The sequence below is a fragment of the Streptomyces sp. NPDC046939 genome (assembly GCF_040644575.1).
In the GTDB taxonomy this organism is placed as follows: Bacteria; Actinomycetota; Actinomycetes; order Streptomycetales; family Streptomycetaceae; genus Streptomyces.
Map to the genome: position 1 here is coordinate 113,846 of NZ_JBEYWV010000021.1, position 52,361 is coordinate 166,206.

Sequence of the window (52,361 nt, forward strand, 5' to 3'; positions counted from 1 at the left end):
CTCGGCCTCGGCCTGGAGGAGCGGATCGCCAGGCTGCTGCGCGCCCACCGCCTGGACCGCAAGGACTCGCCCGCCTTCCTGCAGTCCTTCGAGCCGACGAGCATCCAGCGCCTGAACAAGCTGGTCGGCAACCCGCTGGTGGTCCTGCTCTCCACGGCGAACTCGCGCCCCGCCGACTTCGTCGACATCGGCGACCCGCGCACCGTCGCCGACCTCATCACCCCCAAGGGGCTGGCGGAGATCGCGACGTACGCGCAGGGCATCGGCCCGACCCTGGACCTGATCATCCCCAAGGACGCGGCGGGCAGGCTCCAGAAGCCGACCACCCTCGTCAAGGACGCGCACCGCGCCGGGCTGATCCTCCACCCGTACACGATGCGCAACGAGAACACCTTCCTGCCCGCCGACTTCAGGAAGGGCACGGACCCGAACGCCTACGGCGACGCGTTCGGCGCCTTCCAGGCATACTTCGCCACCGGCATCGACGGGATCTTCACCGACAACTGCGACACCGGCCTCCTCGCCCGCGAGGACTTCCTCACCGGCTGAACCCCCCGCGAGACCGCGTCAACGGCCGACCCGTTGGACCCGGATGGAGTGAGACGCGGCCGCCCCGGCAACCCGTCGCCGGGGCGGCCGCGTCCCGCCGGGCATGACGTACGACAAGGTGATCGAGGCGCTGCGGCCCCTCCTCGCGGCCGAGGCCCGCGCCGAGCTGCCCGGCGCCGCCGAACCCGGCGACCTCGAACAGGCCGTATGGCTCCGCCTCCTGGAACACCTCGCCGCCCAGGGCCCGCCGCCCGACCCGGCGGCCTGGCTCACCTCGGCCGTCCGCGCCGAGGCGAGTCGCCAGCTCCGCGCCGGCCTGCGGGAACGCCCGTACACTACCGAGCCCGCGGCCGAGCCGGCCGCCTCGGACCCCGAGCGCCGCGCCCTGGACCGGGAGCGGGTCCGCGCCCTGCACGCGGCGATCCGCCGGCTGCCCGGACGGTGTCCACGCCTCATGGGTGCGTTTCTGTCCCCCGAGGACCTCACCTACCGTGAAATCGCAGGCGAGTTGGGTATCTCACAGGGCAGTCTTGGGCCGGAACGTGCCAGATGTCTGGGATGCCTCCGCAGAATCCTCGCGTCCGAGGTTGCGCCCGGACCCCGCAGGGGAAAAGGGTGAGGGAACAACCGGCGGAACAGGTGAGCGGGAGGCATGCACACATGGGCATGAGCGTGACCATCTCTGCGGCGACCGAAGCGGACTCCGAGCAGATCCTCAAGCTGCAGTACCTCTGCTACCAGAGCGAGGCGCAGCTCTACGGCGACTACTCCATCGAGCCGCTCACCCAGTCCCTGGACTCGGTCAGGGCGGAACTGAGCGGCGGCACCGTCCTGGTGGCCCGCCTCGGCGACGAAGTGGTCGCGTCGGTGCGCGGCACGGTCGACGCCGACGGCACCGCCCGCGTCGACAAGCTCATCGTGCACCCGCGCATGCAGCGCCACGGCCTGGGCGGGCGCCTGCTGGCCGCCGTCGAGTCCGCGCTCACCTCGGCGGGCACCGTCAAGCGGATCGAGCTGGCCACGGGCCACCGCAGCGAGCACAACCTGCGCCTGTACCGCAAGCACGGCTACACGGCCGTCTCGACCAGGCGGGTCGACGACCGGCTGACGCTGATCACCCTGGCCAAGGACGTCGAGGCCGTGGCGGCGGCGCCCGCGGCCGAGGCGTTCGTGGCTAGCGCGTAGGCGCGGTCCGCGCCCGGCGCAGCCAGAACAGCGCCGAGACGGGCAGGAGCACCGGGATGAACAGGTACTCCATGCCGTAGTCGGACCAGACGGTGGAGTCCGCGAACGCCGAGGGCTCCACCAGCGTCCACGTCCCGACCGCGAGCACGCCGAGCAGCTCGGCGGCGCAGCACACGCGCGCCGCCCTGCGGGCCGTCTCACCGCCGCGCACCAGCGAGTACGTGATGAAGCCGTACACGACGCCCGCGACCGCCGAGAGCGAGTAGGCGAGCGGCGCCTTGTCGAAGTCCGTCGCGATCTGGAAGACGGAGCGCGAGACGGCGCCGACCACCATCACGCCGTACAGCCAGACGAGCAGCGTGCCGGGGCCGCTGGTCAGCCGCCGGGAGCCGCCGTTCCTCCGCCCCGTCTCATCCGTCCCGTCGGGGCTCTGCGAAGCCACAGCCACCTCATCCTCCCCAGATGTCATAGAGCCGCACCTCGAGGACGGCGAGGACCACGCCGCCCGCGGCGACCGTGACCGAACCCCAGCGCGTACGCTCCGCCAGCGACATGAACCCGGCCGCCGGGACGCAGGCGAAGGCCCCGATCAGATAGGCGACGAAGATCGTCGTGCCCTGCTCGGGCTTCTCGCCCCGCGCGAGCTGCACGATCCCGATGACCAGCTGCGCCAGCGCGAGCACCGAGACCACGGCCATGCCGATGAAGTGCCAGTCCTTGGTCGGCTGGTCGCGGGAGGCGGCGTAACCGCACCACGCGGCGAGCGCGAGCGCGGCGAGACCCGTCACCAGGGTCAGGACAGCAAGCATGGGCGCACCCTATTACGGGCCAAAAGGCCCGATGCGCTCGCCCCTGGGCTGTCCGTCGGCGCCGTGGCGTTGACCACAGCGTACGAGGCGCGGGAAGGCTCGGCGGACGCCCGGGGAAGGGTCTGCCCGCCGTGTCAGCACTGGCCACCGGGGTGACGTGACGATCACCGGCGGGGGCCGGGTCCCCTCCGCGCCCGTCCATGGCTGTCCGCTATTCGGACAGCGCAGGTCACGTCCGTCCTCACGTCTGCTTTACTTGCCCGCATGACCACGACGAGCAGCCGCACCCTTGCGACCGAGGCGACGATGACGCCCGGTGCTCGTTGTATGTGTCGAATGTGCGCCTTCTGAGGGCCCCCGCCTTGCCTGTTTCGCGCCCCGAAGCGAGACCCCGGGTCTGCCCGCGCACAGCTTCCGTACTGATCCCAGTACCGCTCCGCACCCGTGGAGCACGAGCCTGCCGCGCCCGGAACTCCAGCCAGTTCCCGAATTGAATGCCCCGTGCCCGGCGCCACCCGTGCCGCGCACTCGACAGTGACGGAAACCCACGTGATCACCACCCAGGGCCTCACCAAGGTCTACCGCTCGCGCGGCCGCGAGATCACCGCACTCGACGGCGTCGACCTGCACGTGCGCGAAGGCGAGGTGTACGGCGTCATCGGTCAGTCCGGCGCCGGCAAGTCCTCGCTCATCCGCTGCGTGAACCTCCTCGAACGCCCCACCTCCGGCACCGTGACGGTCGCGGGCCAGGAGCTGACCGCCCTCGCCGGGCGCGGACCCCGCGCCGGACGGGAGCTGCGCGAGGCGCGCAGCCGGATCGGCATGGTCTTCCAGCACTTCAACCTGCTGTCCTCGCGCACCGTCCAGGACAACATCGAGCTGCCGCTGGAGATCCTGGGCAAGTCGGGGAAGGAACGTTCCACCAAGGCGCTCGAACTGCTCGACCTCGTCGGCCTCGCCGACAAGGCGAAGTCCTACCCGGCGCAGCTCTCCGGCGGCCAGAAGCAGCGCGTCGGCATCGCCCGCGCCCTCGCCGGCGACCCGAAGGTGCTCCTCTCCGACGAGGCGACCAGCGCCCTCGACCCGGAGACCACCCGCTCCATCCTCCAGTTGCTGCGCGACCTCAACCGCAGGCTCGGCCTGACCGTCCTGCTCATCACGCACGAGATGGACGTCGTCAAGACCGTCTGCGACTCCGCCGCCCTGATGGAGCGCGGACGGATCGTCGAGTCCGGCACCGTCAGCGAACTCCTCGCGACACCCGGCTCCGAGCTGGCCGCCGCGCTCTTCCCGGTCAGCGGCGACGCCTCCGGCGCGGACCGCACCGTCATCGACGTCACCTTCCACGGCGAGTCCGCGACCCGGCCGGTCATCTCGCAGCTCTCGCGCACGTACAACATCGACATCTCGATCCTCGGCGCCGCGATGGACACCGTCGCGGGCAAGCAGGTCGGCCGCATGCGCATCGAGCTGCCCGGACCGTACGAGGAGAACGTCGTCCCCATCGGCTTCCTGCGCGAGCAGGGGCTCCAGGTCGAGGTACAGGGCCGCGAGGACCGCGCGTCCGCACTGCTGAAGGAAGGTGTCACCAAGTGACCTGGTCGGAGATGCAGCCCCTGCTGTCGCAGGCGTGTTGGGACACCCTCTACATGGTCGGCTGGTCCACGCTGATAGCCGTCGTCGCCGGGCTCCCGCTCGGCGTCCTGCTCGTCCTCACCGACCGCGGCGGACTGCTCCAGAACGTCGTGGCGAACAAGGTCATCGGGCAGGTCGTGAACATCGTCCGCTCGATGCCGTTCATCATCCTGATGGTCGCCCTGATGACGTTCACGCGCTGGATCGTCGGCACCACCATCGGCCGCGAGGCCGCCATCGTGCCGCTCGCCGTCGGCGCCATCCCGTTCTTCGCCCGGCTCGTCGAGACGTCGGTGCGCGAGGTCGACGGCGGGCTCGTCGAGGCCGTCCAGTCGATGGGCGGCAACACCTGGACCGTCGTGCGCAAGGTCCTCGTCCCCGAGTCGCTGCCGTCGCTGATCTCCGCGACCACCACGACGATCGTCGCCATCATCGGCTACTCCGCCATGGCGGGCACGGTCGGCGCGGGCGGCCTCGGCGACCTCGCCATCCGCTACGGCTACCAGCGCTTCGAGACCGAGATGATGTGGATCATCGTGGCCCTCCTCGCGGTCGCCATCGCCGTCATCCAGTTCGCGGGCGACAGCGGCGCCCGCGTCCTGCACCGCCGCGCGGGCAAGGGCGGCGAACCGCTCCGCTTCCGCGCCCTCGGCGGCTTCCTGCCCGGCGGCCCGGCGGCGGCCAACAAGACAGCCACCCCCGCGAAGACGGCCTCCGAGGCCGCTCCCGAGACCGCTCCCGTCAAGACCCGCTGACGGCACATCCCTGACTCCCCGCTCCACCCGGCGGGTTGCACCACCCATGGAGAAAGGCACTTTTCGTGCGTAACACCACCAAGATCACCGCAGCCGTCCTCGCCACCGGCGCCCTCACCCTGTCCCTGACCGCCTGCGGCTCCGACAAGGGCGACACCAAGGCCAAGGCGTCCGACAAGCTCGTCGTCGCGGCGACCCCCGTCCCGCACGCCGAGATCCTCGAGTACATCAAGAAGAACCTGGCGAAGAAGGAAGGCCTCAACCTCGAGGTCAAGGAGTTCACCGACTACGTCACGCCGAACACGGCGACCGAGGACGGGTCCGTCGACGCCAACTACTTCCAGACCACGCCCTACCTCAAGGACTTCAACAAGAAGCAGGGCACGCACCTCGCCTCGGTCGCCGTCGTCCACCTGGAGCCGCTCGGCCTCTACTCCGAGAAGGCCGACAAGCTCGACGGCATCAAGAAGGGCGGCACCATCGCCCTGCCCAACGACGCCGACAACGAGAGCCGCGCCCTGCGCTTCCTCGCCTCCAGCGGCCTCATCACGCTCAAGAGCGGCTCCGAGGCCACCGCGACGCCGCAGGACATCGACAAGAACCCCAAGGACCTGGAGTTCAAGGAGGTCGAGGCGGCCCAGACGCCGCGCTCCCTCAAGGACGTCGACGGCGCCGTCATCAACGGCAACTACGCCATCGGCGCGGGCCTGAACCCCGCCAAGGACGCCCTCGCCCTGGAGTCCACCAAGAACAACGCGTACAACAACGTGCTCGCGGTCAAGGAGGGCAACGAGGACGACCCGCGCGTCAAGAAGCTCGCCAAGCTCCTCACGTCGCCCGAGGTCAAGAAGTTCATCGAGGACAAGTACAAGGGCTCGGTCCTGCCCTCCTTCTGATCCTCCGTGACCCGACGGATCTGACACCGCCTCACACGAGGGGCCGCGCCCGCTGACCGGCGCGGCCCCCATGTGCGGTTACGTGCCTTCATGCTGCATGCTGGGCACTTCACCCGGCGGCCGGCGCGAAGTCCGGCGGGCCGCCACGAAGGTTACGGAGCGGCGTATGACGAACACCTTCCCCGACATCTCCATCAGTACGGAGCGTTTGGTGCTGCGTCCGCTCGAGGACGACGACGCCCCCGCCCTCGCCGAGATGATGAACGACGAACTCGTCGCCGCCTGGACCTCCGTGCCCCAGCCCTTCACCGAGGACGACGCACGCCGCTGGATCACCGAGTACGCGCCGAAGGAACGCGCCGCCGGCACCGGACTCGACCTCGCCGTCACCGAGTTCCTCACCCAGCGCCTTGTCGGCATCGTCCAGTTGACCAAGACCAACTGGCACGTCCGCGCCACCGAGCTCTCCTACATCGTCGCCCCCTGGGCCCGCGGCGAGGGCTACGCCTCCGAGGCCGCGCTCGCCATGGCCCAGTGGCTCTTCCGCGACCAGCGCATGGAGCGCATCGAGATGCGCACCGCCGCCGACAACACCGCGTCCCAGCAGGTCGCCCAGAAGATCGGCAGCATCAGCGAGGGCGTCCTGCGCAATGCCTGCATAGCGCGCACCCGCACCGAGGACGGCGGCTGGACCGACGTCCGCACCGACTTCATCGTGTGGAGCCTCCTCCCCGAGGACATCGAGGGCGTCACCGAGCAGCTCGCGGAGGCCGGCGGCTTCACCGCCTTCTCGGACTGGAACTGACCCGGACCGCGCCCGACCCCACAGGCGGTCGCCGGACCCAGCGGGTACGCTCTCCGGTGCCCCGCCCGGCTCCCGCACGCCGGCGGCACCCCCCGACCCGTGTACGCCCCCTCGCGCGTACGCACCCGAGCACACCCTGGAGACTGACGACGATGGCCGACCGGGTCACGGTGATCGGCTGGGACGGCTCTCCGCTCACCGCGGCGGCCCGCTCCGCGCTCGGCGCGGCCACCCTCGTGGCGGGCGCCGCCCACCACCTGGCGCTCCCCGAGGTCCCCGCCCACGCCGAACGGATCCGGCTCGGCAGCGTGGCGCTCGCCGCCCGCCGCATCGCCGGCCACCGCGGCACCGCCGTCGTCCTCGCCGACGGCGACCCCGGCTTCTTCGGCGTCGTCCGCACCCTGCGCGCCCCGCAGTACGGCCTGGAGGTCGAGGTCGTACCCGCCGTCTCCGCCGTCGCCCAGGCCTTCGCCCGCGCCGGGATGCCCTGGGACGACGCCCAGGTCGTCGTCGCCCACCGGCGCACCCTGCGCCGCGCCGTCAACGTCTGCCGCGCCCACCCCAAGGTCGCCGTCCTCACCTCGCCCGGCGCGGGCCCCGCCGAACTCGGCCTTCTCCTCGAAGGCGTCCACCGCACCTTCGTCATCTGCGAGGAGCTCGGCACCGACCGCGAACAGGTCACTGTCGTCACCTCCGACAAGGCCGCCGACCACAGCTGGCGCGACCCGAACGTCGTCATCGCCATCGGCGGCACCGTCACGGTCGGCACCCCCGAGAACGGCGGCTGGCTGTTCGGCGGCGACCCCGACACCACCCCGCGCGGCTGGGCGCTGCCCGCCGCCGCGTACGCGGGCCCCTTCGGCGAGGGCGAGAGCGAACAGCTGCGCGCCGCCCAGCTGGCCCGCCTCGGCCCGCGCACCGGCGACCTCGTCTGGGACATCGGCTGCGGCAGCGGCGCCTTCACCGCCGAGGCCGGACGCTTCGGCGCCGCCGTCATCGCCGTCGACCGCGACGCCGACGCCTGCGCCCGCACCCTCGCCACCGCCCGCCGCTTCGGCGTCCAGGCCCAGATCGTCCACGGCACCGCCCCGCACGTCCTGGAGAACCTGCCCGAACCCGATGTCGTACGCGTCGGGGGCGGGGGAGCGGCGGTCGTCTCCGCCGTCGCCGACCGGCGGCCCGCGCGCATCGTCACGCACGCCGCGACACGCGACGACGCCGAACTCGTCGGCCGCGACCTGACCGAACACGGGTACGAGGTCGAGTGCGCGCTGCTCCAATCCGTCGAACTGGACACACGCGCCTGGACCGAGAAGGAGCGGACCGTGGGGTTCCTGCTCTCGGGGCACCTTCCGGACCGCCACCCGTGACCCTGCGGGACCGGCGCGCGCGGTAGGCTGGCCGATCGTTGTACCGCACCAGGACGTGCGCCGCTTCGTCGGCCAATGTCCCGGAAACGCACCACTCTTGGCGCGCATGTGGTACGGCGGCGACCGGAGGACGCGCAACGTGGCGCAGTCCACAGGAGACCGTGGCCGAACCACCTGCCACAGTCGCGATCCGGCCGGGACAATACCTGTTGTCCGGGACGGTTCGTGCCGTGCGGCTCGCGTGCTCGTTCTCCAAGGAGAAGTTCCAAGGAGGACGGACGCCGGGCCACTCCGGTCCGCGGCCCGCAAGGGGCGCGCGCGGCTCCGGCGGACGGCCGGGAGCGGCAGGGAAGTTCTCATCGATGGGCGAGGGGTAGGCATGACCGACACCGGTCAGGTTCCGGGCGAAGGGCTGCCGGAGAACGCAGGCGCGGTGGGACAGCCGGGCGCTCCCGCCCAGGGCGCGTACACCTACCTCGATCCGGCCGGCACCGGCGGCGAGGAAGACGAGATGCTCCTCATGCCTGGCTCCCAGGGCGCCTGGGGCGAACCGCAGACACCGACGCCCCCGCCGCAGCAGTACCCGCAGCCGCAGACCCAGGGTCAGGAGTACGCGGAGTACGGCGACTACGCGCAGGCGCCCGCCGCGCACGAGCCCGGCCCGCACGAGACGGCTGGCCGCGACAGCGGCCACCACGACATGGGCGCGATGCAGGCCCCGGGCCAGCCGCAGGGCCCGCAGGCGCCCGCCGCCCCGCGCCGCCCGCTCCACATGGGCCCGCCCACGCCGGAGACCGGCGTCGGCCCCGTGCGCTCGCTGGCCGACCGCGGGCCCGCGCAGCAGACCCCGGCGCACCCGACGCCCGTACGGCAGGCGGGTCCGCCCACCACCGGCCCCGAGTACCTCGACATCCCGCCGCAGGGCGGCACCCCGTGGGCGCCCGCCGAGTCCGCGCAGCAGCAGCCGCAGGCCCCCGCCGAGCCGGAGCCGCAGCCCGGCTTCTACGCCGAGCAGGCCCCGCACTTCCCGCACCCGCAGCACCCGGACGCCTCCCAGCAGTTCGCGCCCGCCGCCGAGCCGGTCGCCGCGTACGCGGGCCACGGCGGCGAGCAGTCCGGCGAGTACGCGGTGCACGAGCCGCAGGCGTACGAGCCTGTGCGGCAGCCCGCGCCGGAGCAGCCGCTCGGCCAGTTCGTGCCCGTCGAGGGCACGGTGCCGACCACGCCGCACCTGGCGCCGACGCCGCCGCAGGCCATGGTGGTCCCGCCGCTGCCGGAGGAGCCGGTGGCGCAGGAGAGCGCCGAGCTGCCGGAGCCCGCGCAGGAGCCGGTCGCGGCCGCCCCCGAGCAGGCGCCGGTCGCGGAGCCGCTGCCCGTCGCCGAGCCGGTCGCCGAGGCGCCCGCGGAGCCTGTGGCGGTGGCGCCCGAGGCCGCCCCCGCCGAGGAGGCCGTTCCCGTCGCGGAGGCCGTGGTCGCCGAGGCGCCCGCCCCCGTCGAGGAACCGGTCGTGGAAGCGGTCGTGGAACCGGTGGTGGAGACGGCCGCCGAACCGGTCGTCGAGCCGGTCGCTGAACCGGTCGTCGAGCCGGTCGCGGCGCAGGCCGGGGACGTGGCCGAGGCGGAGCCCCTGGCCGTCGTGCCCGCGCCGCGCGAGGGCGAGCAGGCCGCGCTCGCCGAGCCGGTGGCCGACGACTTCGAGGCCGACGAGCCCGACGTGATCGAGGTCGCCCCGAAGCCCGAGGTGCCGGTGCAGGCCCCCGAGGAGCCGGAGGAGCCTGAGCAGCCCGAGCCGCAGCCCGTGCCCGAGGCCGCCGCCGACGAGGCGGAGCCCGAGGCCGCCGCCGCGTCCGGCTACGACGACGCCGAGCGCGAAGCGGTCCTGCGCGTCATGCGCGAACGCCGCGACATCCGCAACGGCTTCCGCTCCGATCCGATCCCGCACGAGGTGCTGCTCCGCGTCCTGGAGGCGGCCCACACCGCGCCGTCCGTGGGCCACTCGCAGCCCTGGGACTTCGTCGTCATCCGCTCGGCGGAGACCCGGCGCACCATGCACGAACTGGCGATGCGTCAGAAGGACGCGTACGCCAAGTCCCTCCCCAAGGGCCGCGCGAAGCAGTTCAAGGAACTGAAGATCGAGGCCATCCTCGACACCCCGGTCAACATCGTGGTGACCGCCGACCCGACCCGGGGCGGCCGCCACACCCTGGGCCGTCACACGCAGCCGCAGATGGCCCCGTACTCCTCCGCGCTCGCCGTGGAGAACCTCTGGCTCGCGGCCCGCGCCGAGGGCCTCGGCGTCGGCTGGGTCAGCTTCTTCGACGAGCGCGAGATGGTCCGCACCCTGGGCCTGCCCGAGCACCTGGAGGTCGTCGCCTACCTGTGCGTGGGCTACGTCGACGAGTTCCCGGAGGAGCCCGAGCTGATGCAGGCGGGCTGGTCCAAGCGGCGCCCCCTGTCGTGGGTCGTGCACGAGGAGACGTACGGGCGTCGGGCGCTGCCCGGCGAGGACCCGCACGACCTGCTCGCCGAGACCGTCTCCAACATCCGCCCGCTGGACGCGAAGGCGCTCGGCGAGGCGTGGGAGCGGCAGAAGCGGATGACGAAGCCCGCGGGCGCGCTCGGCATGCTGGAGATCATCTCCGCGCAGCTGTCCGGCCTGTCCCGGATGTGCCCGCCGCCGATCCCGGAGCCCGCGGCCGTCGCGATCTTCGCCGGTGACCACGGGGTGCACGCCCAGGGCGTCACCCCCTGGCCGCAGGAGGTCACCGGCCAGATGGTCGCGAACTTCCTGGGCGGCGGCGCGGTCTGCAACGCGTTCGCGAACCAGGTCGGCGCCGAGGTCTGCGTCGTCGACGTGGGCGTCGCCTCCGAACTCCCGGCCACGCCCGGCCTGCTGCCGCGCAAGGTCCGCGCGGGCACGGCCGACATGACGACCGGGCCCGCCCTCTCCCGCGAAGAGGTCAAGGCGGCCATCGAGGTCGGCATCGAGACGGCCCGCGACCTCGTCGCGGCAGGCAACAAGGCGCTCCTGACCGGTGAGATGGGCATCGCCAACACCACCGCGTCCGCCGCCCTGATCTCCGTCTACACCGAGGCCGACCCGTCCGAGGTCACCGGCCGCGGCACCGGCATCAACGACGAGACGCACGCCCGCAAGGTCGAGGTCGTCCGCCGCGCCCTCGAAGTGCACCAGCCGGACCCGGCCGACCCGATCGGCGTCCTGTCTGCGGTCGGCGGCCTGGAGCACGCGGCCCTGGTCGGCCTGCTCCTCGGCGGTGCCTCGCTGCGGACGCCAGTCATCCTCGACGGCGTCAGCGCCGGCGCGGCCGCCCTGGTCGCCCGTGCCATCGCCCCCGAGGTCCTGGCCGCCTGCATCGCGGGCCACCGCAGCGCCGAGCCGGGCCACGTCGCGGCCCTGAACAAGCTGGGCCTGCGCCCTCTGGTCGACCTCGACCTCCGCCTCGGCGAGGGCACGGGCGCCCTCCTGGCCCTCCCGATCGTCCAGAGCGCGGCGCGGGCGATGCACGAGGTAGCGACGTTCGACTCAGCGGGCGTCACCGAGAAGTAACCCGAGCACGTCAGAGGGACGCCTGCCCGACGCCACCACCGCCGCGGGCAGGCGCCCCGCCCCGCCCCGCTGTGCGCAGGCGTCCCACACTCGCTGTGCGCAGGCGTCCCGCACCCGCTGTGGGCAGGCGTTCCGCTGGGGGTCCCCCCGGACGGAGTCTGGGGGAGGGACGGGTGGGCACAGCAGTCCAGCGCCGGGTAACCGTCCAGGGGGCCAGGACATAAGCTGGGCGCACCCGGAAACCGCACGTCACAGGGCTCCAACGTCGCAGCCCAAGAGCCCAGCCGCCAGGAGCCGAACAGACATGCCCCCCGCACAGCACCCCGCCTACCCAGTTGGCCTCCGCCTCACCAACCGCAGGACGATAGTGATCGGCGGCGGCCAGGTGGCCCAGCGCCGCCTCCCCGCCCTGATCGCGGCCGGCGCGGACCTCACCCTGATCTCCCCCTCGGCGACCCCTTCCGTGGAGGCCATGGCGGACGCGGGCGAGCTGACCTGGATCAAGCGCCGCTACGAGCGGGGCGACCTCGAAGGCGCCTGGTACGTACTGATCGCCACCGGCGACCGCGTGGCGAACGAGCAGGCCAGCGCCGAGGCGGAAGCGGCCCGCATCTGGTGCGTGCGCTCCGACGACGCCGAGGCGGCGACCGCCTGGACCCCGGCGACGGGCCGCACCGAGGGCGTGACCGTCGCCGTCCTGTCCGCCGAGGCCGCCGACCGCGACCCGCGCCGCACCGCCGCCGTCCGCGACGCCCTGGTGGAGGCGCTGCGCGACGGCACCGTCACCGCCGAGCGGACCCGCACCCCGGGCGTCGCCCTGGTCGGCGGCGGCCCCGGCGACCCCGATCTGATCACCGTGCGCGGCCGTCGCCTCCTCGCCGAGGCCGACGTCGTCATCGCCGACCGCCTCGGCCCGCGCGACCTCCTGGACGAGCTTCCGCCGCACGTGGAGGTGATCGACGCGGCGAAGATCCCGTACGGCCGCTTCATGGCGCAGGAGGCGATCAACAACGCGCTGATCGACCACGCCAAGCAGGGCAAGGCCGTCGTCCGGCTCAAGGGCGGCGATCCGTTCGTCTTCGGCCGGGGCATGGAGGAGGCGCAGGCGCTGGCCGCCGAGGGCATCCCGGTCACGGTCGTCCCCGGCATCTCCAGCTCGATCTCGGTGCCGGGCGCGGCCGGCATCCCGGTCACGCACCGGGGCGTGGCGCACGAGTTCACCGTGGTCAGCGGCCATGTGGCGCCGGACGACGAGCGCTCCCTGGTCGACTGGGCCGCGCTCGCCAAGCTGACCGGCACCCTCGTGATCCTCATGGGCGTCGACAAGATCGGCAGAATCGCCGAGGCGCTGATGGCGCACGGCAAGGCCGGGGACACCCCGGTGGCGCTGGTGCAGGAAGGCACCACTGCCACGCAGCGCCGTGTCGACGCCACGCTCGCGACGGTCGGCGAGAGGGTGGTGGCGGAAGGCGTCCGGCCGCCCGCCGTCATCGTCATCGGCCCCGTGGTGCAGGAGAGCCCCACCCGTAACCAGCGGTAACAAGCACAGTGCTCAACCGTTGGCACCCTCCCCAGGACAAGGCAGTATCGACCCGTGGCTGAACCCCAAGGTCTCCTCACCATCGAGGACCCCGACGACCCGCGTCTGCGTGACTACACGGGCCTGACCGACGTCGAACTGCGCCGCAAGCGCGAACCGGCCGAGGGCCTCTTCATCGCCGAGGGCGAGAAGGTCATCCGCCGCGCCAAGCAGGCGGGCTACGAGATGCGCTCGATGCTGCTCTCGGCCAAGTGGGTCGATGTCATGCGTGACGTCATCGACGAGGTCCCGGCGCCGGTCTACGCGGTCGCCCCCGAACTCGCCGAACAGGTGACGGGCTACCACGTGCACCGCGGCGCCCTCGCCTCCATGCAGCGCAAGCCGCTGCCGGCCGCCGACGAGCTGCTGGCCTCGGCCCGCCGCATCGTCGTCATGGAGTCGGTCAACGACCACACCAACATCGGCGCGATCTTCCGCTCGGCCGCCGCGCTCGGCATGGACGCGGTCCTGCTCTCGCCCGACTGCGCGGACCCGCTCTACCGCCGCTCGGTGAAGGTCTCCATGGGCGCGGTCTTCTCCGTCCCGTACGCGCGCCTCGACTCCTGGCCGAAGTCCCTCGAGACGGTCCGCGAGGCGGGCTTCAACCTGCTCGCGCTCACCCCCGCCGAGAAGGCGAAGTCCCTCGACGAGGTGGCCCCGCACCGCATGGACCGCGTGGCGCTGCTGCTCGGCGCGGAGGGCGAGGGCCTGTCCACCAAGGCGCTCATGGCCGCCGACGAATGGGTCCGCATCCCGATGGCCCACGGCGTCGACTCGCTCAACGTGGGCGCGGCGGCGGCGGTCGCCTTCTACGCGGTGGCGACGGGCCGCCCGGAGCTCTGACCTCGGCCCGGCCTCACAGGCTCTGGATCACCGCGATCACCAGCGCCACGAGCAGCGTCACCACCACGAACACGAACAGCCGCTGCCGCAGCAGCCGGGGATTGGCGGGCCGCAGCTTCTTGCCCGCACCCGTCCCGTTCGTCCGCGAGTTCGTACGAGGGACGGGGCGCCCGGTGCCGCTGCGCGGCGCGGGCCGCTTCCCGGACCGGGAGGCGGTGGAGCGCGGCCCGGAACCGCCGCCCGTACGGACGCTGCCGTTGGTCCGGGCACTGCCGCCGGGCCTGCCGTCCGTGGTGCGGCCGTTCCCGGTGCGCGGCGCGGGCGTGCCCGGCTGCGTACGCCGCTGGGTGCTGCGCTGCGTGCTGCGCTGGGTGCGCTGGTCCGCGTAGCTCTCCGCGAGGCGCCCCGTCGGCCGGTCCGCCTCGGAGCGCGGCGCGGGCGGACGGATGTCGCCGAGTCCCTGCGCCTCGCGGGCCGCGATCTCCTTCAGCCGCAGCGACAGTTGCAGCGTGCTGGGCCGTTCCTCCGGGTCCTTGGCGAGACACGCCCGCAGCAGCGGCGCCAGCGCGTCCGGCACGCCGTGGAGCTGCGCCTCCTCGTGGACGACGCGGTAGAGCATCACCTCGGAGCTGCCGTGCCCGAAGGGGGAGTCGCCCATCGCCGTGTACGCGAGGGTCGCCCCGAGGGAGAACACATCGGTGGCCGGGGTCACGGCCGCGCCGCGCACCTGCTCGGGGGCGAGGAAGCCGGGGGAGCCGACCGCCGTGCCGACGTGGGTCAGCGTCGAGGCGCCGGTCGCCCAGGCGATGCCGAAGTCGATGATCCGCGGCCCCTTCGGGGACAGCAGGATGTTGGACGGCTTGAGGTCGCGGTGGACGACCCCGGCCTCGTGCACGGCGACGAGCCCTTCCGACAGCGCGGCGCCGACGGCGGCCACGTCCGACGCGGGCAGCGGGCCCTCCTCGGCGACCTTGTCGTGCAGCGAGGGTCCCGGCACGTACTGCGTCGCGAACCACGGCCGGTCCGCCTCCAGGTCCGCGGCGACCAGGCGCGCCGTGCAGCCGCCCCGGATCCGGCGCGCGGCGGAGACCTCACGCGCGAAGCGCGAGCGGAACTCCTGGTCCTCGGCCAGGTCCGGCCTGATCACCTTCAGCGCCACCCGTTGCCCACGCCGGTCGGAACCGAGGTAGACGACGCCCATCCCGCCGGCCCCGAGCCGTCTGTGCAGCCGGAACGAGCCGACGACGCGCGGGTCCTCGCGCCTCAGGCGCATCATCGCCATGTTCATCCCCGCTGCTGCCCGGTCTCGTCTGACGAGCGACAGCTTACGTTTACGCGGCCGACTGTGTGCTCAGGCCGCGCCCTCACGCCGGATTCGATTGTCGGTGCGGGCGGTTATACGTGAAACGTGATCAGGAAGGGTGCGCCTGGCGGCCCTTGCGGGAGCCGGTAGGACCAATCGCCGTGAGCGACGCGGAGTTTGACGACGCGAAAGATGCCTGGTCGGCGGCGTTGCGGGGCGCGGGGGAGAGGGGGAACCCGCCCGTCCCGGTACCGGCCGAACGGGTCCATGGGGCGAGGGACCCGGCGCACGTCACCCCTCTGGAAGTGAGAGAAGTCACCCGGTAAGGCGCCTCGACCCCCTGGGGGATGACCCCGAGACCTAGGTCGTCGTCTCCACCCAGGGGAGTACGCGGAGGGGCCCCGCTCATCCTCCGGGAGGCCCGGCAATAGGTACGAGGGCATGACGACCCGAACGGCCCCCGCCCATAGATTTGAGGTCAAGCGGCGGGTGCAGCTCTCGTCCCCCGAGGTCAGGTACCCGCCGCTGCCGACAGCTCAACCTCTCGCCGGGCAGTCCGGCGGGACACGAGGATTGCGACCGGGAGAGGACCATGGCGGACACGACATCGCGGACGACAGCGTTCCGCAGCACGTGGGCTCGCAGGGCCGTGCCGTACGGCACCCCCGCGACCGGCCGCCGCCACCCGTTGGTGGCCACGGCCATGGTCCTCCCCCTCGCCGCCCTGCTCGTCGTCGTCTTCGGCGGCTGGGACGCGGTGGTCGCGCAGGCGTCGTCCGTGGGCGTGATGCTGGGGCGCTGAGCGGCGCCTCCAGGCCCGGATGAGCGGTCCGGGCGGGGACATCCGACCAGGAAACCCCGTGGGGACGGGGGTGCGGCGGACGGCACAAATGCCGCGTGTGGCTGGGGAGCCACACGCGGCATTGCCATGTGCCGCGCGGTTCGACCGGTCATCCGGCCCAGGGACCGACCGGCCGCGCCGGGGTCCGACCGCCGGGGCGCCGACGCGGCCTGGCGTCCGGTGCGGGCGACGAGGCGTCGTAGGCTGCCCGGCGTGACCATGTTCAGCGCGTCCGCGCTCCAGGGTGCGGCCCGGCGGGTGCTGCACCGCGAGACGACGGTGGCGTGCGCGTGCGGGGCCGGGACGCTCGCCGACCGGGCCGACGGGACCGTCGTACGGCACGGGGGTGTGGTGGCCAAGGCGCACGCGGCCGGTACGGACGCGCAGGAGCTGGCGGTGCGGCTGGCCGTGGCCGCCCACCCCGCGCTCGACGGCGTCCTCCTGCCGCCCCTGCGGCCGGAGGCGGCGTCCACGCACGGGCGGCTCGTCACGTTCTGGCCGTACGGCACCCCCGTCGACCCGGACCGCCCGGAGGACGCCCCCTGGGAGGCCGCCGCCGGGCTGCTGGCGCGGCTGCACGCGACACCCGTCCACCGGCTTCCGGACGCGCTCCCGCCGATGCGGGGCCCGGTGAAGGCGGCGCGCGCCGTGGCCAGGCTGGAGGCCACCGCCCCGGACCACCCCGCCGCCGGCCCCGTCCGCAGGGCGTGGCGCACGCTGCCGCCGTGGGCCCGCGCCGAGACCCCGTACGCGCATGCCCGCGCGCTCTGCCACGGTGACCTGCACCTCGGCCAACTGGTCCGCGGCCCGGCCGGTCCGCGGCCCTGGCTCCTCATCGACGTGGACGACCTCGGGTTCGGCGACCCGGCGTGGGACCTGGCGCGTCCGGCGGCCTGGTTCGCGTGCGGCCTGCTGCCCGCCGGGGACTGGGCCCGGTTCCTCACCGCCTACCGCAGCGCGGGCGGCGCGCCGCGGCTCACCGCCCCCGACCCGTGGCCCGCGCTCGACGTGCCCGCCCGCGCCCTGACCGTGCAGACCGCGGCCCGCGCCGTCGCGAAGGCCGTCGAGGCGGGCCGCCCGCTCGACGAGGTGGAGGTGGCCGTCGTGGACGCCTGTGACCGAATGGTGGCAATACCGACACAGTTGGGCGGGGACACCGCCAAGTAGGGTGCGCAGGACGGAAGCCGGGCAGGTGTTCCGGCGAAGCGGTACCGAACGGCGAGGAGTTGATCCGCTCATGCAGTGTCCCAAGTGCCACGCGCCCATGCACACGTACAACCGCAACGGCGTCCAGATCGAGCAGTGCAGCGGTTGCCGCGGGATCTTCCTCGACTACGGCGAGCTGGAGTCGCTGACGCGGCTGGAGGCGCAGTGGCAGCAGCAGGCCCCGCCGGCCCCGCCGCAGGCGTACCCGGCCGCCGGTCCCGCACCGGCCTGGGGGGCGCCGCAGTACGGCGGTCACGGTGGTCACGGCGGCCATTACGGGCACCACGGCCACCACAAGGGCGGCTTCGGCCGGATGCTCTTCTCCTCCTGAGGTCCTTCCCGGACCTGAGGGAAGCACGAAGAAACCCCCGGTGCTTTGACCGGGGGTTTCTTGCTGTGTGCGCGATACTGGGATTGAACCAGTGACCTCTTCCGTGTCAGGGAAGCGCTCTCCCGCTGAGCTAATCGCGCGGGAACGGGCCAGACTCTATCAGGCTCCCGCATGGTGCTGCGTGCGCGATACTGGGATTGAACCAGTGACCTCTTCCGTGTCAGGGAAGCGCTCTCCCGCTGAGCTAATCGCGCGGGACGGATCGACGACGAACCGGAGTCCGTGAGATCCAGTGCGCGATACTGGGATTGAACCAGTGACCTCTTCCGTGTCAGGGAAGCGCTCTCCCGCTGAGCTAATCGCGCATGGAGGTGGAGACGGGATTTGAACCCGTGTAGACGGCTTTGCAGGCCGTTGCCTCGCCTCTCGGCCACTCCACCAGGAGCGTAGGGGTTCGGGAAGATCCCCCACTTCGAGCGAACGACCGGGTTCGAACCGGCGACCTCAACCTTGGCAAGGTTGCGCTCTACCAACTGAGCTACGTTCGCGTATCTTTCCGGTCCGCTTGCGCGTCCCGGCGACGTGTTGAACTCTAGCGGATTCCTGGGCCAGTACAAAAACGCGTTTGCGCAGCGTGCTGAGGTGCGACCACCGGAGCGACGGCCGGCCGTGCGCTGATCCTCCACTCCAGGTCACCGTACGGTCACCCGGGTTTGCCCCCTTCTAGACTCGACAGCGTGATCGACCTCCCCCCGCTCGCCCGCTTCGGCGAACTCCTCGCGACCGGCCTGCGCGACGTGACCAGCGATCCCGCGGCCCTGGAGTCCACCGGCTTCTGGGCGGTGACCGCCGACTTCGAGGGGCGCCTGGTCTGCGCCCGCTTCGACGACGTACGGGAGGCACCCGTGCCCGCGCCGCGCCCCGGCGCCTGGCACGGCCCCGCGCCCGCGGACTGGACGTCGTCCCTCGACCACGCCGCGTACACGGAGGGCGTGCGGCGGATACGGGCGCACATCGCGACCGGCGAGGTCTACCAGGCCAACCTCTGCCGTGTGCTGTCGGCGCCGGTCGACGCCGGTGCGGACGTGGACGCCCTCACCGCCCTCCTCGCCCGTGGGAACCCGGCCCCGTACGCCGGCACGGTCCGGCTGCCCGGCCACGGCGTGGAGATAGCGACGGCCTCGCCCGAGCTGTTCCTGCGCCGCCGGGGCACGCTCGTCGAGTCCGGGCCCATCAAGGGGACCGGGCGGACCGAGGCGGACCTCCTTGAGAAGGATCACACCGAGAACGTCATGATCGTGGACCTGGTCCGCAACGACCTGGGCCGCGTCTGCGCGCCCGGCACCGTGACCGTCCCCGACCTGTGCGTCGTCGAGAAGCACCCCGGCCTCGTCCACCTGGTGTCGCTGGTCCGCGGCGAGCTGCGCGAGGGCGCGGGCTGGCCCGAGCTGCTCGACGCCACGTTCCCGCCCGGCTCCGTGACCGGCGCGCCGAAGTCCAGCGCGCTGCGGATCATCGCCGACCTGGAGACCGCGCCGCGCGGCCCGTACTGCGGCGGCATCGGCTGGGTCGACGCGGACCGGGGCACCGGGCAACTCGCCGTCGGCATCCGCACGTTCTGGATCGACCGCACGGACGCCGCCGCCGTCCTGCGCTTCGGCACCGGCGCCGGGATCACCTGGGGCTCGGACCCGGAGGGGGAGTGGCGGGAGACCGAGCTGAAGGCGTCACGGCTGCTGGCGGTAGCGTCGGAGGGGCACTCGCAGGGGTGCGCCGGGCAGGCGGACGCCTAGGAGCCCGGCGGGGACGACCGGGCAGCGGCCCGGGAGAGGCGGAGGGAAGCTCACGTGAAGATCTGGCTCGACGGCAGGCTGAGGGAGACCGAGGAGGCACGGGTCTCGGTCCTGGACCACGGGCTCACCGTGGGCGACGGCATCTTCGAGACGGTGAAGGCGGTCGACGGGAAGCCGTTCGCGCTCACCCGCCACCTCGACCGGCTTGCCCGCTCGGCGCGCGGCCTCGGACTGCCCGAGCCGGACCTCGACGAGGTGCGCCGCGCCTGCGCCGCCGTCCTCGACGCCAACCCGACGGCGCTCGGCCGCCTGCGGATCACCTACACCGGCGGCCTCTCCCCGCTCGGCTCCGACCGCGGGGAGGAAGGCACCACGCTCATCGTCGCGCTCGGCGAGACCTCCCGGCGCCCCGACTCCACCGCCGTGATCACCGTGGACTGGACGCGCAACGAGCGCGGCGCCCTCGCGGGCCTGAAGACCACCTCGTACGCGGAGAACGTCGTCGCCCTGGCACGCGCGCGTGAACGCGGCGCCTCCGAGGCCCTGTTCGCCAACACCGTCGGCCAGCTGTGCGAGGGCACCGGGTCGAACGTCTTCGTCGTCCTGGACGGCGAGATCCACACCCCGCCGGTCGCCTCCGGCTGCCTCGCGGGCATCACCCGCGCCCTCGCCGTCGAGTGGACCGGCGCCAAGGAGACCGACCTGCCCCTCGAGGTGCTGACGCGGGCCGACGAGATCTTCCTGACCTCGACCCTGCGCGACATCCAGGCCGTGCACCGCGTCGACGACCGCGACCTGCCGGGCGCGCCCGGCCCGGTCACCGCGAAGGCGATGCGCGTCTGGGACGAGCGGGCCGCGGACCACCTCGACCCCTGAGCCGCCGCTGTAAAACGGCTGTGGTCGCGCGCGTACGGGCGGGTAGAACAGCCCTGATGACCACGACCCTGCGGCCGACCGAGCCGCTTCAGCGCACGGCCGACGGGTCGTGCTCGCGCCACTACGCGGTGTGCGTGAACAGCCGCCCCGTCGGCAGGCTCCACCTCGCCACGCACCCCGTGTTCGGCCCGTCCGTCGCCCAGGTCCTCGACCTGCGCGTCGACGAGCCGGACCGTGGGCGCGGGCGCGGCACCGTCGCCGCCCTCGCCGCCGAGGAAGTGGCCCGTTCCTGGAACTGCCGCCGCATCGAGGCGTCCGTCCCCGCACACCAGCACGAATTGCTGCGTCTCGCCACCGCGCTCGGCTACGTGGAGCGCAACCGCACCATGGCGAAGGCGCTGCCCGAGCGGCCCCCGGTGCTCCCCGAGGGCGCCGCCGGGCGGCGGATGACGGAGGCCGAGTTCGCGCCGTGGCTGGCGCGGGTCAAGGAGCGGTACGCGCGCACCGTGCGCGAGCGCGGGGCCACCGAGCAGGAGGCCGTGCGGAAGGCCGAGCGCGACCACGCGGCCCTGCTGCCCGAGGGCGTCGCCACGCCGGACGTCCTGGTCGGCGTCCTGGAGCAGGACGGGGAGGCCGTCGGCACCCTGTGGGTCGCCCAGCGCGCCGACGGCGCGTACGTCTACGACGTCGAGGTCGACCCCGCCCACCGCGGCCGGGGCCACGGACGCTCCCTGATGCTGCTCGCCGAGGCCGACGCGCTGGCGGCGGGCGCCACGCGGATCGGCCTCAACGTGTTCGCCGGGAACACCCCCGCGCAGCGCCTCTACGCGTCACTCGGGTACGAGCCGACAGCGCTCCACCTGTACAAGCAGTTGCTCTGACAACGGCCCGCGGAGCCTACGGCTGCTCCGCGAGGAGACGGTCCGCGATCTCCTCGACGCGCGCCCGCAGCCCGTCCTGGCTCTTGCCGCCGTCGAGCCGCTCGCCGCCGATGACGTACGTGGGTGTGCCCGTCACACCGATCGCCTTGCCCTCGGCCTGGTCGGCGTCGACGATCAGGATGTGCCGGCCGTCGACCAGCGCGGTGTCGAACTCCTCGGCGTCCAGGCCCAGTTCACGCGCAACCTCGACGAGGAACGGCTCGCCCGCGCGGTCGAACTCCTCGACCCGGCCGAGCACCGCCTCGACGTACGGCCACCCCTCGCCCTGCGCGAACGCCTCCTCGGCGGCCTGCGCACCCGCGAAGGAGTGCTTGTGCTTCTCCAGCGGGAAGTGGCGCAGGCGCAGCTCCAGCCGGTCGCCGTAGCGCTCGCGCAGCGCGCGCACGTCGTCCAGGGCCGAGCGGCAGTCGGGGCACTGCAGCTCGCACCACACGTCGAGGATGGGGGTCGCGGGGTTCGGGGCGTTCATGGGACCAGTCTTCCAGGCGTGGGCGGGCGGCCCCAACCTGGACCTGCGGAGGAGGGGCGACCCCGAGATGTCCCTGAGGTCCGCCCCGGCCGTGGCCCCGGGCCGCCCCGGCGGTGCAGGATGGAAGGGGACGCAAGCCCCCGCACACGTACAGAACGCCCGAGCCCAGGAGGACCGGATGATTGCCGAGACCGTCTGCTCCGCCGTCGCCGTGGCGGGCCTGGGTATCGCCGCGGTCACCGCGTACCGCAAGCGGTTCCTCGCGGCGGCCCGGCTCGCCGCCTACTCGCTGGTCCCGCTGGGGCTGGTGATGACCGGAGCGGTCGGCTGGGTCGTGGACACCGCGTTCAGCCCGACCGCGTGGGCCGGGTTCGGTGTGCTCGGCGTGGCCTGGCTGATGTTCGTGGGGACCCGGGCGGTCGAGCGGCGCGGCGGCGGCAGCCGCAAGGAGCGCAGGGCGGCGGCGAAGGCGGCGCGGCGCGAGGCCGTGGCCCCGGCGGCGTCGGCCCCCTCGCTCGGGCAGAGCACGCGCACCGCTCCGGAACCGGCCGCCCAGCCGCAGCGCAAGCAGAAGCGGGCGGAGCCGGCCGGCGGGGCGGACGACTTCAGCGACATCGAGGCGATCCTGAAGAAGCACGGCATCTGAGGCCCGGCCCGCTCAGGTCCGATCGACTCGTACGACTGGACGTACGTACGACAAGTGCCCGACTTTTCGCGCAGGTGCCCGGTCGGGGGTCACGAGATCCGGCGAACTCCCGCGCCGGAAGGGTTCGTTGGTGAGAGGGCGTCGGTTGCCTGCGCCATCATCGCGGCGAGATGTTGGATACACCGCCGCTGGCCGACCAGCTCGACACCGAACAGGGGCCGACGCCGCCGCGCAGTGCCGCCGCGCCGCCCACGCCCGTACCCCACCAGAACCAGCGAGGGTGCCTCTTCGCCCTCTCCCAGCCACCCCTGATGATCTTCCTCGGGGTCATCGGATCCCTGCTCCTGCTGGCCGCGCTGCACGACCTGCTGCTGCTCTGAGACCCCGTCCGTCCGCGGAGCGCTCAGCCCGCGGCCTCCTTGCGGCGTGCCCGGTACGCGGCCACGTGCAGCCGGTTCCCGCAGGTGCGGCTGTCGCAGTAGCGGCGGGAGCGGTTGCGGGACAGGTCGACGAACGCGTACCGGCAGTCCGGGGCCTCGCAGCGGCGCAGCCGCTCCTGCTCACCCGCGACCACGAAGAACGCCAGCGCCATGCCGCAGTCGGCCGCCAGATGGTCGGCGACGGACGCGCCGGGCGCGAAGTAGTGCACGTGCCAGTCGTAGCCGTCGTGATCGGTGAGGCGGGGCGTGGTGCCGGCGGCCGCCACCAGGTCGTTGATCACGGTCGCCGCGCCGCGCGGGTCCGGGGCGGCGAAGACCTGCGCGAACTGGGCGCGGATCGCGCGCACGGCGGAGAGGTCACCCTCCGCGAGCACCCCTCTGTCCACGTCGCTGATGTCGTGCTTCGCCACGAAGTCCGCCAGAGCCGTCACGTCCGCGAGGCCGTCGGTCCCGTCGGCACCCGCGTGGCTGTCCGGTGCGGTGTTCACCAGATCGACCACGGTGTCGAGCGCACACCGGGTGTCATGGGTGATCAGCACGATTAGCTCCCTGCCCTGGAGGCGGGCCCACACCCGCCGGTGCTGGCCGAGCCTAGCGCTTCCCGCCCCCGGCGGACCCGGACAGGCGCGGGCCTCGGGAGCAGACCGCGGGGAGCGCCCCCGTACACGCACCGGCGCCGCCCCCGTGGACGTTCCCACGGCGGCGACGCCGGTTTCCCGCTGTGTGGTTGTCGTGCACGCGCGCGGTCGCGCCGTCTCCCCGAGTGGACGGCGCGAAGCGCTCTCGCTGTGCTCGCGGCGGCTGGCTGCCGACGCGGGCCTCCCGCGCGGCTAGCTCTCCGCGAGGATGTGCGAGAGCTCCTGATCGAGATCGAAATGACGATGCTCCGTGCCGGGGGGCACGGCGGCGTCGGTCCGCTTCAGGAACGACTCCAGGGCCCGCGCCGGGGCCTCGAGCAGAGCCTCGCCCTCCGGAGAGCTCAGGGCGATGCAGACAACGCCCTGACCGTGGCTGCGGGACGGCCAGACTCGGACGTCTCCGGTGCCGGTCGGCCGGTGAAGGCCTTCGGCGAGGAGATCGCGGGCGAAAACCCACTCGACCGTCTCCTCGGCTCCGGTGTGGAAAGTGGCGTGCACGGCATAGGGATCGGCCGTGTCATACCGCAGTCCTGCGGGTACAGGCAGTGAGGACTCGCTCGACACAACGAGGCGCAGGTGCAGCTCGCAGCTGACCGTGGTGTTCATAAGCGCCAGGGCCTTTCGCTCAGTGTGCGCTCGGGGATTCGCACGTCGGCGAAATCGACATGCCACCTACGGTGCCGTTGTAAACCCCTCTGAGTGTTTTGGGCCGCTTTAGGTAGCTCGTACGGCCGAGTCTTATCCGGTGGGTAACGGCCATTCCGGTGACATGAATGGATCCGGTAGGTTTGACGCCATGAATACGGGGAGTGACGAGACGGCCGACGTGGTCGCCGGGGTCGACGAGGACACGTCCGCGCCGAAGCCGCTGGGGTCGAGGGCGCCGGGGTTCATCCAGCGGAGCAGGGCGCTCCACCTGAGCTGGCAGGTGGGCGTCTTCATCGTGGGGCTCGCGGTCGTGGGCGCGGGCATCGTGATGCTGCCGCTGCCGGGCCCCGGCTGGCTGGTGATCTTCGGCGGCATGGCGATCTGGGCGACGGAGTTCGTCTGGGCGCAACTGGTGCTGCGCTGGACGAAGCGCAAGGTCACGGAGGCGACACAGCGCGCGCTCGACCCGAAGGTGCGCCGCCGCAACATCATCCTGACCACGGTCGGCCTGGTGATCATCGCCGTCCTGGTGGCGATCTACGTGTGGAAGTTCGGCCTTGAGATGCCGTGGAACATCAAGCAGTGACGGTGGGGTGCGGGGTGGTGCCAGGCACCCTCTGACATGGGGTAATGTTCTTCCTGCGCCCGGGCGATTAGCTCAGTGGGAGAGCGCTTCGTTCACACCGAAGAGGTCACTGGTTCGAACCCAGTATCGCCCACCCGGACCGAAGGCCCCGGAGACATCACGTCTCCGGGGCCTTCGGCATGCGTACGCCCGCCGGGCCGGACAACGGCCCCGACGCCCCCGAATTCACCGACCGGGAATCGCTCGGGAAGAAGTTCCCTACCCGGAATTCGGTCGCCTTTCCGCGCAAGTACGACAAGTGCGGCGTTCCCGCGGATCTCAAGTCCCGTACCGTCACCGGAATGTGACCCTCAGAAACTTCCGGAACAGAGTGGTGACGGCCGGTCAGGTCGACCGCGAATTCAGGACACTCCGGCGGAAGGCCGCTTTCCGGCGAATGATCGGGGACAGGATGCCCTGACGTCGCCCCCTGAAGGCGCGATTCCGGGGGCAGACTCGGTGCATGGACTTCAGCCCCCTGAGCCGCTACCGCTTCCGCAGCGTCTGGGACCTGCCCGCGCCGCCCGCCGCCGTCTTCGCGGTCCTCGAACGCGCCGAGGACTATCCGCGCTGGTGGCCGCAGGTGCGCTCGGTGACATCGGTGGACGGGACCAGCGGCACCGCCGTCTTCCGGTCCTTCCTGCCCTACGAACTCACGGTCACGGCGCGCGAGCAGCGCCGGGACCCGGACGCCGGAATCCTGGAGATCGCGATGAGCGGGGACCTCGCGGGGTGGGCCCGCTGGACGGTGACCGCGCGGGATCACGGCACCCGCGTCGTCTACGAGCAGCGAGTCGAGGTGCGCAAACCCCTGATGCGGCGCTTCGCCCTGCCGGGCAGGCCCGTCTTCCTCGCCAATCACGCGTGGATGATGCGCGGCGGCCGGCGCGGTCTCCGCGCCCACCTGCGACCGGTTTGAACACAGCCCACCGCGCCCTGTATGGTTCAACCCGTTCCCGGGCGATTAGCTCAGTGGGAGAGCGCTTCGTTCACACCGAAGAGGTCACTGGTTCGAACCCAGTATCGCCCACCCGGAGAAGGCCGGTCCGTCAGTCGACGGGCCGGTTTTTCGTTTCTGCCTGTCGGGCCCCCAGCGGGGGAACGCTCAGGCCGCCGCCGGAAGTTCCGGGCGCAGCGGCCACGCCGTGTCCACCACTTCCGGGGTGCCGCTGCGCGCGAACCACGCCTGGAGGCTGCGCGCCTGCGCCGCGTGCCAGGACGTCTGGAGCGTGTGCAGCTCACTGGCCGACAGCCGTTCGAGGCGGGCCGCGAAGCGCCGGCCCACCGCCCGGACGACATCGAGCGCCGCCAGCGCGTCCGCCGCCGCGTCATGCGCCTCCGCCAGCTCGACCTCGTACTGCGCGCACAGGTCCGTCAGCGTGCGGCGGCCCTTGCGGTAGCGGTCCAGCTGCTTGTCGAGCACCCGCGGATCCAGGACGCACAGCGGCGCGTCGCCCAGGTAGCGGGCGAGGGACGAGGCGCGGTGGCGCTTCAGCTCCCGGTCCAGCATGGTCAGGTCGAACGGCGCGTTCATGATCACCACCGGCCGTCCGGCCGCCGCCTGGTCCGCCAGCTCGTGGCCTATCTCCTCCATCACCGGCGCCGGCCAGCGTCCGTTGCGCTGCAGGTGGAGGTCGGTGAGGCCGTGCACCTCCGTCGCCCCGGGCGGCACCGGCACCCCCGGGTTGACCAGCCACCGCGTCACCCGCGGCCGCGTACCCGGCGCGTCCTGCAGCACGAGCGCGGCCGACACGATGCGGTCGCTCTCCACGTCCACCCCGGTCGTCTCCGTGTCGAAGGCGGCGAGTGGGCCTTCGTACCAGCACGTCATGACAATGCAACTCCTCGTCGGCAAGGGGCAGGTGACGTTCCTTCGCGTGGCGCCCGCCGCCCGCTTCGGTGATACCCGGGCCGTTTGCGTCGTACGCGGAGCGGTGACAACACAGTTACGAGTCATGGCAGTTCAGCGGGGCTCCGTTGACCTGGCCTTGATCGGTTTCTTGAACTCCGCGCGTTCGCGGGGGAGTTCTTCCACGGGGTTCATCACGTCGAAAGGCCAGGCGCACCATGGCGCTCGCGCGGCCCGAACAGGGCGGGCTGCTGCCCGAGCGGGACGCACCGCCGCGCGGCACACTCGCCACCACCGCCTGCATGGAGACGCTCCAGGTGGGCTATCTGCACGCCGTGGCCGCCGCGGCCGGGTGCTCGCTCTCGCAGCCCTTCCCGGACAACGGCATCGACTGGCACGTCAGCCACAGCGCCCCCGGGCACACGGTCGACGACGAGGTCACCATCAAGGTGCAGCTCAAGGCGACGTACCAGATCCCGCCCGAACCACCGGGCCCCGCCTTCTCCTTCACGCTCGACAACGCGCACCTGGAGAAGCTCGCGAGGACCCCGGTCTCCGTGCACAAGATCCTCGTCGTGATGCTCGTACCGCGCTCCCAGGACGACTGGCTGCGCGCCGGGCACGACCGGCTCGACCTGCGGCACTGCTGCTACTGGACCAACCTCGCGGGCCACCCGGTCACCGGCCGCCGCCGCACCACCGTGCGCGTGCCGACCGACCGGATCTTCGACGACCGCGCGCTGTGCGGGATCATGACCCGCGTCGGGACGGGCGGGCGGCCCTGACCGGCCGTCCCGGATGGGAGTGACGCAGATGCAGCACCGCTCGGCCGACAGGCCCGTACGGGCCCTGGGCGTGGTCCGCGCCCGCCCCGTCGACCTCGCCGGACCCGATCCGGGCACGGTCGACCCGGTCGTCCTCGGCGCCCTCCTCGACCGGCACGGCTGGCGGCGGCGCGGCGGCGCCCCAGGACGCTACGCCCGCTGGACGCTGCCCGGCACCGGCGACCGCACCAGCCTCCTCGTGCCGGAGAGCCGCGCCTTCCCCGACAGCGAGGAGCTGCTCGGTGAGGCGCTGACCGCGCTCGAACGCAGCGGCACCCCCTCCGCCCGGGAGGTCCTCGTCGCGCTCGCCGTGCCCAGCGACGAGATCCGCTGGTGGCGCGATGTGCCCGAGGGGCCGGCGGGGGCGTCCGCCTGGACCGTCGAGGAACAGTTGCGGTCGGCGGCGCGGCGCATGCTGCTCGCGGGGGCGCTCGCCGCACGGGAACGCGCCGGGTACTACGGCGCCCGGCACCGGGCGGCCGCCGCCACGGCCCTGGAGGACGTCCTGGTGCAGGCCGCGCCCGACGGCCGGCGGCTGACCGCGTTCGTGCCCGTCGCCGCGGGGCGCGCGCTCGCCGTCCGGCTGCACCAGGCCCTCTACGCGGTCCGCGAGGCCGTCGACTACCGGCGCGCCACCGGCGGCATGGACGCCTTCGACAGTGCCACGGAGGCGGGCGTCAGCCACGAGCTGACCGAGGCGGTCGTCGCCCTCGTGCGCGGCACCGAGGGCGCCCGCGTCGGCGTCGCCTGGGCGCCCGCCGCCGGGGTCCCCGAGGAGTGCACGGACGGTGACGCGCCCGTCGAGTTCTCACCCGGCGACCTCGATGTGCTGCGCGCGGCCGGGGCCCGCTACCTGCGCGCCGAACCCGCCGTCGCCGTCCGCGTCACCGGCACCGTCGTCCGCCTGAGCAGGACCGGGCCGTGCGCGTCGGGGACGGTGCGGCTGCGGGTCATCGCGGGCGCCGACGTCCCGCACATCCGGATGACGCTCGACGAGGACGCGTACCGGACCGCGGGCCATGCCCATCTCGTCGGCCTGCCCATCCGGGTGCAGGGCCGCCTGGAGTCCAGAGGCGGCTTCCGGCGCCTCACCGGCGCCCACGACGTCGTACCCGTACAGGTGGAGCAGGCCGAACGGGACCGCCTGATGAAGTCGCGCCAGTCGTTCCAGGAGGATCTGGACTTCTTCGAGGACCCTTGCGCGGGGGAGGAGTAGCGCCCCACCTGTCCCCACCTGGCCCCACCTCTCCCAGGGCCCGGTGACCGCTTCGCGGGCGGCCCCCGCGACTCGGTACGATTCCTGGTGCGCGCGTCACAGGTAATGGCGCGGCGATCCACCTTCAGGCAGGAGAGACCGGTGTCAGACGTCCGTGTAGTCATCCAACGCGATTCCGAGCGGGAAGAGCGCGTGGTGACGACGGGCACTACGGCCGCCGAGCTTTTCGCCGGTGAGCGCAGCGTCGTCGCGGCCCGCGTGGGCGGGGAGCTGAAGGACCTGGCGTACGCCGTGGCCGACGGCGAGACCGTCGAACCCGTCGAGATCTCCTCCGAGGACGGTCTCAACATCCTGCGGCACTCGACCGCGCACGTGATGGCGCAGGCCGTCCAGGAGCTGTTCCCGGAGGCCAAGCTCGGCATCGGCCCGCCCATCAAGGACGGCTTCTACTACGACTTCGACGTCAAGGAGCCGTTCACCCCCGAGGACATCAAGCGCATCGAGAAGAAGATGCAGGAGATCCAGAAGCGGGGGCAGCGCTTCGCGCGCCGCGTGACCACCGACGAGGACGCCCGCGTCGAGCTGGCCGACGAGCCCTACAAGCTGGAGCTCATCGGCCTCAAGGGCAACGCGGCGCAGGCCGCCGACGGCGCCGACGCCGAGGTCGGCGGCGGCGAGCTGACCATCTACGACAACCTCGACGCCAAGACCGGCGAGCTGTGCTGGAAGGACCTCTGCCGCGGCCCGCACCTGCCCACCACCCGGAACATCCCGGCGTTCAAGCTGATGCGTTCGGCCGCCGCCTACTGGCGCGGCAGCGAGAAGAACCCGCAGCTCCAGCGCATCTACGGCACCGCGTGGCCGTCGAAGGACGAGCTGAAGGGCTACCTCGACTTCCTCGCCGAGGCCGAGAAGCGCGACCACCGCAAGCTCGGCGCCGAGCTGGACCTGTTCTCCTTCCCGGACGAGCTGGGCCCCGGCCTCGCGGTCTTCCACCCCAAGGGCGGCGTGATCCGCAAGGAGATGGAGACCTACTCGCGCAAGCGCCACGAGGTCTCCGGCTACGAGTTCGTCAACACGCCGCACATCTCGAAGGAGAAGCTCTTCGAGATCTCCGGGCACCTGCCGCACTACTCGGAGGGCATGTTCCCGCCCATCGAGTTCGACGAGCAGAACTACCGCCTCAAGGCGATGAACTGCCCGATGCACAACTTGATCTTCAAGGCCCGCGGCCGGTCCTACCGCGAACTGCCGCTGCGGCTGTTCGAGTTCGGCACCGTGTACCGCTACGAGAAGTCCGGCGTCGTGCACGGCCTGACCCGCTCGCGCGGCTTCACCCAGGACGACTCGCACATCTACTGCACCAAGGAGCAGATGCCGCAGGAGCTCGACACGCTCCTGACCTTCGTGCTCGACCTGCTGCGCGACTACGGCCTGACCGAGTTCGAGCTGGAGCTGTCCACCCGCGACGACTCCGACAAGTTCATCGGCACCGACGAGGACTGGGCCGAGGCGACCGAGGCGCTGCGCCTCGCCGCCGAGAAGCAGGGCCTGCCGCTCGTCCCCGACCCGGGCGGCGCCGCCTACTACGGGCCGAAGATCTCCGTGCAGGCCAAGGACGCCATCGGCCGGTCCTGGCAGATGTCGACCATCCAGGTCGACTTCAACCAGCCCAAGCGGTTCGGCCTGGAGTACACGGCGGCCGACGGCTCGCGCCAGCAGCCCGTCATGATCCACCGCGCCCTGTTCGGCTCCATCGAGCGGTTCTTCGGCGTGCTCCTGGAGCACTACGCGGGCGCCTTCCCGGCGTGGCTCGCGCCCGTGCAGGCCGTCGGCATCCCGATCGGTGACGCGCACGTGCCGTACCTGGAGGAGTTCGCCGCCAAGGCGCGCGCCCAGGGCCTGCGCGTCGAGGTCGACTCGTCCTCGGACCGCATGCAGAAGAAGATCCGCAACCAGCAGAAGGCCAAGGTGCCCTTCATGGTCATCGCGGGCGACGAGGACATGAACGCCGGTTCGGTCTCCTTCCGCTACCGCGACGGCTCGCAGGAGAACGGCATCCCGGTCGACGAGGCCATCGCCAAGATCCTGAAGGTCGTCGAGGAGCGCGCGCAGGTCTGACGTCTCAGTCGTGCTCGGTGTCGCGAGAGGCCCCTGGGGAGTTCCCCGGGGGCCTCTCGCCCTCACCCTCCCGCGCGAACACCTGGATGAGCCACGACGAGAACGAGCCCGTGACCGCACCCAGCAGCGCCAGGCCGCAGGCCATCAGGCCCACCGCGACGAGCCGGCCGAGCGGCGTCACCGGCACCACGTCCCCGTAGCCGACGGTCGACAACGTCGTGCACGTCCACCACACGGCGTCGCCGTACGTACGGATCGTCGCGTCCGGCGCCGCGTGCTCCTGCTGGTACACGGCGAGGGACGCGGCGAAGCCGAGCAGCGCCGCCGACACACCCGTATAGGCGATGACACGGCCGTGCAGCGGCAGGCGCGGCGCGTCACGGCGGCGCTGCACCCGCTCGTAGGCCCGCACGATCCGCAGCGGCCGCAGCAGCGGCAGCAGCAGGACGAGCGTGTCCAGGAGGTGCCTGCGCAGGAAACGCGGGAAGCGCTGCCCGCTCAGCCGCCAGCGGATCACGTAGTCCACCGCGAACAAGGCCCACGTGGCGAGCGTGACCGCCAGGCACAGGGTGCGCACCGCGCCCGGCAGACCGTGGCCGAGGACCCGGACCGCGTACGACGCGAGGAACAGCAGGGACGCCACCGCGAGGACGGCGCCGTCGCGCCGCTCCCAGCGTTCGAGGGGGCTGTCGGTCATCCGGTCAGCATCGCGCCTGCCCGGCGACGGCGACACCCGCCGACACCCTCCGCCCAGGTGACGCCATATGCTGCACTTCATGACGAGTGAGCCGGAGCAGCAGAGCGGTCCTGTGGGTGAACCGGACGGGTTCGGGCGTCTGTGGACCCCGCACCGCATCGCCTACATCCAAGGTGAGGGCAAGCCGACGGGCCCCGGGGCCGACGACGGCTGTCCCTTCTGCGCCGCTCCCGGCAAGTCCGACGAGGACGCCCTGATCGTGGCGCGCGGCGAGCACGTCTTCGCGATCCTTAACCTGTACCCGTACAACGGCGGGCACATGATGGTGCTGCCCTACCGGCACGTCGCCGACTACACCGACCTCGACCTGGCCGAGACCGCCGAGCTGGCCGTGTTCACCAAGCGGGCCATGACCGCGCTGCGCGCCGCGTCCGGGGCGCACGGCTTCAACATCGGCATGAACCAGGGCGCCGTCGCGGGCGCCGGCATCGCCGCTCATCTGCACCAGCACATCGTGCCGCGCTGGGGCGGCGACACGAACTTCATGCCGGTCACCGGCCACACGAAGGTCCTGCCGCAGCTCCTCGGCGACACCCGGACGGCCCTGGCGAAGGCCTGGCCGGACGCCTGAGCGAACCGGCCGGCGCGCATCCGGCACCGGGTGAGGGCTACGCGTCGTACACGTCGGCCTTCCTCGGTGCCGGGTCCTGGACCAGGCCGCTGAGCACGCCCGAGCGGTTGTCGAACTTCTCGGTGTTCACGCCGTGCTCCTCCAGCACCTTGATGGCCGCCGCGTGCACCACGCGCAGGACCGGGGTGGCCGTGCGCAGCGCGTCGTCCGCCATGAAGCGGTGGCGCCAGGGCTGGTCCGCCCAGGCGTGCCGCAGGCCGAACGGCTCCGGCAGGACGATCTTGCCGCCCAGGTGGTCCAGGAGCGGCGGATACCAGGTGAGGGGCGCGCGGACCGCGACCCGGACCGCCTCGTCCGCGTCGATGAGCGGCAGCGTCTTGGTGGTCGTCTCCCAGAACCGTATCGACTTCGGCGTCGTCTTCGTCTTCGGTGCGGGCTTCGAGGTGAACAGGGAGTTGACCGGGCCGAGCGCGTGGCCCGTCACCTCGATGCGCAGCGTCTGGTGCAGCACCGTCACCGTGATCAGCATGGTGATGATCAACTGGCCGTCCCAGAGCGTGAACTGCACGCCCAGGTAGTGCCGGTCGCCGCTGCCGAACTGCTGCTCGTTGCAGATCCGCTGTATCTCGTGCGGCTTGATCTGGTACGTGTCGACGTCCTCGCCGGTGGGGCGGGACACCGCCTTCGCGTTCTCCCCGATCGGGGTGACGATCCAGTTCTTCACCGACGGGGGCGGGAAGCCGCCCGTGTGCAGCGGGCCGCGCTGCAACATCCGGAGCTGGTCCTGGATCGCCCGTATGACGTCCCAGGCCCGGAACGGGTGGATCTCCTTGCCCTCCTCGGCCGGGACCAGGTCCTCGGCGAGCTGCCAGCTGCCCCAGCGCGTGCCCATGCCCAGGATGCCCTTGGGGCCCGCGTAGAAGACCGTGGTCGCCTGCTGCTCCGCGGTGAGCCGGGCGAGGCTCTGGCGCAATTGCTCGGCGGCGGTCTCGCCCGGACTGCCGGGCACCGCCTCGGGGATCTTGGCGCCGACGCCGCCGCCGGAGAGCAGCCCGTCCCACCGGTCGCGCAGGTCCCGCGCGGTGCGCTCGCAGACCTGCCGGGCCCAGAAGCCGCCGATGACCGGCATCACGAACGCCGCCCGCAGATACCAGGCCCACACGCCGTCGAACGGCAGCTTGATCAGCAGGATCACGATGCCGATGCCGACGATCGTCATGATCGTCGTGGCGACGGCGGCCCGGCCGTGGGCGGCGCGCTCCCGCTTCTTCGCCTCGCTGCGCTCCGCGGTGGACTTGTCCGCGGTCTCCTTGACCACCTTCTCCGCCGTCTCGACCCGCGCGTTGTTCGAGCGGCGGATCTGGAACGCCGCCAGCCACAGCAGGAACCCCGGCAGGAACAGGACGCCGAAGACGACGGTGATGATGGTCAGCAGGCTGTCGCGCTGACGCCGGATCCGGTTGGCGGCCAGGCAGTGCTCGACGACGACCTGGGGCTCCGTGCCGAAGGACTGGATGAGCGGCTTGCGGCCGCCGCCCAGCATCCGCACCTGCACGGCCCGGGAGAACGCCTCACCGAGGTTCGGCGCGAACAGCGACCACGTGCCGGCCTTGGCCTCGGTCTTGTGCCACTCGTTGTTGGCCTCCTCTATCTTCGAGGCCTTGTCGTCGCGGTACGCGGCCGACGCGATGGCGAAGGTCGCCGCGGTCTGCCCCGCGGAACCCTGCAACGGGACCTGCGCCCCCGGCCTGAAATCGAATACCTCGTCCGCCACTGCCGCCCCCATCACCACACGTCTTAGCTGCGGCCATTCCCGACTTCCGCACCCCGCACACCTGTTGACCGGCTGATCGTCCTGATCCACCCGACCGTGGACCAGCGTAACGGCCGCCACCGACAGTCCTCCTCACAAGGAGGATGTCGGTGGTTCCGGGGCGCGGCAAGGGCGCAACTAGGGGGCGTCCCCCGCCTGTTCGCGGATCCTCTCGCTCAACTGCGGCGGCATCGGCTCGTGCCGGGCGTAGGCGCGGTCGAAGCGGGCCGTGCCGTGCGACAGCGAGCGCAGATCCACCGCGTACCGGCCGATCTCGATCTCCGGCACCTCGGCCCGTACGAGCGTGCGCCCGCCCGGGGCCTGTTCGGTGCCGACGACGCGGCCCCGGCGCCCGGACAGATCGCTCATGACGGCGCCCACGTAGTCGTCGCCGACGAGCACCTGCACCTCGGCGACCGGCTCCAGGAGGTGGATCCGGGCGTCCGCCGCCGCCTCGCGCAGCGCCAGCGCGCCCGCCGTCTGGAACGCCGCGTCGGAGGAGTCCACCGAGTGCGCCTTGCCGTCGAGCAGCGTCACCCGGATGTCGATCAGCGGATACCCGGCCGCCACGCCCTTCGCCGCCTGGGCCCGTACGCCCTTCTCCACCGACGGGATGAACTGGCGGGGCACCGCGCCGCCGACGACCTTGTCGACGAACTCGATGCCGGACCCGCCGGGCAGGGGCTCCACCTCGATCTCGCAGATCGCGAACTGGCCGTGCCCGCCGGACTGCTTGACGTGCCGGCCGCGCCCGGCCGACTTCGACGCGAACGTCTCCCGGAGGGAGACCTTGTGCGCGATCACGTCGACCTGCACCCCGTACCGGCTGCGCAGCCGCTCCAGGGCGACATCGGCGTGGGCCTCGCCCAGGCACCACAGCACCAACTGGTGCGTGTCCGGGTTCTGCTCAAGCCGCATCGTCGGGTCCTCCGCGACGAGCCGCGCGAGACCTTGCGAGAGCTTGTCCTCGTCGGCCTTGCTGTGCGCCTGGATCGCGAGCGGCAGCAAGGGGTCCGGCATGTCCCACGGCGCCATCAGGAGCGGGTCGTCCTTCGCGGACAGGGTGTCGCCCGTCTCGGCGCGGCTCAGCTTCGCCACGCACGCGAGGTCACCGGCGATGCAGTGGGTGAGCGTGCGCTGCTGCTTGCCGAACGGGGCCGACAGCGCGCCGATCCGTTCGTCCGACTCGTGCAGCGGGCGGTCGTCGTGCGCGCGGTCGGTCAGCCCGTGCCCGGACACGTGCACCGTCTCCTCCGGGCGCAGGGTGCCCGAGAAGACCCGGACGAGCGAGACACGGCCCACGTACGGGTCGGAGGCGGTCTTCACGACCTCGGCCACGAGCGGCCCCTCGGGGTCGCAGGCGCCCACCGGGCGGGTCTTGCCGCCGCGCGTGGTCACCGCGGGAGCCTCGCGCTCCAGGGGCGAGGGGAAGCCCCCCGTGATCAGCTCCAGGAGCTCGACCGTGCCGATGCCCTGGCGCGCGCCCTCGGGCGCCGGGGCCGCCGCGAGGACCGGGTGGAAGACGCCGCGCGCCACCGCCCGCTCCAGATCCTCCACCAGCGTCTTGAGGTCGATGTCCTCGCCGCCGAGATAGCGGTCCATGAGGGTCTCGTCCTCGCTCTCCGCGATGATTCCCTCGATGAGCCGGTTGCGGGCCTCCTCAAGGGCGGGCAACTGGTCCTCGCCCGGCTCGGACTCCTTGCGTTCGCCCGACGCGTAGTCGTGCACGCGCTGCGAGAGCAGACCGATCAGACCCGTCACGGGCGCGTGCCCGTCCGCGCCCTGTGCGCCGTGCAGCGGCAGATACAGGGGGAGCACGGCGTCGGGGTCGTCGCCGCCGAACACGCGCGCGCACGTGCGCGTCATCTCCTCGAAGTCCGACCGGGCCGCCTCCAGGTGCGTGACGACGATCGCCCGGGGCATGCCGACCGCCGCGCACTCCTCCCACACCATGCGCGTCGCGCCCGCCATCGTCTCCGGGCTCTCCGCCGCCGAGACGACGAAGAGGGCCGCGTCCGCGGCGCGCAGACCGGCCCTCAATTCCCCGACGAAATCCGCGTAGCCGGGGGTGTCCAGCAGATTGATCTTGTAGCCGCCCCACTCCACCGGGACGAGCGAGAGCTGGACCGAGCGCTGCTGGCGGTGCTCGATCTCGTCGTAGTCGGAGACGCTGGTGCCGTCCTCGACGCGGCCCGCCCTGTTCACCGCCCCCGCGGTCAGCGCGAGAGCCTCCACCAGAGTCGTCTTGCCCGATCCGCTGTGGCCGACCAGCACCACATTCCGTACGGACGCGGGATGGTCGGCCGTCGCTGCCCTGCCGGCGGCTCCGGGATGTCCGTTCGCCTTGTCGCCCATGCCTAGCCTCCCGGTTGCACGGTGAGGTGGTACCTGTGGGACGTACACAGCGGACACGCGAATCCGCGTGCGGAGGCGGCTTCGGCGACGCCCGCGGTGCCATCGAGCTTTCCACTCCGGTCACTGTGCGTCCATACGTCGTACGCGATCGCACGCGCGCGTGGTGGCCCGGAGGTCGTTCCCGTGCGCGCGTGGCTACGATGGGCCAGCCGGTGGCCAGAGGGGCCGCCCGGCACCGACCCTCGGGAAGGCCATGCTGAACAAGTACGCGCGTGCATTCTTCACGCGTGTCCTCACACCGTTCGCCGCGTTTCTCATCCGTCGCGGGGTCAGCCCCGACACGGTGACGCTCCTCGGCACCGCCGGCGTCATGGCGGGAGCGCTGGTCTTCTACCCGCGCGGAGAGTTCTTCTGGGGCACCGTCGTCATCACGCTGTTCGTCTTCTCGGACCTCGTGGACGGCAACATGGCGCGCCAGCTCGGGCGCTCCAGCCGCTGGGGCGCCTTCCTCGACTCCACGCTGGACCGGGTCGCCGACAGCGCCATCTTCGGCGGCATGGCCCTGTGGTACGCGGGTTCGGGCAACGACAACGTGCTGTGCGCCGTCGCCATCTTCTGCCTCGCCAGCGGCCAGGTCGTCTCCTACACCAAGGCGCGCGGTGAGGCGATCGGGCTGCCCGTCGCCGTCAACGGCCTGGTGGAGCGCGCCGAACGGCTCGTCGTCTCGCTGGTCGCCGCGGGCTTCGCGGGGCTGCACAAGTTCGGCGTGCCCGGCATCCAGTACCTGCTGCCCGTCGCCCTGTGGATCGTCGCCGTCGGCAGCCTCGTCACGCTGATCCAGCGCGTCGTGACCGTGCGGCGCGAGTCCGCGGAGGCCGACGCCGCCGCTGCCGCCGCCGCGCGGGAGGAGACCGCCTCGTGAGCGGCGCCCAGGACCGGGTCACGGACGCGCTGTACGGGCTCGGCTGGGCGGGGGTGAAGAAGCTCCCCGAGCCGGTCGCGCAGCGCCTCGGACGCACCATCGCCGACCAGGTGTGGAAGCGGCGCGGCAAGGGCGTGCTTCGTCTGGAGGCCAACCTCGCGCGCGTGGTGCCCGATGCGACGCCGGAGCGGCTCGCCGAGCTGTCCAAGGCCGGCATGCGGTCCTACCTGCGGTACTGGATGGAATCCTTCCGGCTGCCCGCCTGGAGCAGGCAGCGCATCAGGGACGGCTTCACGCCCCAGGACGTGCATTACCTGACCGAGGGTCTCGCCGCCGGCAAGGGCGTCGTCCTCGCCCTGCCGCACATGGGCAACTGGGACCTCGCGGGCGCCTGGGTCACCACCAATCTGGGGACGCCGTTCGCGACGGTCGCCGAGCGGCTGAAGCCGGAGACCCTGTACGACCGGTTCGTCGCCTACCGCGAGGGGCTCGGCATGGAGGTGCTGCCCCACACCGGGGGCTCCGCCTTCGGGACCCTCGCGCGGCGGCTGCGCGCGGGCGGGCTCGTCTGCCTCGTCGCCGACCGCGATCTGTCCACCTCCGGTGTCGAGGTCAAGTTCTTCGGCGAGACGACGCGGATGCCCGCCGGGCCCGCCATGCTCGCCCAGCAGACGGGCGCGTTGCTCCTGCCCGTCACCCTCTGGTACGACTCGTCGTCTGTCATGAGGGGCCGCGTCCACCCGCCCGTCGACGTGCCGGAGACAGGTACGCGGGCCGAGAAGACGTCCGTCATGACACAGGCGCTGGCCGACGCCTTCGCCACGGGGATCGCGGACCATCCGGAGGACTGGCACATGCTGCAACGTCTGTGGCTCGCTGACCTGGAGCACTTCGAGGAGCGATCCGCGTGAGGATCGGAATCGTCTGCCCGTACTCGTGGGACGTGCCGGGCGGCGTCCAGTTCCACATCCGCGATCTGGCGGAGCACCTCATCGCCCTCGGGCACGAGGTCTCCGTCCTCGCCCCCGCCGACGACGAGACCCCGCTGCCGCCGTACGTCGTGTCGGCGGGGCGCGCGGTTCCTGTGCCGTACAACGGCTCCGTCGCCCGTCTCAACTTCGGGTTCCTGAGCGCCGCGCGCGTACGCCGCTGGTTGCACGACGGGACGTTCGACGTCATCCACATCCATGAGCCGGCGTCGCCGTCGCTCGGGCTGCTCGCGTGCTGGGCGGCGCAGGGGCCCATCGTGGCCACCTTCCACACGTCCAACCCCCGCTCGCGGGCCATGATCGCGGCGTATCCGATCCTGCAGCCCGCGCTCGAGAAGATCAGCGCGCGCATCGCCGTCAGCGAGTACGCGCGCCGTACGCTCGTCGAACATCTGGGCGGCGATGCGGTGGTGATCCCCAACGGGGTGGACGTCGACTTCTTCGCGCGGGCCGAGCCCAAGGCCGAGTGGCAGGGCGACACGATCGGGTTCATCGGGCGCATCGACGAGCCGCGCAAGGGGTTGCCGGTGCTGATGAAGGCCCTGCCGCGGATCCTCGCGGAGCGGCCCGGGACTCGGCTTCTGGTCGCCGGCCGGGGCGACGAGGAGGAGGCCGTCGCCTCCCTGCCCAAGGACATGCGGTCCCGTGTCGAGTTCCTCGGCATGGTCAGCGATGTCGACAAGGCCCGGCTTCTGCGCAGCGTCGACGTCTATGTGGCTCCCAACACCGGCGGCGAGAGCTTCGGGATCATCCTCGTCGAGGCCATGTCCGCGGGTGCTCCGGTGCTCGCCTCCGATCTCGACGCCTTCGCCCAGGTCCTCGATCAAGGTGCCGCCGGTGAACTCTTCAGCAACGAGGACGCCGACGCCCTCGCTGACGCGGCCCTCCGGCTCCTTGCGGACCCGGAGCGGCGCGCCTTGCTGCGTGACCGGGGCAGTAAGCATGTTCGGCGCTTCGACTGGTCGACTGTCGGGGCGGACATTCTTTCGGTCTACGAGACAGTGACGCACGGCGCGGCCGCGGTGGCCACCGACGAGCGAACGGGTCTACGGGCCCGGTTCGGGCTCGCCAGGGACTGAGTGCGGGCTCCATGCTTCGCGCCTGGTGCCCGTCGGGGGGCGGGGCCGTGCCGGTGCACCTCCTCGGCCGGATCGGTCTCCCGCCCGCTGACCGCCATGGGCGCGTCGTCCTGCGCCGGGTTCCGGCGGTGTCCTACGGGGGCACACCGACACGCCCCCTCCCGTCGCCGGGCGGGTGCCCCTCCGTGGCCCGTTCCGTGGTCTGGGGGGCCCGGTAGTCTTGCCGCCCGTGACCGCCACCCTCATCTGGATCGCCGTAGCCCTGTTCGCGATCGGGCTCTACCTGAGCTGGACCGCGGGGCGGCTCGACCGGCTGCACGCGCGGATCGACGCGGCGCGGGCCGCACTCGACGCGCAGTTGCTGCGGCGGGCCTCCGTCGCCCAGGAGCTGGCCACGTCGGGTGTGCTCGACCCGGCCGCCTCGATCGTGCTCTACGAGGCCGCGCACGCGGCGCGGCAGGCCGAGGAGGACCAGCGGGAGGTCGCCGAGAGCGAGCTGAGCCAGGCGCTCCGGGCCGTCTTCGGGGAGGCCGATCAGGTCGAGGCCGTACGGGAGGCGCCGGGCGGGGACGCCGCCGCCGAGGAGCTGGCGCAGGCCGTGCGCCGGGTGCCGATGGCCCGGCGCTTCCACAACGACGCCGTTCGCGCGGCAAGGGCGTTGCGCCGGCACCGCAAGGTGCGCTGGTTCCGGCTCGCCGGGCACGCTCCGTTTCCGCTCGCCTTCGAGATGGACGACGAGCCGCCCGCCGCTCTCGCCGACCGCGTCACCACATAGATCACAGGCGAAAAGAGCCACCGGCTGTCCATTGGCTCTTGTAGTGGACTGGTCCGCAGAGGTTTCCTCGGTGTCGCAGCAACGCCTTCGTCATCGAATGAGGTCTTCCGTGTCCACCAGCATCCCGCAGCCCGCCGTCCCCACCGAGGCCCCCGCCACCGGCACCGCCCGCGTCAAGCGCGGCATGGCCGAGCAGCTCAAGGGCGGCGTCATCATGGACGTGGTCAACGCCGAGCAGGCGAAGATCGCCGAGGACGCGGGCGCCGTCGCCGTCATGGCCCTGGAGCGGGTCCCCGCCGACATCCGCAAGGACGGCGGTGTCGCCCGGATGTCCGACCCGAACATGATCGAGGAGATCATCGGCGCGGTCTCCATCCCGGTCATGGCCAAGTCCCGGATCGGCCACTTCGTCGAGGCCCAGGTGCTCCAGTCGCTCGGCGTCGACTACATCGACGAGTCCGAGGTCCTCACCCCGGCCGACGAGGTCAACCACAGCGACAAGTTCGCCTTCACCACGCCCTTCGTGTGCGGTGCCACGAACCTGGGTGAGGCCCTGCGGCGCATCGCCGAGGGTGCCGCCATGATCCGGTCCAAGGGCGAGGCCGGCACCGGCAACGTCGTCGAGGCCGTGCGCCACCTGCGCCAGATCAAGAACGAGATCGCCCGCCTGCGCGGCTTCGACAACAACGAGCTGTACGCCGCCGCCAAGGAGCTGCGCGCCCCGTACGAGCTGGTCAAGGAGGTCTCCGAGCTCGGCAGGCTGCCCGTGGTGCTCTTCTCGGCCGGTGGCGTCGCCACCCCGGCCGACGCCGCGCTCATGCGCCAGCTCGGCGCCGAAGGCGTCTTCGTCGGCTCGGGCATCTTCAAGTCGGGCGACCCGGCCAAGCGCGCCGCCGCCATCGTGAAGGCCACCACCTTCTACGACGACCCGAAGATCATCGCGGACGCCTCCCGGAACCTCGGCGAGGCCATGGTCGGCATCAACTGCGACACCCTCCCCGAGGCCGAGCGCTACGCGAACCGGGGTTGGTAAGACCTATGAGTGACATGCCCGTCGTCGGCGTTCTGGCCCTTCAGGGCGATGTGCAGGAGCACCTTGTCGCCCTGGCCACCGCCGACGCCGTCGCCAGGCCGGTGCGGCGGCCCGAGGAACTGGCCGAGGTCGACGGTCTCGTCGTACCGGGTGGCGAGTCCACCACCATCTCCAAGCTGGCCAACCTGTTCGGGCTCATGGAGCCCCTACGCGCGCGCGTGCGCGCCGGAATGCCCGTCTACGGCACCTGCGCCGGAATGATCATGCTCGCCGACAAGATCCTCGACCCGCGCTCGGGCCAGGAGACCATCGGCGGCATCGACATGATCGTGCGCCGCAACGCCTTCGGGCGGCAGAACGAGTCCTTCGAGGCGGCCGTCGACGTACGGGGTGTCGAGGGCGACCCCGTGGAGGGCGTCTTCATCCGCGCCCCCTGGGTGGAGTCCGTGGGCGCCTCCGTGGAGGTGCTCGCCGAGCACGGGGGACACATCGTCGCCGTGCGCCAGGGCAACGCCCTCGCGACGTCCTTCCACCCCGAGCTGACGGGCGACCACCGCCTCCACGGGCTGTTCGTGGAGATGGTGCGGGCGAAGGACGCGCCGGGTTCCTTGTAGGATCGCTGCGTTCGTACTGAGGTTGGTTACGCGAAGGAGACAGGCAGATGTCCGGCCACTCTAAATGGGCTACGACGAAGCACAAGAAGGCCGTGATCGACGCCAAGCGCGGCAAGCTCTTCGCGAAGATGATCAAGAACATCGAGGTCGCGGCCCGTACCGGCGGCGCCGACCCGGCCGGTAACCCGACCCTGTTCGACGCCATCCAGAAGGCCAAGAAGAGCTCGGTCCCGAACAAGAACATCGACTCCGCGGTCAAGCGCGGCGCCGGTCTCGAGGCCGGTGGCGCCGACTACGAGACGATCATGTACGAGGGCTACGGCCCCAACGGTGTCGCGGTGCTCATCGAGTGCCTCACCGACAACCGCAACCGCGCCGCGTCCGACGTCCGCGTCGCCATGACGCGCAACGGCGGCAGCATGGCCGACCCGGGCTCCGTGTCGTACCTGTTCAACCGCAAGGGCGTCGTGGTCGTCCCCAAGGGCGAGCTGACCGAGGACGACGTCCTGGGCGCCGTGCTCGACGCGGGCGCCGAGGAGGTCAACGACCTGGGCGACTCCTTCGAGGTGCTCTCCGAGGCCACCGACCTGGTCGCCGTCCGCACAGCCCTCCAGGAAGCGGGCATCGACTACGACTCGGCCGACGCCAACTTCGTCCCGACCATGCAGGTCGAGCTGGACGAGGAGGGCGCCCGCAAGATCTTCAAGCTGATCGACGCCCTGGAGGACAGCGACGACGTGCAGAACGTCTTCGCCAACTTCGACGTCTCCGACGAGGTCATGGAGAAGGTCGACGCCTAAGGGCGCTCCGAGCGCCTCACACGGCGGTGGCGGCGGGCCGACGGGACACACACCCCGTCGGCCCGCCGCTTTGTCAGTGGCACCCGATAGCCTGCACGAACAGGCGAGTGAAGTGGGGGCTGGGCGTGCGAGTGCTGGGCGTGGACCCGGGGTTGACCCGGTGCGGTGTCGGCGTGGTCGAGGGGGTCGCGGGGCGACCGCTGACCATGCGCGGCGTCGGCGTCGTGCGCACGCCGCCCGACGCCGAGCTGGGCCACCGGCTCGTCGCGATCGAGCGCGGCATCGAGCAGTGGATCGAGGAGCACGACCCCGAACTCCTCGCCGTGGAGCGGGTGTTCAGCCAGCACAATGTGCGCACCGTGATGGGCACCGCCCAGGCCAGCGCCGTCGCCATGCTGTGCGCCGCGCGCCGCGGCATCCCCGTCGCCCTGCACACGCCCAGCGAGGTCAAGGCCGCCGTCACCGGCAGCGGCCGCGCCGACAAGGCGCAGGTCGGCGCCATGGTGACCCGGCTGCTCAGACTGGACGCGCCGCCCAAGCCGGCCGACGCCGCCGACGCGCTCGCCCTCGCCATCTGCCACATCTGGCGCGCCCCCGCGCAGAACAGACTCCAGCAAGCCGTCGCCCTGCACGCCGCTCACGCGTCCCGGGCAACAAAGCTGAAAGGCCGTACCGCATGATCGCCTTCGTCAGCGGCCCCGTCGCCGCCCTCGCCCCCGACACCGCGGTGGTCGAGGTCGGCGGTGTCGGCATGGCCGTCCAGTGCACGCCGAACACCCTGTCCACGCTCCGCGTCGGCCAGCAGGCCAAGCTCGCCACCTCCCTCGTCGTACGCGAGGACTCGCTCACCCTGTACGGCTTCGCGGACGACGACGAGCGCCAGACGTTCGAGCTGCTCCAGACCGCCAGCGGCGTCGGCCCGCGGCTCGCCCAGGCCATGCTCGCCGTGCACAGCCCCGACGCCCTGCGCCGCGCCGTCTCCACCGGCGACGAGAAGGCGCTCACTGCCGTCCCCGGCATCGGCAAGAAGGGCGCCCAGAAGCTGCTCCTGGAGCTGAAGGACCGCCTCGGCGAGCCCGTCGGCCCCGGCGGGCCCGCCATCGGCACCGCCGTCACCAGCGGCTGGCGCGACCAACTGCACGCCGCCCTCATCGGCCTCGGCTACGCCACCCGGGAGGCCGACGAGGCGGTCGCCGCCGTCACCCCGCAGGCCGAGGCGGCCGAGACCACCCCGCAGGTGGGACAGCTCCTCAAGGCGGCCCTGCAGACCCTGAACCGCACCCGCTGACCCCTTTGCTGACCGCCTGACCGCCCGACCGACTCCGACCCGCAACGCGAGGCACACGTAATGAACTGGGACGACCCGACCGACGCGGCGCCGGACCCCGAGCGTCTGGTGGGCTCCGCCGCCGACCGCGAGGACCAGGCCGTCGAAGCGGCCCTGCGCCCCAAGGACCTCGGCGAGTTCATCGGCCAGGAGAAGGTCAGGGTCCAGCTCGACCTGGTGCTGCGCGCCGCACGCGCGCGCGGGGCCACCGCCGACCACGTCCTGCTCTCCGGAGCGCCCGGCCTCGGCAAGACCACCCTCTCCATGATCATCGCCGCGGAGATGGGCGCCCCGATCCGCATCACCTCGGGCCCCGCCATCCAGCACGCGGGCGACCTCGCCGCGATCCTGTCCTCCCTCCAGGAGGGCGAGGTCCTCTTCCTCGACGAGATCCACCGCATGTCCCGGCCCGCCGAGGAGATGCTCTACATGGCGATGGAGGACTTCCGCGTCGACGTGATCGTCGGCAAGGGCCCCGGCGCCACCGCCATCCCCCTCGAACTGCCCCCCTTCACGCTCGTCGGCGCCACCACGCGCGCGGGCCTGCTCCCGCCCCCGCTGCGCGACCGCTTCGGCTTCACCGCGCACATGGAGTTCTACGAGCCCGCCGAGCTGGAGCGCGTCATCCACCGCTCCGCTTCCCTGCTCGACCTGGAGATCGACGCCGAGGGCGCCGCCGAGATCGCCGGGCGCTCCCGCGGCACTCCGCGCATCGCCAACCGCCTGCTGCGCCGCGTCCGCGACTACGCGCAGGTCAAGGCCGACGGCCACATCACCCGGGACGTCGCCTCCGCCGCGCTCGCCGTCTACGAGGTCGACGGCCGCGGCCTCGACCGCCTCGACCGGGCCGTCCTGGAGGCGCTGCTCAAGCTGTTCGGCGGCGGACCCGTGGGCCTGTCGACGCTGTCGGTCGCGGTGGGGGAGGAGCGCGAGACGGTCGAGGAGGTGGCCGAGCCCTTCCTCGTACGCGAAGGGTTGCTGGCCCGTACGCCACGGGGCCGCGTCGCCACCCCGGCCGCCTGGGCCCACCTGGGGCTCACCCCGCCCCAGGAGCGAGCGGGCGCTTCCGGCCAACAGGACCTCTTCGGGGCCTGACGGCCTGCCCGCGAGCCTGTGCTCCGGCCGCCGCCGCGCGTGCTCGCCGCACAGCACCGCGGGACACCTGATCTCGCCGCGTGACCTGGGGCTCCGTACGCCCCGGCGTCCGGCCGGAGGCCGTGATCGCCCGCACCGGCCGTCGCCGCGCCCGCGCTCCGCGCGGACGGCGGCGGCGCAAAGGCGGGCTCCGACGGCGCGGGCGCTCGCCGGGCCTGGAACCCCGGTGCCATGCTGAGCGTTGTTCCCACCGTGCGGACTCGCTTAGACTCCGCCGACAGTCGCCTTCTCGGCGACGGCACCCCCAAACCCAACAAGGCCGCTCCCATCGCGGTCGCTGAAGGAAGTTCCCACCCGTGAGTCTCGTGACCCTCCTCCCGTTCATCGTGCTCATCGGGGCCATGTTCCTGATGACCCGGTCGGCCAAGAAGAAGCAGCAGCAGGCCGCCCAGATGCGCAATGACATGCAGCCCGGTTCCGGCGTCCGCACGATCGGGGGCATGTACGCCACGGTCAAGGAGGTCAACGAGGACACGGTCCTCCTGGACGCCGGCCCCGGCGTGCACCTCATGTTCGCGAAGAACGCGATCGGCGCGGTGCTCTCCGACGACGAGTACAACCGCATCGTCCACGGCGCCGAGGCCACCGAGGACGACGAGCTGACCGACGCCGCCGTCGTCCCCGACGACGCGTCCTCCCTCACCGGGACCGACGAGCCCGCCGCCGCTGACGACTCGCGCATCGACCTCGGCAAGAAGGACGTGGCCGACACGGCCGGCGAGCCCGCCGCCGAGGCCGACAAGGCCGCCGACGCCGAGCCGAAGAAGACCGACGGCGAGTCCGACGCGAAGTAGTCACGGCCGGGACCGCGGAGGCGACCGCTTGCGTCGCCGCGGTTCCGTCCCGTACGTGACCCGCGTGGATTCTCGACCATTTCATGGCCGCCCGGGCGGTGCGGGGACGAACCCCCGACGCAGGGCGGATGGAGAGGGAGTACGAGAAGGTGGCCACACCTAAAAAGAGCCGAGGGTCAGGGACCCAGAGCAGGCCGGGGCGTGCTCTGAGCCTGATCGTGATCATCATGGTGGCGCTCGTCGGGGGAATGTTCCTCGCCGGTGAGTTCACGCCGCGCCTCGGTATCGACCTCGCGGGCGGCACCAGCATCACGCTGGAGGCCAAGAACGAGCCGGGCCAGCCCAACGCGATCAACAAGACCAACATGGACACCGCGGCGGACATCATCAACCGCCGCGTCAACGGCATGGGTGTCTCCGAGGCCGAGGTCCAGACGCAGGGCAACAACAACATCATCGTCAACATCCCCCGGGGCACGAACCAGAAGCAGGCGCGCGCGCAGGTCGGCACGACCGCGCAGCTCTACTTCCGCCCCGTGCTGACGGTGGCCGCGGGCGCCCCCACGGGCAACCCCACGGCGAGCCCGTCCCCGAGCGCCTCGTCCGGCGACAAGGCGACGGACAAGGCCACGGACAAGGCGACGGAGAAGGGCGACGGCAAGGCGTCCCCGTCCGCCACGCCGACCCCCACCGCCACCTCGCAGGGCCGCGCCGTCACCGACGCCCTGAAGGCCGACACCGCCGACGACAAGGCCTCGCCGACCCCCTCCGGGAGCGCGTCCCCGAGCGCGTCCGCCGACCCGGCGACCACCGCGCTGCAGAAGAAGTTCACCGACCTCGACTGCACCGACAAGGCCGCCCGCACGAAGGTCAACGAGGGCGCCAAGCCGACCGACACCATCGTCGCCTGCGGCAAGGACTCGCAGGGGCAGTGGGAGAAGTACATCCTCGGCCCGTCCGAGGTGAACGGCAAGGACGTCAAGAAGGCCCAGGCCGTCATCAACCAGCAGTCCGGCGCGTGGGTCGTCAACATGGACTTCACGGGCGGTGGCTCGAAGAAGTTCGCGGCGACGACCAGCAAGCTCAAGGACCAGCAGTCGCCGATGAACCAGTTCGCCATCGTGCTCGACGGCGACGTGGTCTCCGCCCCCAGCGTCAGCTCGACGCTGAGCGCCAGCGCCGAGATCTCCGGCAGCTTCACCCAGGAATCCGCCCAGGACCTGGCCAACGTCCTGTCCTACGGCGCCCTGCCGCTCACCTTCCACGAGCAGAGCGTCACCACGGTGACCGCCGCGCTCGGCGGTGAGCAACTGCACGCCGGTCTGATCGCGGGCGCCATCGGCCTCGCCCTGGTCGTCATCTACCTGGTGGTCTACTACCGGGGCCTGTCGGTCATCGCCCTCGCCTCGCTGGTCGCCTCCGGCATCCTCACGTACACGCTGATGACGCTCCTCGGCCCGGCCATCGGCTTCGCGCTGAACCTGCCGGCCGTCTGCGGTGCCATCGTCGCCATCGGCATCACCGCGGACTCGTTCATCGTGTTCTTCGAACGCATCCGGGACGAGGTCCGCGAGGGCCGTTCCGTGCGGCCCGCCGTCGAGCGCGCCTGGCCGCGCGCCCGGCGCACCATCCTGGTCTCCGACTTCGTGTCGTTCCTCGCGGCCGCGGTGCTCTACATCGTGACCGTCGGCAAGGTGCAGGGCTTCGCGTTCACGCTCGGCCTGACCACCCTGCTCGACGTGGTCGTCGTCTTCCTCTTCACGAAGCCGCTGATGACGCTCCTGGCCCGCAGGAAGTTCTTCTCCAGCGGACACAAGTGGTCGGGCCTCGACCCGAAGCGGCTCGGCGCCCAGCCGCCGCTGCGCAGGCGCTCGACGCGCCGCACCGCCCCCGCCGCCGGCTCCAGCGACCCGAAGGAGGCGTGAGATGTCGAAGCTCGGCAATCTCGGCGCCAGGCTCTACCGCGGTGAGGTCGGCTACGACTTCATCGCCAAGCGCAAGATCTGGTACGGCGTCTCGATCCTGATCACCATCACGGCGATCGTCGGCCTCGCGGTGCGCGGCCTGAACATGGGCATCGACTTCGAGGGCGGCGCCGTCTTCACGACGCCCAAGACCAGCGTCTCGGCCGCCAAGGCGGAGGAGTACGCGGAGAAGGCGTCGGGGCACGACGCGATCGTGCAGGAGCTCGGCACGGGCGGCCTGCGCATCCAGATCGCGGGGATCGACACGGGCAAGTCGGACGAGATCTCGTCCGAGCTGTCCAAGGACCTCGGCATCGACCAGAACAAGATCAACGCCGATCTGGTCGGCCCCAGCTGGGGTGACACCATCGCCAACAAGGCCTGGCAGGGTCTGGCGATCTTCATGGTCCTCGTCGTGATCTACCTGGCGATCGCCTTCGAGTGGCGCATGGCCGTCGCGGCGCTCGTCGCCCTGATCCACGACATCACCATCACCGTCGGGATCTACGCCCTGGTGGGCTTCGAGGTCACGCCCGGCACGGTGATCGGTCTGCTCACGATCCTCGGTTACTCGCTCTACGACACCGTCGTCGTCTTCGACTCCCTCAAGGAGCAGACGAAGGGCATCGAGAAGCAGACCCGCTGGACCTACAGCGACATCGCCAACCGGTCGATCAACAGCACCCTGGTGCGCTCGATCAACACCACGGTCGTCGCGCTGCTGCCCGTCGCGGGCCTGCTGTTCATCGGCGGCGGCTTCCTCGGCGCCGGCATGCTCAACGACATCTCCCTGTCGCTCTTCGTCGGCCTCGCCGCCGGTGCGTACTCCTCGATCTTCATCGCCACTCCGCTGGTCGCCGACCTCAAGGAGCGCGAGCCGAAGATGAAGGCGCTGAAGAAGCGGGTGCTCGCCAAGCGGGCCGCCACCGCCGCCCAGGCCGAGACGGCCGCCGCGGTCGTCGGCCACCAGGCGGACGCCGAACCGGAGGACGCCGCCCCGGCGGGTGCGGGCCCCCGCACCCAGCCCTCCCGCTCCCGCGGCCGAACCCGCCCCTCGGGCAAGCGCCGCTGAGCCTGCGGCAGCAGTACGTGACATGGGCGCCGGGAGCCGAAAGACTCCCGGCGCCCATGTCGTTGCCGTAGGACACCGGGAACGTACTCGGGCACCCGGCGCCCGCGTCGTCCCGGTAAGGGCGTGGCTGCTAAGGTTTCGTCCGCCAAAACTCGCTTCCCACGTTGCCTGAGGTGCAGAAATGACCGACATCAAGGAACTGCTCCTCAGCCGCATCCGGGACGTTCCGGACTACCCGGAGCCGGGGGTGATGTTCAAGGACATCACCCCGCTGCTCGCCGACCCCGAGGCGTTCACCGCCCTCACCGACGCGCTCGCCGAGCTGTGCGTGCGGCACGGCGCGACGAAGGTCGTGGGATTGGAGGCGCGCGGGTTCATCCTGGGCGCCCCCGTCGCCGTCCGCGCGGGGCTCGGCTTCATCCCCGTACGCAAGGCGGGCAAGCTGCCCGGAGCGACGCTGGCGCAGTCCTACGACCTGGAGTACGGGTCCGCCGAGATCGAGGTGCACGCCGAGGATCTGGCCGCCGGTGACCGCGTCATGGTCATCGACGACGTGCTGGCCACCGGCGGCACCGCCGAGGCCGCCCTGCATCTGATCCGCCGGGCCGGCGCCCAGGTCGCGGGCGTCGCGGTCCTCATGGAGCTGGGCTTTCTGCCCGGCCGCGCGCGTGTGGAGCCCGCCCTCGACGGCGCCCCGCTGGAGGCCCTGCTCGTCGTCTGAGCGAAAGGAAAGGGGCGGGCCTGGCGGAATCCGGCGCCCGCCTCCGGTGTTTCCCCAGTACACAGGCGTCCCAGCGGCCGAATACGTGCTATGGCCGCCGGCTCGATACCATGGACGTTCCGGGACCTGCACGGGGACCCGTCGCGCACAAGGAGCGCCGTTGCCAGACGAGGCCAAGCCACTCACCGCCGCCAAGCCCGACCAGCACGCCGATCCGGCCGCGGGGTCCTCCGCCACGCCCGCGAAGAACGGGCAGGGCGCGGCGAAGCCCGCGGGCGCCGCGAACGGCAAGGCGGCCGAGCAGCCACGTTCCCGGCCCTCCGAGCACACGCGTGCCACGCAGCCGCCCGCGATCCGCTCCGCCACGAACCAGCCCGCGGCCCGCTCGGGCTCCTCCAACCGCGTCCGTGCCCGCCTGGCCCGTCTCGGCGTGCAGCGTTCGAACCCGTACAACCCGGTCCTCGAACCGTTGCTGCGGATCGTGCGCGGCAACGATCCGAAGATCGAGACGTCGACGCTGCGCCAGATCGAGCGCGCCTACCAGGTCGCCGAGCGCTGGCACCGCGGCCAGAAGCGCAAGAGCGGCGACCCGTACATCACGCACCCGCTCGCCGTGACGACGATCCTCGCCGAGCTGGGCATGGACCCGGCGACGCTGATGGCGGGCCTGCTGCACGACACCGTCGAGGACACCGAGTACGGCCTGGACACCCTGAAGCGGGACTTCGGCGACCAGGTCGCCCTCCTCGTCGACGGCGTGACGAAGCTGGACAAGGTCAAGTTCGGCGAGGCCGCGCAGGCGGAGACCGTGCGCAAGATGGTCGTCGCCATGGCCAAGGACCCGCGCGTCCTGGTCATCAAGCTCGCCGACCGCCTGCACAACATGCGCACCATGCGCTACCTCAAGCGCGAGAAGCAGGAGAAGAAGGCGCGCGAGACCCTGGAGATCTACGCGCCGCTCGCCCACCGCCTGGGCATGAACACCATCAAGTGGGAGCTGGAGGACCTCGCGTTCGCGATCCTCTACCCCAAGATGTACGACGAGATCGTGCGGCTCGTGGCCGAGCGCGCCCCCAAGCGCGACGAGTACCTGGCCATAGTGACCGACGAGGTGCAGAGCGACCTGCGCGCGGCCCGCATCAAGGCCACCGTGACCGGCCGCCCGAAGCACTACTACAGCGTCTACCAGAAGATGATCGTCCGCGGCCGTGACTTCGCGGAGATCTACGACCTGGTGGGCATCCGCGTCCTCGTCGACACGGTCCGCGACTGCTACGCGGCACTGGGCACCGTCCACGCCCGCTGGAACCCGGTTCCGGGGCGGTTCAAGGACTACATCGCGATGCCCAAGTTCAACATGTACCAGTCGCTGCACACGACGGTCATCGGCCCCAACGGCAAGCCCGTCGAGCTGCAGATCCGTACGTTCGACATGCACCGCCGCGCCGAGTACGGCATCGCCGCGCACTGGAAGTACAAGCAGGAGGCCGTCGCGGGCGCCTCCAAGGTCCGCAGCGACGCGCCCCGCACCTCCGGCAAGGACGACCACCTCAACGACATGGCGTGGCTGCGCCAACTGCTCGACTGGCAGAAGGAGACGGAGGACCCGGGCGAGTTCCTGGAGTCCCTGCGCTTCGACCTGTCGCGCAACGAGGTCTTCGTGTTCACGCCGAAGGGCGACGTCATAGCGCTCCCGGCGGGCGCGACCCCGGTCGACTTCTCGTACGCGGTCCACACCGAGGTCGGCCACCGCACCATAGGGGCGCGGGTCAACGGCCGCCTCGTACCGCTGGAGTCGACGCTGGACAACGGCGACCTGGTGGAGGTCTTCACCTCCAAGGCGGCCGGCGCGGGTCCGTCCCGCGACTGGCTGGGCTTCGTCAAGTCGCCCCGTGCGCGCAACAAGATCCGCGCCTGGTTCTCCAAGGAGCGCCGGGACGAGGCGATCGAGCAGGGCAAGGACGCCATCGCGCGCGCGATGCGCAAGCAGAACCTGCCGATCCAGCGCATCCTCACCGGCGACTCCCTGGTCACGCTGGCGCACGAGATGCGCTACCCGGACATCTCGTCGCTCTACGCGGCCATCGGCGAGGGGCACGTCACGGCGCAGTCCGTCGTGCAGAAGCTCGTCCAGGCGCTCGGTGGCGAGGAGGCGGCCAACGAGGACATCGCAGAGAGCGCTCCGCCGTCGCGCGGCCGCTCCAAGCGCCGCTCGAACGCCGATCCTGGCGTCGTGGTCAAGGGCGTCGACGACGTCTGGGTGAAGCTGGCGCGCTGCTGCACGCCCGTGCCCGGCGACCCGATCATCGGCTTCGTCACGCGCGGCAGCGGCGTCTCGGTCCACCGCAGCGACTGCGTCAACGTGGACTCGCTCTCCCGCGAGCCCGAGCGCATCCTCGACGTCGAATGGGCGCCCACCCAGTCCTCGGTCTTCCTGGTCGCCATCCAGGTGGAGGCCCTGGACCGCTCGCGCCTGCTGTCGGACGTCACCCGCGTCCTGTCGGACCAGCACGTCAACATCCTGTCGGCGGCGGTCCAGACCTCCCGCGACCGGGTGGCGACCTCCCGCTTCACGTTCGAGATGGGCGACCCGAAGCACTTGGGCCACGTCCTGAAGGCGGTCAGGGGAGTGGAGGGCGTCTACGACGTCTACCGAGTCACGTCGGCAAGGCGCCCGTAAGAGCCGATCACCGGACAGACACGCCCCGCCAGGGGCGCGGGGAACTGCGCGAGGACGGACCACGACCGTCAGCCGCACCACGACCGGAACAAGGCAGACGCTGCAGCGAAAGAAGCGGGCCCGGGCTTGAAAAGCCCGGGCCCGCACCAAAACACCAAGATAAAAAAAGACACAAACCA

At 71.8% G+C, this 52,361-nt stretch carries 51 protein-coding genes and 7 tRNA genes (1 of these 58 cut by a window edge); 43 read left to right on the plus strand and 15 right to left on the minus strand.

The genetic code is table 11. The features are described 5' to 3' along the window. The 3 genes from ABZ877_RS23340 to ABZ877_RS23350 form a co-directional block, all read left to right on the plus strand. Positions 1–549, plus strand: partial view of a glycerophosphodiester phosphodiesterase gene (locus tag ABZ877_RS23340; protein ID WP_361074268.1) — the 3' portion only. The gene continues 654 nt to the left of window position 1, outside the view; 549 of the gene's 1,203 nt are visible here — the last part of the coding sequence; its start codon lies off the left edge, out of view; it ends in the stop codon at positions 547–549. Between the two features lie 103 nt (positions 550–652). Next, positions 653–1,168, plus strand: coding sequence for a sigma-70 family RNA polymerase sigma factor (locus ABZ877_RS23345; protein WP_361074270.1), 516 nt, complete (start codon positions 653–655; stop codon positions 1,166–1,168). A 41-nt stretch (positions 1,169–1,209) separates the two neighbouring features. Further along, entirely contained in the window at positions 1,210–1,734 is a 525-nt protein-coding gene (locus tag ABZ877_RS23350; protein WP_361074272.1) for a GNAT family N-acetyltransferase, read from the plus strand. Here the strand turns inward: ABZ877_RS23350 and ABZ877_RS23355 are convergent. Together ABZ877_RS23355 and ABZ877_RS23360 are read right to left on the minus strand one after the other, a co-directional pair. Further along, positions 1,724–2,176, minus strand: a complete 453-nt coding sequence (locus tag ABZ877_RS23355) for a hypothetical protein (RefSeq protein WP_361074274.1) — start codon at positions 2,174–2,176, stop codon at positions 1,724–1,726. The genes ABZ877_RS23350 and ABZ877_RS23355 overlap by 11 nt on opposite strands. Before the next feature lie 7 nt (positions 2,177–2,183). Beyond that, entirely contained in the window at positions 2,184–2,543 is a 360-nt protein-coding gene (locus tag ABZ877_RS23360; RefSeq protein ID WP_361074276.1) for a hypothetical protein, read from the minus strand. 549 nt (positions 2,544–3,092) lie between these two features. Here ABZ877_RS23360 and ABZ877_RS23365 point away from each other — a divergent pair. From ABZ877_RS23365 to ABZ877_RS23400, 8 genes are all read left to right on the plus strand, one after another. Beyond that, a complete protein-coding gene (locus ABZ877_RS23365) occupies positions 3,093–4,139 on the plus strand; it encodes an ATP-binding cassette domain-containing protein (protein ID WP_361074279.1) in 1,047 nt (348 codons plus the stop codon). Beyond that, entirely contained in the window at positions 4,136–4,933 is a 798-nt protein-coding gene (locus tag ABZ877_RS23370) for a methionine ABC transporter permease (RefSeq protein WP_361074281.1), read from the plus strand. Before ABZ877_RS23365 ends, ABZ877_RS23370 begins: the two co-directional genes overlap by 4 nt. Positions 4,934–4,998: 65 nt before the next feature. Then, a complete protein-coding gene (locus ABZ877_RS23375; RefSeq protein ID WP_361074283.1) occupies positions 4,999–5,829 on the plus strand; it encodes a MetQ/NlpA family ABC transporter substrate-binding protein in 831 nt (276 codons plus the stop codon). A 166-nt stretch (positions 5,830–5,995) separates the two neighbouring features. Further along, complete coding sequence (locus ABZ877_RS23380; RefSeq protein ID WP_361074285.1) at positions 5,996–6,634, plus strand: GNAT family N-acetyltransferase; 639 nt, start codon at positions 5,996–5,998, stop codon at positions 6,632–6,634. 152 nt (positions 6,635–6,786) lie between these two features. Then, on the plus strand, positions 6,787–8,004 hold the full coding sequence (gene cbiE, locus ABZ877_RS23385; RefSeq protein ID WP_361074287.1) for a precorrin-6y C5,15-methyltransferase (decarboxylating) subunit CbiE: 1,218 nt from the start codon (positions 6,787–6,789) through the stop codon (positions 8,002–8,004). 379 nt (positions 8,005–8,383) lie between these two features. After that, positions 8,384–11,572 carry a nicotinate-nucleotide--dimethylbenzimidazole phosphoribosyltransferase gene (cobT, locus tag ABZ877_RS23390; RefSeq protein ID WP_361074289.1) on the plus strand — a complete coding sequence of 1,063 codons (3,189 nt, stop codon included), beginning with the start codon at positions 8,384–8,386 and terminating at the stop codon, positions 11,570–11,572. 304 nt (positions 11,573–11,876) lie between these two features. Then, positions 11,877–13,112 carry a uroporphyrinogen-III C-methyltransferase gene (gene cobA, locus ABZ877_RS23395; protein ID WP_361074290.1) on the plus strand — a complete coding sequence of 412 codons (1,236 nt, stop codon included), beginning with the start codon at positions 11,877–11,879 and terminating at the stop codon, positions 13,110–13,112. A 54-nt stretch (positions 13,113–13,166) separates the two neighbouring features. Then, positions 13,167–13,994, plus strand: coding sequence for an RNA methyltransferase (locus ABZ877_RS23400; protein ID WP_361074292.1), 828 nt, complete (start codon positions 13,167–13,169; stop codon positions 13,992–13,994). Between the two features lie 13 nt (positions 13,995–14,007). On the opposite strand, the gene ABZ877_RS23405 is transcribed toward ABZ877_RS23400, so the two are convergent. Further along, the gene (locus ABZ877_RS23405; RefSeq protein WP_361074294.1) at positions 14,008–15,282 is read right to left on the minus strand and encodes a protein kinase; all 1,275 of its coding nucleotides are present in this window, start codon (positions 15,280–15,282) and stop codon (positions 14,008–14,010) included. 607 nt (positions 15,283–15,889) lie between these two features. Here ABZ877_RS23405 and ABZ877_RS23410 point away from each other — a divergent pair. The 3 genes from ABZ877_RS23410 (at position 15,890) to ABZ877_RS23420 (ending at position 17,675) form a co-directional block, all read left to right on the plus strand. Continuing rightward, on the plus strand, positions 15,890–16,099 hold the full coding sequence (locus ABZ877_RS23410; protein ID WP_361074297.1) for a hypothetical protein: 210 nt from the start codon (positions 15,890–15,892) through the stop codon (positions 16,097–16,099). A gap of 258 nt (positions 16,100–16,357) precedes the next feature. Further along, the gene (locus ABZ877_RS23415) at positions 16,358–17,305 is read left to right on the plus strand and encodes an aminoglycoside phosphotransferase family protein (RefSeq protein WP_361074372.1); all 948 of its coding nucleotides are present in this window, start codon (positions 16,358–16,360) and stop codon (positions 17,303–17,305) included. Between the two features lie 70 nt (positions 17,306–17,375). Continuing rightward, positions 17,376–17,675: a zf-TFIIB domain-containing protein gene (locus tag ABZ877_RS23420; RefSeq protein ID WP_361074299.1), complete on the plus strand. Its 300-nt coding sequence runs from the start codon at positions 17,376–17,378 to the stop codon at positions 17,673–17,675. Positions 17,676–17,743: 68 nt separating this feature from the next. Here the strand turns inward: ABZ877_RS23420 and ABZ877_RS23425 are convergent. From ABZ877_RS23425 to ABZ877_RS23445, 5 genes are all read right to left on the minus strand, one after another. Beyond that, positions 17,744–17,815, minus strand: a tRNA-Val gene (locus tag ABZ877_RS23425). Between the two features lie 42 nt (positions 17,816–17,857). Then, a tRNA-Val gene (locus tag ABZ877_RS23430) sits at positions 17,858–17,929 on the minus strand. Positions 17,930–17,968: 39 nt separating this feature from the next. After that, a tRNA-Val gene (locus ABZ877_RS23435) sits at positions 17,969–18,040 on the minus strand. 1 nt (position 18,041) lies between these two features. Then, positions 18,042–18,115: transfer RNA gene (locus ABZ877_RS23440), tRNA-Cys, on the minus strand. Positions 18,116–18,150: 35 nt separating this feature from the next. Then, a tRNA-Gly gene (locus ABZ877_RS23445) sits at positions 18,151–18,223 on the minus strand. A 189-nt stretch (positions 18,224–18,412) separates the two neighbouring features. Here ABZ877_RS23445 and ABZ877_RS23450 point away from each other — a divergent pair. Genes ABZ877_RS23450 through ABZ877_RS23460 form a run of 3 tightly spaced genes read left to right on the plus strand, consistent with a single transcriptional unit; the run spans position 18,413 to position 21,225 of the window. After that, complete coding sequence (locus tag ABZ877_RS23450) at positions 18,413–19,468, plus strand: chorismate-binding protein (protein ID WP_361074301.1); 1,056 nt, start codon at positions 18,413–18,415, stop codon at positions 19,466–19,468. A 54-nt stretch (positions 19,469–19,522) separates the two neighbouring features. Then, positions 19,523–20,344, plus strand: a complete 822-nt coding sequence (locus ABZ877_RS23455) for an aminodeoxychorismate lyase (RefSeq protein WP_361074303.1) — start codon at positions 19,523–19,525, stop codon at positions 20,342–20,344. Between the two features lie 56 nt (positions 20,345–20,400). Beyond that, positions 20,401–21,225 (plus strand): GNAT family N-acetyltransferase, encoded by an 825-nt coding sequence (locus tag ABZ877_RS23460; RefSeq protein ID WP_361074304.1) that lies wholly within the window; start codon positions 20,401–20,403, stop codon positions 21,223–21,225. A gap of 16 nt (positions 21,226–21,241) precedes the next feature. Here the strand turns inward: ABZ877_RS23460 and ABZ877_RS23465 are convergent, their stop codons facing one another. After that, positions 21,242–21,754, minus strand: coding sequence for a DsbA family protein (locus ABZ877_RS23465; protein WP_361074306.1), 513 nt, complete (start codon positions 21,752–21,754; stop codon positions 21,242–21,244). 178 nt (positions 21,755–21,932) lie between these two features. Here ABZ877_RS23465 and ABZ877_RS23470 point away from each other — a divergent pair, with 178 nt between their 5' ends. Both ABZ877_RS23470 and ABZ877_RS23475 read left to right on the plus strand, forming a co-directional pair. Then, positions 21,933–22,400: a hypothetical protein gene (locus tag ABZ877_RS23470; protein ID WP_361074308.1), complete on the plus strand. Its 468-nt coding sequence runs from the start codon at positions 21,933–21,935 to the stop codon at positions 22,398–22,400. A gap of 170 nt (positions 22,401–22,570) precedes the next feature. Next, a complete protein-coding gene (locus tag ABZ877_RS23475) occupies positions 22,571–22,780 on the plus strand; it encodes a hypothetical protein (protein WP_361074309.1) in 210 nt (69 codons plus the stop codon). Between the two features lie 23 nt (positions 22,781–22,803). Here the strand turns inward: ABZ877_RS23475 and ABZ877_RS23480 are convergent, their stop codons facing one another. Beyond that, a complete protein-coding gene (locus tag ABZ877_RS23480) occupies positions 22,804–23,379 on the minus strand; it encodes a CGNR zinc finger domain-containing protein (protein WP_361074310.1) in 576 nt (191 codons plus the stop codon). A 291-nt stretch (positions 23,380–23,670) separates the two neighbouring features. Beyond that, a complete protein-coding gene (locus tag ABZ877_RS23485; protein ID WP_004002642.1) occupies positions 23,671–24,084 on the minus strand; it encodes an SsgA family sporulation/cell division regulator in 414 nt (137 codons plus the stop codon). A 190-nt stretch (positions 24,085–24,274) separates the two neighbouring features. Here ABZ877_RS23485 and ABZ877_RS23490 point away from each other — a divergent pair, with 190 nt between their 5' ends. The 5 genes from ABZ877_RS23490 to ABZ877_RS23510 all read left to right on the plus strand — a co-directional run bounded on the left by ABZ877_RS23490 (position 24,275) and on the right by ABZ877_RS23510 (position 25,781). Next, complete coding sequence (locus ABZ877_RS23490; RefSeq protein ID WP_361074312.1) at positions 24,275–24,712, plus strand: TIGR02611 family protein; 438 nt, start codon at positions 24,275–24,277, stop codon at positions 24,710–24,712. 61 nt (positions 24,713–24,773) lie between these two features. Beyond that, a tRNA-Val gene (locus tag ABZ877_RS23495) sits at positions 24,774–24,845 on the plus strand. Between the two features lie 46 nt (positions 24,846–24,891). Beyond that, complete coding sequence (locus tag ABZ877_RS23500) at positions 24,892–25,059, plus strand: hypothetical protein (protein WP_361074314.1); 168 nt, start codon at positions 24,892–24,894, stop codon at positions 25,057–25,059. Positions 25,060–25,214: 155 nt separating this feature from the next. Then, a complete protein-coding gene (locus tag ABZ877_RS23505) occupies positions 25,215–25,670 on the plus strand; it encodes an SRPBCC family protein (RefSeq protein WP_361074316.1) in 456 nt (151 codons plus the stop codon). Between the two features lie 39 nt (positions 25,671–25,709). Further along, a tRNA-Val gene (locus tag ABZ877_RS23510) sits at positions 25,710–25,781 on the plus strand. A 75-nt stretch (positions 25,782–25,856) separates the two neighbouring features. Here the strand turns inward: ABZ877_RS23510 and ABZ877_RS23515 are convergent. After that, positions 25,857–26,582 (minus strand): 3'-5' exonuclease, encoded by a 726-nt coding sequence (locus ABZ877_RS23515; protein WP_361074318.1) that lies wholly within the window; start codon positions 26,580–26,582, stop codon positions 25,857–25,859. A gap of 236 nt (positions 26,583–26,818) precedes the next feature. On the opposite strand from ABZ877_RS23515, the gene ABZ877_RS23520 reads away from it, so the two are divergent. The 3 genes from ABZ877_RS23520 to thrS all read left to right on the plus strand — a co-directional run bounded on the left by ABZ877_RS23520 (position 26,819) and on the right by thrS (position 30,761). Further along, positions 26,819–27,385, plus strand: coding sequence for a DUF4365 domain-containing protein (locus tag ABZ877_RS23520; protein ID WP_361074320.1), 567 nt, complete (start codon positions 26,819–26,821; stop codon positions 27,383–27,385). A 28-nt stretch (positions 27,386–27,413) separates the two neighbouring features. Continuing rightward, the gene (locus ABZ877_RS23525) at positions 27,414–28,640 is read left to right on the plus strand and encodes a hypothetical protein (protein WP_361074321.1); all 1,227 of its coding nucleotides are present in this window, start codon (positions 27,414–27,416) and stop codon (positions 28,638–28,640) included. Between the two features lie 141 nt (positions 28,641–28,781). After that, positions 28,782–30,761 carry a threonine--tRNA ligase gene (gene thrS, locus ABZ877_RS23530; protein ID WP_361074323.1) on the plus strand — a complete coding sequence of 660 codons (1,980 nt, stop codon included), beginning with the start codon at positions 28,782–28,784 and terminating at the stop codon, positions 30,759–30,761. Positions 30,762–30,765: 4 nt separating this feature from the next. Here thrS and ABZ877_RS23535 read toward each other — a convergent pair whose 3' ends face one another. After that, on the minus strand, positions 30,766–31,458 hold the full coding sequence (locus tag ABZ877_RS23535) for an ion channel (protein WP_361074325.1): 693 nt from the start codon (positions 31,456–31,458) through the stop codon (positions 30,766–30,768). A gap of 67 nt (positions 31,459–31,525) precedes the next feature. Here ABZ877_RS23535 and ABZ877_RS23540 point away from each other — a divergent pair, with 67 nt between their 5' ends. Continuing rightward, entirely contained in the window at positions 31,526–32,089 is a 564-nt protein-coding gene (locus tag ABZ877_RS23540; RefSeq protein ID WP_361074327.1) for an HIT domain-containing protein, read from the plus strand. A 37-nt stretch (positions 32,090–32,126) separates the two neighbouring features. Here the strand turns inward: ABZ877_RS23540 and ABZ877_RS23545 are convergent, their stop codons facing one another. Further along, on the minus strand, positions 32,127–33,875 hold the full coding sequence (locus ABZ877_RS23545) for a hypothetical protein (protein WP_361074329.1): 1,749 nt from the start codon (positions 33,873–33,875) through the stop codon (positions 32,127–32,129). A gap of 165 nt (positions 33,876–34,040) precedes the next feature. Then, a complete protein-coding gene (locus ABZ877_RS23550) occupies positions 34,041–36,257 on the minus strand; it encodes an elongation factor G-like protein EF-G2 (protein ID WP_361074331.1) in 2,217 nt (738 codons plus the stop codon). Between the two features lie 253 nt (positions 36,258–36,510). Between ABZ877_RS23550 and pgsA the strand changes: the two genes are divergently transcribed. The 15 genes from pgsA to ABZ877_RS23625 all read left to right on the plus strand — a co-directional run bounded on the left by pgsA (position 36,511) and on the right by ABZ877_RS23625 (position 52,182). Continuing rightward, positions 36,511–37,179: a phosphatidylinositol phosphate synthase gene (gene pgsA / locus ABZ877_RS23555; protein WP_361074333.1), complete on the plus strand. Its 669-nt coding sequence runs from the start codon at positions 36,511–36,513 to the stop codon at positions 37,177–37,179. After that, a complete protein-coding gene (locus ABZ877_RS23560; RefSeq protein WP_361074335.1) occupies positions 37,176–38,090 on the plus strand; it encodes a phosphatidylinositol mannoside acyltransferase in 915 nt (304 codons plus the stop codon). The genes pgsA and ABZ877_RS23560 overlap by 4 nt, the downstream gene beginning before the upstream one ends. Next, on the plus strand, positions 38,087–39,247 hold the full coding sequence (locus ABZ877_RS23565) for a glycosyltransferase family 4 protein (protein WP_361074337.1): 1,161 nt from the start codon (positions 38,087–38,089) through the stop codon (positions 39,245–39,247). Before ABZ877_RS23560 ends, ABZ877_RS23565 begins: the two co-directional genes overlap by 4 nt. Positions 39,248–39,476: 229 nt before the next feature. Continuing rightward, positions 39,477–40,022 carry a hypothetical protein gene (locus ABZ877_RS23570; protein WP_361074339.1) on the plus strand — a complete coding sequence of 182 codons (546 nt, stop codon included), beginning with the start codon at positions 39,477–39,479 and terminating at the stop codon, positions 40,020–40,022. A gap of 184 nt (positions 40,023–40,206) precedes the next feature. Then, positions 40,207–41,055: a pyridoxal 5'-phosphate synthase lyase subunit PdxS gene (gene pdxS / locus ABZ877_RS23575; RefSeq protein ID WP_361074374.1), complete on the plus strand. Its 849-nt coding sequence runs from the start codon at positions 40,207–40,209 to the stop codon at positions 41,053–41,055. A gap of 5 nt (positions 41,056–41,060) precedes the next feature. After that, positions 41,061–41,669, plus strand: a complete 609-nt coding sequence (pdxT, locus tag ABZ877_RS23580; protein ID WP_361074342.1) for a pyridoxal 5'-phosphate synthase glutaminase subunit PdxT — start codon at positions 41,061–41,063, stop codon at positions 41,667–41,669. Between the two features lie 47 nt (positions 41,670–41,716). Further along, the gene (locus ABZ877_RS23585) at positions 41,717–42,469 is read left to right on the plus strand and encodes a YebC/PmpR family DNA-binding transcriptional regulator (RefSeq protein WP_361074345.1); all 753 of its coding nucleotides are present in this window, start codon (positions 41,717–41,719) and stop codon (positions 42,467–42,469) included. 125 nt (positions 42,470–42,594) lie between these two features. Then, positions 42,595–43,149, plus strand: coding sequence for a crossover junction endodeoxyribonuclease RuvC (gene ruvC / locus ABZ877_RS23590; RefSeq protein ID WP_361074347.1), 555 nt, complete (start codon positions 42,595–42,597; stop codon positions 43,147–43,149). Continuing rightward, positions 43,146–43,757 (plus strand): Holliday junction branch migration protein RuvA, encoded by a 612-nt coding sequence (gene ruvA / locus ABZ877_RS23595; RefSeq protein WP_361074349.1) that lies wholly within the window; start codon positions 43,146–43,148, stop codon positions 43,755–43,757. The genes ruvC and ruvA overlap by 4 nt, the downstream gene beginning before the upstream one ends. A 60-nt stretch (positions 43,758–43,817) precedes the next feature. Next, positions 43,818–44,891 (plus strand): Holliday junction branch migration DNA helicase RuvB, encoded by a 1,074-nt coding sequence (gene ruvB, locus ABZ877_RS23600; RefSeq protein WP_361074350.1) that lies wholly within the window; start codon positions 43,818–43,820, stop codon positions 44,889–44,891. Positions 44,892–45,247: 356 nt separating this feature from the next. Continuing rightward, a complete protein-coding gene (gene yajC / locus ABZ877_RS23605; protein WP_361074352.1) occupies positions 45,248–45,745 on the plus strand; it encodes a preprotein translocase subunit YajC in 498 nt (165 codons plus the stop codon). A gap of 149 nt (positions 45,746–45,894) precedes the next feature. Further along, positions 45,895–47,670, plus strand: a complete 1,776-nt coding sequence (gene secD / locus ABZ877_RS23610; RefSeq protein WP_361074376.1) for a protein translocase subunit SecD — start codon at positions 45,895–45,897, stop codon at positions 47,668–47,670. A gap of 1 nt (position 47,671) precedes the next feature. Next, on the plus strand, positions 47,672–48,781 hold the full coding sequence (secF, locus tag ABZ877_RS23615; protein WP_361074354.1) for a protein translocase subunit SecF: 1,110 nt from the start codon (positions 47,672–47,674) through the stop codon (positions 48,779–48,781). A gap of 181 nt (positions 48,782–48,962) precedes the next feature. Next, entirely contained in the window at positions 48,963–49,502 is a 540-nt protein-coding gene (locus ABZ877_RS23620) for an adenine phosphoribosyltransferase (protein ID WP_361074356.1), read from the plus strand. Between the two features lie 160 nt (positions 49,503–49,662). Further along, positions 49,663–52,182, plus strand: coding sequence for a RelA/SpoT family protein (locus ABZ877_RS23625; RefSeq protein ID WP_361074358.1), 2,520 nt, complete (start codon positions 49,663–49,665; stop codon positions 52,180–52,182). Positions 52,183–52,361 lie beyond the last annotated feature (179 nt).

Coding starts and splice junctions, on each gene's coding strand:
- ABZ877_RS23345 (WP_361074270.1), top strand. CDS start 653: ATGACGTACGACAAGGTGATCGAGGCGCTGCGGCCCCTCCTCGCGGCC.
- ABZ877_RS23350 (WP_361074272.1), top strand. CDS start 1,210: ATGGGCATGAGCGTGACCATCTCTGCGGCGACCGAAGCGGACTCCGAG.
- ABZ877_RS23360 (WP_361074276.1), bottom strand. CDS start 2,543: ATGCTTGCTGTCCTGACCCTGGTGACGGGTCTCGCCGCGCTCGCGCTC.
- ABZ877_RS23380 (WP_361074285.1), top strand. CDS start 5,996: ATGACGAACACCTTCCCCGACATCTCCATCAGTACGGAGCGTTTGGTG.
- cbiE (WP_361074287.1), top strand. CDS start 6,787: ATGGCCGACCGGGTCACGGTGATCGGCTGGGACGGCTCTCCGCTCACC.
- cobT (WP_361074289.1), top strand. CDS start 8,384: ATGACCGACACCGGTCAGGTTCCGGGCGAAGGGCTGCCGGAGAACGCA.
- cobA (WP_361074290.1), top strand. CDS start 11,877: ATGCCCCCCGCACAGCACCCCGCCTACCCAGTTGGCCTCCGCCTCACC.
- ABZ877_RS23405 (WP_361074294.1), bottom strand. CDS start 15,282: ATGAACATGGCGATGATGCGCCTGAGGCGCGAGGACCCGCGCGTCGTC.
- ABZ877_RS23410 (WP_361074297.1), top strand. CDS start 15,890: ATGGCGGACACGACATCGCGGACGACAGCGTTCCGCAGCACGTGGGCT.
- ABZ877_RS23415 (WP_361074372.1), top strand. CDS start 16,358: ATGTTCAGCGCGTCCGCGCTCCAGGGTGCGGCCCGGCGGGTGCTGCAC.
- ABZ877_RS23420 (WP_361074299.1), top strand. CDS start 17,376: ATGCAGTGTCCCAAGTGCCACGCGCCCATGCACACGTACAACCGCAAC.
- ABZ877_RS23460 (WP_361074304.1), top strand. CDS start 20,401: ATGACCACGACCCTGCGGCCGACCGAGCCGCTTCAGCGCACGGCCGAC.
- ABZ877_RS23465 (WP_361074306.1), bottom strand. CDS start 21,754: ATGAACGCCCCGAACCCCGCGACCCCCATCCTCGACGTGTGGTGCGAG.
- ABZ877_RS23470 (WP_361074308.1), top strand. CDS start 21,933: ATGATTGCCGAGACCGTCTGCTCCGCCGTCGCCGTGGCGGGCCTGGGT.
- ABZ877_RS23475 (WP_361074309.1), top strand. CDS start 22,571: ATGTTGGATACACCGCCGCTGGCCGACCAGCTCGACACCGAACAGGGG.
- ABZ877_RS23485 (WP_004002642.1), bottom strand. CDS start 24,084: ATGAACACCACGGTCAGCTGCGAGCTGCACCTGCGCCTCGTTGTGTCG.
- ABZ877_RS23490 (WP_361074312.1), top strand. CDS start 24,275: ATGAATACGGGGAGTGACGAGACGGCCGACGTGGTCGCCGGGGTCGAC.
- ABZ877_RS23500 (WP_361074314.1), top strand. CDS start 24,892: ATGCGTACGCCCGCCGGGCCGGACAACGGCCCCGACGCCCCCGAATTC.
- ABZ877_RS23505 (WP_361074316.1), top strand. CDS start 25,215: ATGGACTTCAGCCCCCTGAGCCGCTACCGCTTCCGCAGCGTCTGGGAC.
- ABZ877_RS23515 (WP_361074318.1), bottom strand. CDS start 26,582: ATGACGTGCTGGTACGAAGGCCCACTCGCCGCCTTCGACACGGAGACG.
- ABZ877_RS23520 (WP_361074320.1), top strand. CDS start 26,819: ATGGCGCTCGCGCGGCCCGAACAGGGCGGGCTGCTGCCCGAGCGGGAC.
- ABZ877_RS23525 (WP_361074321.1), top strand. CDS start 27,414: ATGCAGCACCGCTCGGCCGACAGGCCCGTACGGGCCCTGGGCGTGGTC.
- ABZ877_RS23535 (WP_361074325.1), bottom strand. CDS start 31,458: ATGACCGACAGCCCCCTCGAACGCTGGGAGCGGCGCGACGGCGCCGTC.
- ABZ877_RS23540 (WP_361074327.1), top strand. CDS start 31,526: ATGCTGCACTTCATGACGAGTGAGCCGGAGCAGCAGAGCGGTCCTGTG.
- ABZ877_RS23545 (WP_361074329.1), bottom strand. CDS start 33,875: ATGGGGGCGGCAGTGGCGGACGAGGTATTCGATTTCAGGCCGGGGGCG.
- ABZ877_RS23550 (WP_361074331.1), bottom strand. CDS start 36,257: ATGGGCGACAAGGCGAACGGACATCCCGGAGCCGCCGGCAGGGCAGCG.
- pgsA (WP_361074333.1), top strand. CDS start 36,511: ATGCTGAACAAGTACGCGCGTGCATTCTTCACGCGTGTCCTCACACCG.
- pdxS (WP_361074374.1), top strand. CDS start 40,207: ATGGCCGAGCAGCTCAAGGGCGGCGTCATCATGGACGTGGTCAACGCC.
- pdxT (WP_361074342.1), top strand. CDS start 41,061: ATGAGTGACATGCCCGTCGTCGGCGTTCTGGCCCTTCAGGGCGATGTG.
- ABZ877_RS23585 (WP_361074345.1), top strand. CDS start 41,717: ATGTCCGGCCACTCTAAATGGGCTACGACGAAGCACAAGAAGGCCGTG.
- ruvA (WP_361074349.1), top strand. CDS start 43,146: ATGATCGCCTTCGTCAGCGGCCCCGTCGCCGCCCTCGCCCCCGACACC.
- ruvB (WP_361074350.1), top strand. CDS start 43,818: ATGAACTGGGACGACCCGACCGACGCGGCGCCGGACCCCGAGCGTCTG.
- secF (WP_361074354.1), top strand. CDS start 47,672: ATGTCGAAGCTCGGCAATCTCGGCGCCAGGCTCTACCGCGGTGAGGTC.
- ABZ877_RS23620 (WP_361074356.1), top strand. CDS start 48,963: ATGACCGACATCAAGGAACTGCTCCTCAGCCGCATCCGGGACGTTCCG.